Origin of the sequence: Prevotella sp. HMSC073D09, assembly GCF_001814145.1 — a bacterium.
Taxonomy (GTDB): domain Bacteria; phylum Bacteroidota; class Bacteroidia; order Bacteroidales; family Bacteroidaceae; genus Prevotella; species Prevotella conceptionensis.
In genome coordinates, this window is sequence record NZ_KV815124.1 from 20,476 (window position 1) to 77,264 (window position 56,789).

General features: G+C 49.4%; 33 protein-coding genes. 10 read left to right on the top strand and 23 right to left on the bottom strand.

Annotated features, from left to right (window positions below; genetic code table 11):
- Positions 1–1,035: 1,035 nt before the first annotated feature.
- From HMPREF2955_RS11625 to HMPREF2955_RS11640, 4 genes are all read left to right on the top strand, one after another.
- A complete protein-coding gene (locus HMPREF2955_RS11625; protein ID WP_070723633.1) occupies positions 1,036–4,380 on the top strand; it encodes a SusC/RagA family TonB-linked outer membrane protein in 3,345 nt (1,114 codons plus the stop codon).
- Between the two features lie 30 nt (positions 4,381–4,410).
- Positions 4,411–6,105: a RagB/SusD family nutrient uptake outer membrane protein gene (locus HMPREF2955_RS11630; protein ID WP_070723634.1), complete on the top strand. Its 1,695-nt coding sequence runs from the start codon at positions 4,411–4,413 to the stop codon at positions 6,103–6,105.
- A 234-nt stretch (positions 6,106–6,339) separates the two neighbouring features.
- Positions 6,340–9,624 carry a SusC/RagA family TonB-linked outer membrane protein gene (locus HMPREF2955_RS11635; RefSeq protein WP_070723635.1) on the top strand — a complete coding sequence of 1,095 codons (3,285 nt, stop codon included), beginning with the start codon at positions 6,340–6,342 and terminating at the stop codon, positions 9,622–9,624.
- Positions 9,625–9,644: 20 nt separating this feature from the next.
- On the top strand, positions 9,645–11,477 hold the full coding sequence (locus tag HMPREF2955_RS11640; protein ID WP_070723636.1) for a RagB/SusD family nutrient uptake outer membrane protein: 1,833 nt from the start codon (positions 9,645–9,647) through the stop codon (positions 11,475–11,477).
- Positions 11,478–11,847: 370 nt separating this feature from the next.
- Here the strand turns inward: HMPREF2955_RS11640 and HMPREF2955_RS11645 are convergent, their stop codons facing one another.
- The 4 genes from HMPREF2955_RS11645 to HMPREF2955_RS16345 form a co-directional block, all read right to left on the bottom strand.
- Complete coding sequence (locus HMPREF2955_RS11645; RefSeq protein WP_070723637.1) at positions 11,848–13,020, bottom strand: TlpA family protein disulfide reductase; 1,173 nt, start codon at positions 13,018–13,020, stop codon at positions 11,848–11,850.
- 4 nt (positions 13,021–13,024) lie between these two features.
- Positions 13,025–14,425 carry a RagB/SusD family nutrient uptake outer membrane protein gene (locus HMPREF2955_RS11650; RefSeq protein WP_070723638.1) on the bottom strand — a complete coding sequence of 467 codons (1,401 nt, stop codon included), beginning with the start codon at positions 14,423–14,425 and terminating at the stop codon, positions 13,025–13,027.
- A 59-nt stretch (positions 14,426–14,484) separates the two neighbouring features.
- Positions 14,485–17,793 carry a SusC/RagA family TonB-linked outer membrane protein gene (locus tag HMPREF2955_RS11655; RefSeq protein ID WP_070723639.1) on the bottom strand — a complete coding sequence of 1,103 codons (3,309 nt, stop codon included), beginning with the start codon at positions 17,791–17,793 and terminating at the stop codon, positions 14,485–14,487.
- A 774-nt stretch (positions 17,794–18,567) separates the two neighbouring features.
- Positions 18,568–18,825, bottom strand: a complete 258-nt coding sequence (locus HMPREF2955_RS16345; protein WP_168166895.1) for a hypothetical protein — start codon at positions 18,823–18,825, stop codon at positions 18,568–18,570.
- An 877-nt stretch (positions 18,826–19,702) separates the two neighbouring features.
- Between HMPREF2955_RS16345 and HMPREF2955_RS15295 the strand changes: the two genes are divergently transcribed.
- On the top strand, positions 19,703–21,016 hold the full coding sequence (locus tag HMPREF2955_RS15295; RefSeq protein ID WP_083317715.1) for a DUF6630 family protein: 1,314 nt from the start codon (positions 19,703–19,705) through the stop codon (positions 21,014–21,016).
- Positions 21,017–21,141: 125 nt separating this feature from the next.
- Positions 21,142–22,458 carry a DUF6630 family protein gene (locus tag HMPREF2955_RS11675; RefSeq protein ID WP_070723642.1) on the top strand — a complete coding sequence of 439 codons (1,317 nt, stop codon included), beginning with the start codon at positions 21,142–21,144 and terminating at the stop codon, positions 22,456–22,458.
- Positions 22,459–22,771: 313 nt separating this feature from the next.
- Here HMPREF2955_RS11675 and HMPREF2955_RS11680 read toward each other — a convergent pair whose 3' ends face one another.
- Positions 22,772–24,124, bottom strand: coding sequence for an MATE family efflux transporter (locus HMPREF2955_RS11680; protein WP_070723643.1), 1,353 nt, complete (start codon positions 24,122–24,124; stop codon positions 22,772–22,774).
- Between the two features lie 619 nt (positions 24,125–24,743).
- The gene (locus tag HMPREF2955_RS11685; RefSeq protein ID WP_070723644.1) at positions 24,744–25,577 is read right to left on the bottom strand and encodes a hypothetical protein; all 834 of its coding nucleotides are present in this window, start codon (positions 25,575–25,577) and stop codon (positions 24,744–24,746) included.
- Positions 25,578–25,734: 157 nt separating this feature from the next.
- Between HMPREF2955_RS11685 and HMPREF2955_RS17080 the strand changes: the two genes are divergently transcribed.
- Complete coding sequence (locus tag HMPREF2955_RS17080; protein ID WP_256374703.1) at positions 25,735–25,857, top strand: hypothetical protein; 123 nt, start codon at positions 25,735–25,737, stop codon at positions 25,855–25,857.
- Between the two features lie 250 nt (positions 25,858–26,107).
- On the opposite strand, the gene HMPREF2955_RS11690 is transcribed toward HMPREF2955_RS17080, so the two are convergent.
- The 7 genes from HMPREF2955_RS11690 to HMPREF2955_RS11725 form a co-directional block, all read right to left on the bottom strand.
- Positions 26,108–27,853 (bottom strand): phosphoethanolamine transferase, encoded by a 1,746-nt coding sequence (locus HMPREF2955_RS11690; RefSeq protein ID WP_070723645.1) that lies wholly within the window; start codon positions 27,851–27,853, stop codon positions 26,108–26,110.
- A gap of 620 nt (positions 27,854–28,473) precedes the next feature.
- The gene (locus tag HMPREF2955_RS11700) at positions 28,474–29,064 is read right to left on the bottom strand and encodes a DUF4240 domain-containing protein (RefSeq protein ID WP_070723647.1); all 591 of its coding nucleotides are present in this window, start codon (positions 29,062–29,064) and stop codon (positions 28,474–28,476) included.
- 300 nt (positions 29,065–29,364) lie between these two features.
- Positions 29,365–30,051 (bottom strand): septal ring lytic transglycosylase RlpA family protein, encoded by a 687-nt coding sequence (locus HMPREF2955_RS15300; RefSeq protein ID WP_083317716.1) that lies wholly within the window; start codon positions 30,049–30,051, stop codon positions 29,365–29,367.
- A 168-nt stretch (positions 30,052–30,219) separates the two neighbouring features.
- Positions 30,220–31,557 carry an NADP-specific glutamate dehydrogenase gene (gdhA, locus tag HMPREF2955_RS11710; RefSeq protein ID WP_070723648.1) on the bottom strand — a complete coding sequence of 446 codons (1,338 nt, stop codon included), beginning with the start codon at positions 31,555–31,557 and terminating at the stop codon, positions 30,220–30,222.
- A gap of 253 nt (positions 31,558–31,810) precedes the next feature.
- Entirely contained in the window at positions 31,811–33,187 is a 1,377-nt protein-coding gene (gene hemG / locus HMPREF2955_RS11715; RefSeq protein ID WP_070723649.1) for a protoporphyrinogen oxidase, read from the bottom strand.
- Positions 33,188–33,402: 215 nt separating this feature from the next.
- Positions 33,403–34,770, bottom strand: a complete 1,368-nt coding sequence (gene hemN / locus HMPREF2955_RS11720) for an oxygen-independent coproporphyrinogen III oxidase (protein WP_070723650.1) — start codon at positions 34,768–34,770, stop codon at positions 33,403–33,405.
- A 3-nt stretch (positions 34,771–34,773) separates the two neighbouring features.
- Positions 34,774–35,973, bottom strand: a complete 1,200-nt coding sequence (locus HMPREF2955_RS11725; protein ID WP_070723663.1) for an MFS transporter — start codon at positions 35,971–35,973, stop codon at positions 34,774–34,776.
- 680 nt (positions 35,974–36,653) lie between these two features.
- On the opposite strand from HMPREF2955_RS11725, the gene HMPREF2955_RS11730 reads away from it, so the two are divergent.
- Positions 36,654–36,908 carry a hypothetical protein gene (locus HMPREF2955_RS11730; protein WP_246830137.1) on the top strand — a complete coding sequence of 85 codons (255 nt, stop codon included), beginning with the start codon at positions 36,654–36,656 and terminating at the stop codon, positions 36,906–36,908.
- A 208-nt stretch (positions 36,909–37,116) separates the two neighbouring features.
- On the opposite strand, the gene HMPREF2955_RS11735 is transcribed toward HMPREF2955_RS11730, so the two are convergent.
- The 8 genes from HMPREF2955_RS11735 to HMPREF2955_RS11770 all read right to left on the bottom strand — a co-directional run bounded on the left by HMPREF2955_RS11735 (position 37,117) and on the right by HMPREF2955_RS11770 (position 50,702).
- On the bottom strand, positions 37,117–38,004 hold the full coding sequence (locus tag HMPREF2955_RS11735; RefSeq protein ID WP_070723651.1) for a hypothetical protein: 888 nt from the start codon (positions 38,002–38,004) through the stop codon (positions 37,117–37,119).
- A 329-nt stretch (positions 38,005–38,333) separates the two neighbouring features.
- A complete protein-coding gene (locus tag HMPREF2955_RS11740) occupies positions 38,334–39,263 on the bottom strand; it encodes an endonuclease/exonuclease/phosphatase family protein (protein WP_070723652.1) in 930 nt (309 codons plus the stop codon).
- Entirely contained in the window at positions 39,250–40,548 is a 1,299-nt protein-coding gene (locus HMPREF2955_RS11745) for an NCS2 family permease (protein WP_070723653.1), read from the bottom strand. Before HMPREF2955_RS11745 ends, HMPREF2955_RS11740 begins: the two co-directional genes overlap by 14 nt.
- Before the next feature lie 174 nt (positions 40,549–40,722).
- A complete protein-coding gene (locus tag HMPREF2955_RS11750) occupies positions 40,723–41,427 on the bottom strand; it encodes a nucleoside-specific channel-forming Tsx family protein (protein ID WP_070723664.1) in 705 nt (234 codons plus the stop codon).
- A gap of 446 nt (positions 41,428–41,873) precedes the next feature.
- Positions 41,874–44,771 (bottom strand): ATP-binding protein, encoded by a 2,898-nt coding sequence (locus HMPREF2955_RS11755; RefSeq protein ID WP_070723654.1) that lies wholly within the window; start codon positions 44,769–44,771, stop codon positions 41,874–41,876.
- Between the two features lie 354 nt (positions 44,772–45,125).
- A complete protein-coding gene (locus tag HMPREF2955_RS11760; protein WP_070723655.1) occupies positions 45,126–47,744 on the bottom strand; it encodes a transglutaminase-like domain-containing protein in 2,619 nt (872 codons plus the stop codon).
- Between the two features lie 380 nt (positions 47,745–48,124).
- A complete protein-coding gene (locus tag HMPREF2955_RS11765) occupies positions 48,125–48,898 on the bottom strand; it encodes a copper homeostasis protein CutC (RefSeq protein WP_070723656.1) in 774 nt (257 codons plus the stop codon).
- Positions 48,899–50,396: 1,498 nt separating this feature from the next.
- Positions 50,397–50,702: a hypothetical protein gene (locus HMPREF2955_RS11770; RefSeq protein WP_070723657.1), complete on the bottom strand. Its 306-nt coding sequence runs from the start codon at positions 50,700–50,702 to the stop codon at positions 50,397–50,399.
- Positions 50,703–50,744: 42 nt separating this feature from the next.
- Here HMPREF2955_RS11770 and HMPREF2955_RS11775 point away from each other — a divergent pair, with 42 nt between their 5' ends.
- Positions 50,745–53,441, top strand: coding sequence for a hybrid sensor histidine kinase/response regulator transcription factor (locus HMPREF2955_RS11775; protein ID WP_070723658.1), 2,697 nt, complete (start codon positions 50,745–50,747; stop codon positions 53,439–53,441).
- A 501-nt stretch (positions 53,442–53,942) separates the two neighbouring features.
- A complete protein-coding gene (hcp, locus tag HMPREF2955_RS11780; protein ID WP_210401319.1) occupies positions 53,943–55,595 on the top strand; it encodes a hydroxylamine reductase in 1,653 nt (550 codons plus the stop codon).
- A gap of 217 nt (positions 55,596–55,812) precedes the next feature.
- Here hcp and HMPREF2955_RS11785 read toward each other — a convergent pair whose 3' ends face one another.
- Complete coding sequence (locus tag HMPREF2955_RS11785) at positions 55,813–56,445, bottom strand: glutathione peroxidase (RefSeq protein WP_083317717.1); 633 nt, start codon at positions 56,443–56,445, stop codon at positions 55,813–55,815.
- 85 nt (positions 56,446–56,530) lie between these two features.
- A partial coding sequence (locus HMPREF2955_RS16650; RefSeq protein ID WP_210401320.1) for a hypothetical protein occupies positions 56,531–56,789 on the bottom strand: 259 nt, incomplete at its 5' end.

Below are 56,789 nucleotides of genomic sequence, written 5' to 3' on the forward strand. Positions count from 1 at the left end.
AAAACGCACTCCATTTAGCGGCAAAACGCACTCCATTTTGCTATAAATCGCCCCAAAACGGGTGCTAGTGGCGTTTGGCTTAAATAAATATCCATTTTGCCTACATGTACAATTAACCTCTTTTTGCATCAAAACAAACCTCCGCGAGAATCGATTTTTTGCGACAAGGTAGGCGGTTGGTGGATAAAAAGGGCAGCCATAATGTTAAAATTTATACTGAAAAGCGGACAAAGATAAGAGCCAACAAGTGGACGAGTGGACAAGATAACAAGATGACGAGTGGACAAGATAACGAGTGGACAAGACAACGAGTACACGAGCAGACAAATTCATAGCTTTACTTGCCCACCGAAACCTCACTTGTTAACTCGTCTACTCGTCAACTGTCAATCAACTCGTCTACTTGTCAACCAGTCATCCTCTTGCCAATTCGTTAACTCGTCAACTCTTCAACTGATAATCAACTCGTCAATTCGTCAGCTAATTAGTTTGCAACCTGCTAACTTATCAAACCCGTCCATCTGCAGTTTGCTCTTCATTCTTCAAGCAATCTATCTATAAAGAAGCTATCTTTAATAAAATAATTTATCTTATTCGCTCGAAGAAAGAAGATAATTTTGTTTTAACGATGGTCAAAAATAAACATTTGTAAGCACACAGCTACAAAACTGCAAGAAACAATCTTTTTTACATCAGCCTAACAAACAAATCCGTAAAAACATCGAAAAAGCAGCGTATTAAACACCAATTAACCTTTCGATATCTAATTCTTAAATCTTGTAATATAAATGATTTTTAACACAAAAATAGGTCTACATATATTAAAAATCGGTAAATTTGCTACAAACAATCGATGATGCCCAGACCTAAAAAGATGAAAAGGTCGTATATTCTAAACAATTACATTAACAACAGCATACCGAGCGAACATGTGCCAGCACGTCAGATCCACGCCACGGAAAGGAAATCCACTCCGTGGAAAACGAAAAGAAAGCGCTGGTATCTTTCACAACGTAGCTACCTAATAATGTCCTTATGAAAAAAGCTTATTGTTTATGTGCAATGCTGGCTGCCCTCACCGCCCCGTGGACAACGCTCACGGCAGCGGCAAAAGAAACAAAGGGGACGGCAACCGTGACCGAAATGCAAGAGCAGAACAACATCACGGGCGTGATTACCGACACACAAGGCGAACCCATCACCGGCGCAACCGTGGCCGTAGTGGGGAAGAGCGTGGGTGCCGTGTCCGATATTAACGGGCGATTTACCCTCAACGTGCGCCCCGGCGCTAAGTTGACCATCTCATACGTGGGCTACAAAACCGTTACCGTTGCAGCCTCCGAATCGATGAAAGTAGAATTGCAAGAAGACGCCGGGCAACTCTCCGAAGTGGTTGTTGTGGGCTATGGCACACAAAAGAAGGCCAACCTTACGGGAGCCGTAAGCACCGTAGACCTGTCAAAGACCATGGCCGGCCGCCCACAACAAGATGTGGCCAAAGCCCTGCAAGGTGCTGTGCCGGGGTTGTCGGTCATCAGCAACAACGGCGACATCAACGGCAAGCCCACCCTGCGCATTCGCGGTGTGGGAACGTTGAGCAACGATGCCACAAGCAACCCGCTCATCGTTGTAGACGGCGTGCCCATGGACGACATCTCGTTCCTTAACACGCAAGACATCGAAAGCGTTTCGGTGCTTAAAGATGCAGCCTCTACTTCCATCTATGGAACAAGGGCCGCCTTCGGCGTTATACTGATACAAACAAAGGGAGCACATCCCACGGAACGCTCGACCATCACTTACAGCAACAACTTCGCATGGGACCAGGCAACCTTCATCCCTGATTATCCCGATGTACCCACACAATTGAGAGCAGCCTTGGAAGGTAAAGCCAATGCCAAAGAATACACGGTTGAGCTATTTGGCATGCATTTCAATAAGTTGCTGCCCCTCGCAGAAAAGTGGAAACAGCAAAATGGGGGCAAAACAAGCTATCGTGAGATGCGTCCATACGTAGACGAGAACAACGTGGGCGACTATGCATTCATCGACGGTAAGCCTTACTACTATGCCGACTGGGATGTGAACAAGATTTTCTACAACAATGCCGCTCCCTCACAAAGTCACATTTTGTCGATACAAGGCTCGTCGGGGAAGAGTTCTTACTATATCTCCTTTGGCTATGACCACAAGGACGGCATCATGAAGATACGTCCCGACAAGCTAGACAAATACAATGCTACGGTTAACGTAACCAGCAGCCTATACGATTGGCTACAGGTGGGAGCACGCTTTAACTATACGCGTCGCGACTACGAACGCCCCGACACATATAACAATGTGTACCAATTCCTTTGGCGTTGGGGTTCGTTCTTCATCCCTTCAGGCACAATCGGCGGGCACGACACACGTGTGCTGGCACAGCTGAAACAGGCAGCTACGGAGAAGACCGCTACCGACTTCACTCGCATGAACGCATTTGTCAAAGCGAACATTCTGGAGGGATTGACGTTTAATGCCGATTTCACCTACGCCATCCAAAATATGAACAGAGGCTCGCAAGACTTCTCTGTTTACGGCATCAACTGGTTAGACGCCAATCCTACCTACATCGTGGAGAAAGAAAAAACTTCAGTGTGGAAAGACAACTCGAAAGAAAACACGTGGACACTTAACGCCTACATGGACTACGAGAAGACTTTTGCCCAAAGCCACAACCTTAAGGCGATGGCAGGTTTCAATGCCGAGAAAGTGGAATACATCTATCTCAAAGGCAGCAGAAACATACTGTTCGACCAAGCACTGCCTGAACTGAACCTAGCAATGAAGGACGGACAAGACATTGGCTCGAAACATACCCAACGTGCATCAGCAGGTTTCTTCGGCAGAATTAACTACGACTACAAAGACATTTACCTCTTGGAAATCAACGGGCGTTACGACGGCTCTTCCAGATTTCCACACAATGCGCACTGGGCATTCTTCCCCTCGGTGTCGTTGGGCTATCGTTTCACCGAAGAACCATACTTTAAGAACCTCAAGAATGTAGTGAGCAACGGTAAGTTGCGTGCATCAATGGGCGAAATAGGCAATGAAGCCATAGGCGATTACATGTTTGAAGAGCTGATTAGCCAGATGGAAGACAAGTATGTGAACTGGGTGGACAACAATAAGCCTAATGCCAACCTGCTAACCATGTACAACATGCCCGACCTCGTGGCAAAGAACCTCACATGGGAACGCATCCGAACCACCGACATAGGCATCGACCTAGGTTTCCTTAACAACGAGTTGATGGTGGGTTTCGACTGGTATCAACGCGAAAATCGTGACATGCTTGCTCCCTCGAAAGTGCTTCCACAGGTGCTGGGAGCCGACGCCCCCGTATCTAACGCAGGCACCTTGCGCACACGCGGATGGGAATTTACCGTAGACTGGCATCACCGTTTCGGCGAGTTTAACGTGTACGCCAACTTCAACCTAAGCGATTCGCGCTCGAAAGTGGTAAAGTGGGACAATCCATCTATGCTACTCAATGCCAACTATTCAGGCAAAAACTATGGCGACATCTGGGGATTTGAAACCGAACGTTACTTCGAAGAGAGCGACTTCACGGGGAAAAACCCTGACGGCACTTGGAATTACGCCAAAGGCGTTGCTTCGCAAAAGGGGCTGGAACAAGGCTCGTTCCACTACGGACCAGGTGACGTGAAGTTCAAGGACCTTGACGGCAATGGTGTCATTGACGGAGGTAAAGGTACAGCCGACAATCATGGCGACCTCAAGGTGATAGGTAACTTCTTGCCGCGTTACGAATATAGTTTCCATCTTGGTGGTTCGTGGAAAGGAGTCGACCTTGACTTGTTCTTCCAAGGTGTGGGCAAACGCGACGCATGGACTATTTCTTCAATGAACTTCCCACTGATGCGCAAGGCCGACTTGGCACTCTACGCGCACCAAACCAGCTACAACAAGGTGCGCTTTTCGGCAGACTATAAAACCATTAAGGGCTACGACATTGACCAAAGCAACAAGTATCCACGCCTGTATCCCGGCAACGAGGGGACAGGAACAATATCGGGAATAGAAAATGGAACGAACAACTATTACCCGCAATCACGATATCTCACCGACATGTCGTATCTAAGGTTAAAGAACGTAACTCTTGGTTACACTCTGCCCACAGAGCTAACGCGCAAGGCCTACATACAAAAGGCACGCATATACTTCAGTGCTAGCAATCTCTTCTTACTGTATAAAGGCAACGACCTGCCCGTAGATCCCGAAATAAATGCGGGTGCAGGACTTAAGTTTGGCGGCTGGGGACGTACCGCGCCCATAACCCGCACCTTCTCGTTTGGCATGCAGGTAACATTATAACTACAAGAACCATCTTAAAGCATTAGAAATATGAAAAAGATATTGATATGCGGTATCATCGTGATGGGTGCGCTGGCAAGCTGCAATAGTTTCTTAGACATACACCCAGACGATACGTTCACCAATACTCCTTCTTATTGGAGCAACACCGACAACTTGGATAACCAGTGCAACACTTTCCTCAATAACTATACGGGTTACGGAAACGGAGGTTCGTACGGATGGTTTTACTTCAAGACGTTGGGCGATGACCAAGTAAACTTTTCCAACAACAACTGGGAATATACTAATGTTGTGGCATCGTCTTCAGACTGGAAATACTCATTCGAAGACGTGCGCCATGCCAACTATGTACTAACTGGCCTGCGGTCGTCGTCACTAGATTACGAAACGAAAGCCAACTATGAGGGTATTGCCAAACTCAACAGGGCATGGACCTACTATCAGCTGGTGCGCCAATACGGAGACGTACCCTTCATCAACACCGTGGTTACAACCGAAGACGACAATATTCTATACGGTCCGAGGATTGACCGCGACATAGTGATGGACAGCGTGTTGAACGACCTTAACTTTGCAGCTGAATACATTACGCAAACAAACAAGCAAAGATTTACGGCCGACATGGCATTAGCAATGAAAGCCGAGATTGCGCTATACGAAGGAACGTATTGTAAATACAGAACTGCCGAAGACAACGCAGGCAAGGCCGCCAATCCAGACAGGGCACAACGCTATCTGAACGAATGCGTTGACGCTTGCAATAAGCTCATGGCTAAGGGCTACAAACTAAACGACAGCTATAGAGGCAACTATAATTCTACCGACTTGAGCAAGAATCCAGAGATGATTTTCTATAAGCCTTACTCTAAGAATAAGTTACACCACTCTACCATCGACTATACAATGAACACTGGTGGAACCAACGGAATGTCCAAAGACGCTTTCGATGCGTACCTCTTCCTTGATGGCAAGCCCAAGGCAACAACAGCAATGAATACCGACGACGCTGCCACAAAGAACGCTGACGGACAGTACAGCATAGAAGCACAACTTGCCGTACGCGACAAGCGATTGGCCGAAACCATCGACCCTATACTTGCTTTCAAAGGGCACGACTACAAGCGTGCAGGCAGTAGTGCCTTCACATCATCCACAGGTTACGCCATTTGCAAATACGATAATGTGACAGAACTAACTGTAGACGAACGCAATAACATCGGCGGGCAATACACCGACTGTCCCATTTACTGGCTATCTGTCATTTATCTGAACTTTGCCGAAGCTAAGGCTGAACTTGGAACAATCACGCAAACCGACCTAGACAACAGCGTCAACAAACTGCAAGCACGCGCAGGACTGCCTGGAATACAGCTTGCTCCTGCTGCCGACCCAGCCAATAACATGAACGTGAGCAATCTACTGTGGGAAATCCGCCGTACACGCAGATGCGAATTGATGTTCGACAACTGGACGCGCTATTGGGATTTGATACGTTGGCATCAGCTCCATCTCCTCGATTCAGAGCAACATCCCAACATCTATCTCGGAGCAAACCTCAGCAATGTGACTAATCCAGAAGAGGATCTGAACCCCAATGGATATATGATTGGTTCGAACACCATCAATCAAGTGCGCCGTTTCGATAAGAAATATTACTTCTATCCCATACCAACAGGCCAAATTACGCTGGGTGGATTAACCCAAAACCCTGGTTGGCAATAGAAAACAATAAGAGATTGAGCCCTCCAAAGGTTAGATCTAACACTACTACAAATGGGGCACAGCGGGACTGACACCACCGACAAGCTGTACCTCACCTTGCAAACAAGAGGAGATTTGGCAGGGACTTGCCTGAAAATGGCAAGTGCCCTGCCAAATCATGAATAAGACAGACTCACCAATCTGCGATACACAATTCACAAAAAAGAACAATTTTACCAACAAATCATATTTAAAATGCGAAGAATCTATTATTTAGGCGCGGCTTTCGCAGCCCTTTCGGGCACCTTCGCCCCACATCAGGCGCAGGCAGCAGCCGCACAATCGCCTCGCACGACAAACGCAGTGCAACAGCAAACAAGCCTTTCGGGCATTGTTACCGACGCCAACGGCGAACCCGTAACGGGTGCATCGGTAGCCATTGAAGGCAAGGGCGTGGGCGCAGTGACCGACATTAACGGCCGATTTACCATCGACGCACGCCCAGGAGACAAGCTAACCATCACCTACGTGGGCTACAATCCCATGCAAGTGACGGCTAGGGCCGACATGCGCATCACCCTGACAGAGAACGCCAGTCAGCTAGGCGAGGTTGTAGTGGTGGGCTATGGCACACAAAAGAAGGTGAACCTCACGGGTGCCGTGGCCAACGTCAACGTGAAAGAGGCCATCGCCAGCCGCCCCATCACCGACGTGGCCAAGGCCTTGCAGGGTATAACCCCAGGTCTTACCATCACCAACCGCATTGGCGGTGTCGGCACGCAAAGCACCGTTAAGCTACGTGGCTCGGTGGGTTCGCTTAGCGCTGAGGGAGGAACATCACCGCTCATCCTCGTAGACAACGTGGAAGTTCCCAACCTAAACTTGGTAAACCCCGACGACATCGAAACCATTTCGGTGCTCAAAGATGCAGCCTCGGCATCCATCTACGGAACGCGTGCCGCATGGGGCGTTATCCTTATCACCACCAAACAGGGCGCAGCCAACGATAAGGTGAACGTAACCTACTCTAACAACTTTGCGTGGAGCACGCCCACCAAGATGCCCGAACAGATGAAAGCCTCAGACAATGCCCGCTTTATCTTCGAGATAATGAAGAGCAAAGGCAAGACCAGAGAAACAAGCATCGGCTACACCATCGACGAGGAGCTAATAAAGAAACTCGAAGATTGGGAAAACAAATACGGTGGAATGTCGCAAGACGAACTCGGAGAGATGCAGCAAGGCCGCGACTTCGAAATTGTTGGCGGCAACACTTACTTCTATCGCTCGTTCGATCCCATCAAAGAGTTCACCCGAAAATGGACTCCACAACAGAACCACAACCTCTCGGTGACGGGCGGCAGCAAGAAAACCACCTATAACATCAGCCTTAGCTACCTTAACCAAACGGGCGTGATGAAATATAACAGCGACCAATACGACCGCTATACGCTGCACAGCAGCATCACGTCGAGCATTCGCGACTGGTGGAAGGTTCGTGCCAACGTACTCTTCACCCGAACCAAGAACGACGAGCCTTATCGTTTCACGTCTGGCCAATACGATGCTTGGTTCTACCTTCTGCGTTGGCCGCGTTGGTATCCCTATGCCACTTATCAGGGCAAGCCCTTCCGTTCGGCCGTTACTGACATCAAGCACGGCAACCGCGAAAACACCACAACCACCTACGTTCGCGCCAACCTGGGTACGGAGATAACGCCGATGAAGAACCTCTCCGTTAACTTCGACTACACGTTCTCGTTCACCAACGATGCCCGCAAGCTTAACGGCGGCACCGTTTACGCCTACGATATGTTTGCCAGTGCGCCTTTCTCCAGCTACACCAGCCTTTATGGTTTGTGGCACAACATGGTGGAACAGTCCAGTCAGTACACCTTGCAGAACATCTTCAAGGGTTACGCCACCTATATGTTCGACCTAGCCGAGCAACACCACTTCAAAGTAATGGCAGGTTTCGATGCCGAGACACGAGAAGCATTCTCGCATTACTCAGAACGCCAAAAGCTCTACAGCGAGAAGTTTCCCGAGATAGCCATGACCTACGGAGACCAGTTCTCTTACAACAGTAACTACAGCTATCACAACGATTTCGCAGCTGCTGGCGTGTTCGGACGTCTCAACTACGACTATCTACAACGCTACCTGCTGGAGTTCAACCTACGTTACGATGGGTCCTCGCGTTTCCCCATCGGAAAGAAATGGGCTTTCTTCCCTTCCTTCTCCGCTGGATGGCGCGCAAGCGAAGAGAAATTCATGGACTGGGCCAAACCCGCACTCTCCAACCTTAAGGTTCGCGGCTCTTGGGGAACCATCGGCAACCAAGACGTGGCCGCCTATGCATACATGTCTATCATGAAACCGCAAAACTCGGGATGGGTTGTAGATGGTAAGGAAATGGGAACGTTCAGCTCACCCACCATTCGTTCGGAAGAGCTAACGTGGGAACGTGTGTCAACGCTCGACCTCGGCCTTGATGCCAGTTTCTTTAACAACGACCTCAACGTAACATTCGACTGGTATCGCCGCATAACATCGGGCATGCACACCCAAGGCGAACAGCTGCCCGCCACTTTCGGTGCAGAGCCCCCCAAGAAGAACTACGGAGAGATTACTGGCACTGGCTTAGAGCTGGGCATAAACTATCAACACCAGTTCTCCAACGGCTTAGGCGTTTCGGCTTCGGCCTCTTTCTCGCACGTAAAAGAGGTCATCACCAAGTTTAACAGTCAAACGCGCAACATCAACGGCAACTATCAAGGTAAACGTTTAGGCGAGATATGGGGTTACGAAACCGACCGCCTGTTCCAAGCCGACGACTTCGACAGCAACGGAAAACTGAAACCAGGCATCGCATCGCAAAGTAAATACGAGAGCGACGACTTTAAATTCGGTCCGGGCGACGTGAAATATAAGGATATTAACGGTGATGGAGAAATCACTTACGGCGACAACACCGTTGAAAACCATGGCGACCAAAAGGTGATTGGCAACTTCCTGCCCAACTACGAGTACAGTTTCTCGCTCGGAGCAACCTACAAGGGTTTCGATTTCAACATGTTCTTCCAAGGCGTGGGCAAGCGCGACTTTTGGGTTGGCGGTGCAATCGGCATCCCCGCAGGTGGCTCTAGCTACAAGGAAGCCGCATATAAGCATCAGTTAGACTACTGGACACCCTCCAATACGGGCGCATTCTATCCACGCCCGACGGACATGAGCTGGAAACAAAATGCTCGGAACTACCTCACACAAACCCGTTTCTTGGCTAACATGGCCTATTTGCGCTGCAAGAACATCACACTGGGCTACACCCTGCCGCAAAACATCGTGAGCAAAGCCTTGCTGCAAAGCGTACGCGTGTACGTAAGTGCCGAAAATCTCTTTGAGTTCGACAGCCTACACCTGCCCTTCGACCCCGAAACAACCAACTACAAACGCGGAAAGGGAGAATCAGACTGGTCCTTCGGACGTTCATATCCCTACACGCGAACCATCTCTTTCGGCCTGCAAGCCGCATTCTAACCCTCCTAACAAGCATAAAAATGAAACATAAGATATTGAGCCTCGCGCTCTTAACTTTACCTTTGGTGGCCTGCAACGACTTCCTTACACGCGAGCCATTAGACCGTGTGAACGCCGACATCGATGAAAGGTGGAACTCGGAAGAGGTCATTAGGTCTGCAATGTACGACCTTTACCCCATCTACTTCAAAGGGTACAACTCGGGATGGAGCCGTTCCGACTGGTTCGCAGAGACCCAAATCGCCGACTGGAACGACGACAACGCACAAGAAGAAGCCACGTTCTTCATCAAGAACGTGCCCACTACAACAAGTAGCAGCTACCCCTGGAACTTCGAACAGGTGCACACCATCAACACCTACCTCGACAAACTGGCGCATTCTGCCATGCCAGACGAGCCCAAACGCCATTGGACTGGCGTCAACCGTTTTCTGCGCGGCTTAGAATACGCCAAGCTTGTATCTAACTTCGGCGACGTTCCTTACTACCAACACCCCGTTGCACCAACCGACAAGGCTGCACTTTATCGCGCATTCAGTACACGACAGGAGGTGATGGACAGCGTTCTCTCAGATATGAAGTACGCTATGGACAACATTCGCCAGCAAGACGACGTCAAAGGCGTGCACATCGTTAACGACCTGGTGTACGCATACACCTCGCGCATCTTCCTCTTCGAAGGCACGTGGCAAAAATACCACAACAAAAACAACGAGTTGGCTGCCAAATACCTGCAAGTGGCCAAAGATGCGGCCGATTACATTATGAAATCAAAACGCTATCAGCTGTGCAGCAACTACAAGGACCTCACCGCATCGATTGACCTGGCCGGTAATCCCGAAATCATTCTCTACCGTGCGTACGTGGCCGGCGTTGTTACCCACAGCCTGATGTCGTTCAACAACACGGAGAGCGAGGAGTCGAGCCCATCAAAATCGCTCATCGAAAGCTACCTTACGAAAGACGGACTGCCCATAACGCAAACGGGAGGAAACGCACTTTACAAAGGCGACAAGCTGCTTAAAGACGAGATAGCCAACCGCGACCCACGCCTTTATGCCACCATCGACACCGCAGAACTGCGCTTGCCCTCTGTTGCATCAGTGTATGCCGCATCGGGCTATTTCGCCAATCGCTTTGTCAACCCCAAACTCATCGACCAGCCCGGCGGAAAAAGTAGCACCAACATCACCGATGCGCCCGTGATGAAGCTCAACGAAATGATGATGAACTACATCGAGGCAGCAGCAGAGTTGGCCACATTGGGCAAGTACACCCTCACCCAAACCGACTTCGACCGAACCATCAACGCCCTTCGTCAACGCGCCAGCACCAACATGCCAACCTTGCAGCTGGTGGGCGATGCGCTACGCGTACCGGCTGGCGTAATAAACGACTCGCAGCGCGATGCAGACGTTTCGCCCATCCTTTGGGAAATACGCCGCGAACGCCGCGTAGAACTGGTGTACGAGGGCTTACGCTTTAACGACCTGCGCCGTTGGAAGAAACTAAACTATGCCGACATGGTGAAGAACCCCAAGCTTAACATGGGTGCCTACGTCAACAAACGCGAATACATAAAGTGGTACAACACCGTTCATCCAGCAGCTAAGCCCGAGAACACGCTAACGAAAGAGAAAATGAGCAAGATACAACTTGTTCTCCTCAATGCCAAGGGCGAATATGAGGTTAACGACTCTGTTGGCTATATCAGGCCCATAGTGAAACAAGACTTTATGCGTACCTACTCGGATAAAGACTATCTCTATCCCATCCCATTCGACCAGCTAACGCTATACCGCAACGCTGGCCACGCCATCAAGCAAACTCCTGGTTGGGAAGACAAGAAATAATCCATCAATAAAGCTCCCCCATCTCGCATCGACGAGATGGGGGAATTTCAATTTTGTAAAGCCCCCGCTCAAAGGTTCCTTACAATAAGCAAACACTCTCATGGCACTCCCCGCCATTCATCTTAACCCCAATCGGTCGTTAGAGCCTGTACAGATTTTTGTTTGGTTGTAGAGCCTATGGCCTGTCTTATTCTTAAAGACGTAGCGGGCCAGTTCAAGAAGACAAGGCAGACAAGATGCCGACAAGCAAACATGGGTACGTCTAACTCCCTCTTTATACCACTCTCCCAAATTAAAACAAGCAGGCTAATCGCTCATATTCGATTAGCCTGCTTATTCTTCTTTACCATATTTCATCTGGCATTGGCGGTTATTTAGCCAATGCTTTTTGCACAGCATCGTATATTTTTCCCCCTCGCAAGTCCTTGGCGATAATTGTTCCATCAGGCGAGATAAGGAGAATTTGCGGGATGCTTACAATGGAATAGGCTGCCAGTACCTGCTTGCGTGCATCGCCTTTAAGCAAAAGCTGATGCCATATAGCCCCGTCTTCCTTAATAGCTTTCAGCCAATCTGCCTTCTTAAAGTCGGTAGAAACGCCCAAAATGGTAAAGTTTTGGTTTTTAAAAGCATTGAAAGTTTTAAGCAAGTTGGGTGTTTCTTTCCTACACCAAGTGCAAGAAGAACTCCAAAAGTCTACCAAAACAAACTTTCCCTTGAAGTGAGAAAGGCTCAAAGCCTTACCCCCCTTGTCTTCGCCGACAATGGGAGGAGCCGTTTTTCCCACCACCGTTTGTTCCAGCGCATTTAGCTTTTGCGTTGCCCGTGCATAGTACCACGTTTGTTTCGCCTCATCGTTAGCCCCCTCAACCACTTGTCGCGCGCAGTCTAAATCTGTGCGGTTGGTGATGTTGGCGTGCTGCAACCTGTATGTATAATAAAGGTATAGGCCGAAGGGCGAGCCTTGATGCCGCTCCACTTCCTTGTCCAACCATTGTCGCAACTGCTCGTAAGCCCGATTGTAGATAGGCGCGGTGGAGGTTTTTATGCGCTGCATCTCGCGTTGGTCGTTGCGATTGCGCGCCGCGTAGAACACTTGGTCCAACGAGTCTAACGTATGTTTGTTGCCTGCGCTGTCCTTTTGATGTGTAAACAGTGCGTATTGCGCGTTAAGTTTCACGTTGGGATTGTCTGCCGTTATTGCTCCACGGGCATTCCTAGAAACCGACAGCAAGTTGTTACCACTGGCTAAAAACAAGTAAGTGCCTTGCTCGAAACAACTCTCCATGTCGCTAGCGTTGAACACGGGCGAAAGAAAGAAGAGCCGCGTGGTGAGCGTATCATTTTGATAGGCAAACTTTCCGTCCGTCACCTCGAACGAGTCGAGGGGCTGAACATAACCGTAACGCTCATCTTGAACCATGAAAAGATACAGCCTTTTCATGCGCTTGTCGGCCGTATGCCCCTGCACGCTGATGCCCACAGCCAAGCATTGAACTGCGATAAGCCCAGCCAATAGGGCAGTCGAAAAAAGTCGTTTCATATTGTTATCTTTCGTTTTGGGTCATGGTGTTGGCGTTAAAGCGCATCACCCTTTGCGGAATGGGCAGAACGTACCTCGGATCGTTTGGCGGCAGCACCCATGTTTCAGTATCGCCAACATGCTTAACCGTTGTGGCAAAACGCGGGTCTAGGTTAAGTCTTTTCAGGTCGATGAGCCGTAAAAAGCCGTTGAAAGCCAGTTCTCGGCGGCGTTCTTCGAGTACGAAATTCAGCACGCTGTCCTTGTCCACCAACGAAACATAACCATTATCCTTAATGCGATGGGCACGCAACTTATTTACCAGTGCCAAAGCATGTGGCATATAACCCACACGGGCTTCGCATTCGGCAGCGATGAGAAACAGCTCGGGCGTGCTAATGGCTGTGTTGGCCCGCACATACGGAACCCATATTGGGCGCGGAAGTGTTTTTCCGCGAAACGTTTCGGCCATAAAAAGCACCTTTCGCATGTCGCCATCTTCGTACAATTTCAGCAAGCTGTCCGACGGAAACACATGCGAACTCATCCCAAAGACGTAGGGTGCGTATTTGATAAAGATGCTTTCGGGGTTGGCATCGGCATCAGGAACATTGGTGCGACCAATCTGACCTGCGGGATTCAGCACTTCATAACGCGTAAGGTCGAGCAGCGTATCGTGTCGGGCAATCACCTCGTTTGCTGCCTTCAGGGCCTCTGCATAGTTGCCCATATATAGGTAAACCCTAGCTCGAAGTCCGCGTGCGGCATCTTTCGTGGCATGAAAGGCATTGCTGCTTATTTCTTCTGGGAGGCTACCTTCTGCCTCATTGAGGTCGGCCAGTATCTGCTGATACACGCCTTTTACGCTGGTTCGCGTAAGATTGGTTTGCGAAATGTCGGCGTTAAGTAACAACGGCACGCCCGCATCAGCCTCGGCCGTAGCCTCGTTATAGTGTTTGGCGTAACCATTAACCAGATACAGATAGTCTAACGCACGGTTAACGAGTGCTTCGCCGCGTATGGCCGTCTTCTCCGCAGTGGTTCCTTCTGAGGCATCCATCACTTCGCGAATAACCACATTGTTGGTGAATATGCGCGAATAGGATGAAGACCAAAACGTATCGTCCTCACCATCGCCAAACACTTGCTTGTCGAATGTGTAAAGCCGTTTAATGCTTGGCGTGATGGTGTTAAGGCCTGGGGTGTTCGAACTGAATGCCTGGTCGGGCAGATAACAATCGTCGGTAAGGTAGATGGGATATGTTTCGCCCATCTTTTGTATCTCATAATGGCTGATCATGGTTTTATAGTCGGCGGCCGTTTCTGGTATTCTCTCGCCTTTGGGCTTGATGTCGAGAAACGAGTCGCAGGCGCATAGCAGCGCGGTAAAAGCCATTGTCGCTATAATGTTATATGTTGTTTTCATCCTTCTTTTGCTTTTTTAGGTGGGGTTTATCATTTGCCTTCAATGTGTAGGGTGCATGCTTAGAATGTTGCCGAAAGGCCGAATGTCCATGTTGCAGGCGTTGGGATGGTGCGCATGCCCCATCCGTAGCCCGTAGTTCCCAACGCCTCAGGGTCTACACCGTATTTGTTGGCAGTCCAACTAAGCAGGTTTTGCCCTTGCAGGGTAAAGGCCAGTTGCGCCAATCCGCACTTGGCCACGAGCTGTTGGGGTACGCGATAGGTGAGCGACAGGTGGCGAAGCTTGGCATAATCGGCCTTAAACACGTGGCGGTCGGCAGCATACCACGGATGCCTCATCGTTGCCAAGTCTAGCGCATAGCCGGTAAATGCAGGTGTGGCATCGGGGTTGCGTTCGTCGCCTGGTTGCCTCCAGATGTTGCGCATCTCTTTATTGGGGTTGAGATGCGATGGTTCGGACACGAAGGGGGCCGGCTCGGTGCGCAGCACATTGCCGCCGTAGAACATCAACATAAACGACAGCTCGAAGTCTTTATAAGCAATGGTGTTGCTAAACGACCCGCTATAAGTGGGATGACGCGTGCCCGAATAAACAAGGTCTGACAAGTTGCTCACTTGTGCTTCGGTTTTGCTGCCGCCTTCTACGTAATAGCGGGGCGTGCCATCGGTGGGCGAAAGGCCAGCGTACTGAAAACTGAATATTGCCCCAAGCGGATGTCCCTTAACTGCCGCAAAGCCGCTGGTGTACGAGTGCACGTTGGGATTAGAGTCTTCTACATCGTCTAGTGTATTCTTGTTATAACCAAAGTTCAGGCCCGTTGTCCACCTTAGGTTTCGCGTTTGCAGGTTAACGCTGTTCAGCGAAACCTCAATGCCCTTGTTGGTCATGTTGCCATAGTTCAGCGTTAGTTGTTTAAAGCCAAGTGTGGGGTCGGCATCGCGTTGGGCAAGGAGGTCGGTTGAATGCTTGTGATAAACCTCGATACTGCCCGAAAGGCGATTGTTGAGCACGGAAAAATCGAGGCCCAGGTTGGTGGTTGCGGTCTTTTCCCAGCGCAGCGTGTAGTTGGGCGGACTCTTTATTTCCGCCCCAAAGTCTTTGCTCCAAGGGTTATATTGGGCTGCTTTTAGCGTAACGTATGGGCTGGCGCCGCGTGGAACGTTTCCACCAATGCCGTAAGTAGCCCTAAGGGTGAGGGCGTTGAGCCACGACAGCTTACCCGCCAAGAAACGTTCTTTGGCGATATGCCATGCACCACCCACCGACCAAAGCGGGCGATACTGGTAGCGAGGGTCGGTTCCAAAAAGGTTAGACTGGTCAACACGTATGCTTGCCGTGAGGTTGTACTTGCTGTCGAAGGCGTAAGCAGCATTGGCATAGAAGGATACATAGCGGTTTTCTATCTCGTTTATCCAATTGTTGCCTGTGAACGACCAACTGAAACTGCCCGCAAGCGACTCCGTTCCTTTAACGTTTGTCAGGGCAGTTGGGTCTATTGGCTTGTAAGCTAGCGTGCTTTCGTCGAACCCCATGTAGTATATCGAGGTGTTGGTAGTCTTTGTTCTGCGCCGTTCGCCGCCAGCAAGGGCAGTGATGCTGTGAGGTCCGAAGTCGCGATTGAAGTTGAGTTGAGCGCGCAAGGTGTACGAGTCGGCATCGCCCCTACTCTCCGAATAGTGCGCTCCCTCTGGCACGTTAAGCGTTAGTTTTTTGGTGGCTGGGTTGTATTGTGCGGCATCGTTTATCATGTTGCGCACATGATACGAACGTTCGCTGAATATCTCAACCGTTTTATCGGCCGAGTTTTCGGTTTGGAAACGCACGTCGAAGTTAAGCCCCTTCATGATTTTGAGGTTCAGTCCCAGCATCAGCCTGTAATAGTTCTCGTTACTGTTATATCGTTCTTCGCGCCTGTTTGTTATGGGGCTGTAATGTTCGTCTTTAAGTCCAAGGCCTATAAGTCGGTTCATTTCCCATTCCGACTTGTATGTCGGCACGTTCAAGGGGTTGCCGCTTTCGTCTTTCAGCATCGTGTACGAGGGTTGGTTTCTGTACATGTCGGTGTAAGTTCCCATTCCCCTGTCGCTGTTGGTGTTGTTATAGTTTATGGTAAGGGCGGCCTCGGCGTTAAGCCAACTCGTCAGTTTGATGTTGTCTCTTAGTGTAGCCCCATAGCGTTGCATCTGGTTGTAGCGCGCATTAAAGCGGTTGCCCGTATAGTTAAGGGTAAACACGTAGCGGTTGATGTCGTTTCCTCCGCTTAGGCTAAGGTTGTGTTGGTGCTCTATACCGGTCTGCGTATAGAAGTCTTCCAGCTGTTTGCGGTTGTTCAGGTTGCGATATTTGTTCATGCCGTCTTGAAACGTTTGCTCGTCGATAAGCCCATCGCGATGCTTATAAAGCAATTCCGAAACGGGGTCGAGGTAATAGTTGGGAGGTATCATGGCATAGGGTATGGAGTTAAACTTGAACCCATATTCACGAAGGTCTATCGTCTCGCGCGTGTCCATCAGGTTTAAGTAGTCCATGTCGGGTTTGGGCGTAAACTTCACACTGGCATCGTATCTGATGGTGGTCTTATTCTCGCCTTTCGCATCGATGGTGCTGATAACCACAACGCCATTGGCAGCACGCGCGCCGTAGATAGAGGCGGCGGCCGCATCCTTCAATACGGTTATCGACTTGATTGTTGCAGGATTGATGCTGTTAATGTCGCCTTCGAAGGGCAAACCGTCTACAACGAACAGCGGACTGTAAGCATTGGCACCGCCGTTTAGCGTAGACATGCCGCGGATGTACAGCGTACCGTTCTGCTGCATCATGCCCGGCACCATGCCTTCGAGCCGTGCCAAGATGCTGGTTTGCAGTTTACCTTTCAGTTTTTCGGGCGTAACAACGTTGAACGAACCCGTTGTTCGTTCGCGCGAAATGGTTTGGTAGCCCGTAACGACAACGTCTTTAAGTGCCTGTTCGCCTGCACTCATGGCGATGTGGAAGTTAGAACGTTGGCCAATGTTGATGGTTTGTGTGGCCATACCCACATAGGTAAAGGTTAGTTGCGTGGCGTTGGCAGGCATGGGCACGCTGAACTTGCCGTCGGCATCGGTGACGGTGAGGGGCGTTGAACCATCGGCCGACACGCTAACGCCCATCAGCGGCTCGCCGTTTTCGTCGGTAACGGTTCCGCGAAGTAGGCGTTTGCCATTGTCGGGCATGGCTGTTCGTGGCTCACGTTGTAGGTTGGCGGTTGTGGCTTGCGCAGCGGGTGGGGCTATAGTCAGCAGCGACGGCAAAATAATGGCAACTGCAAGGCGATGCCTCAGCGCGTGGTGCATGGCTGTTTGCACGCGGGGTAAAATTGGGTTCATAGGTCTTTGGGGTATTGTTTTGTAGTGTTATGATGTGTTGTGTCGGCTGTTAAGTTACGTGTTTGGCGGGCTGTTGTGGTGGCTGATACCAGTTTTCGTGTATAGATTTTTAAATGATTGGTGGCGTGCAACAGGCGTTATGCCCACCTGTATGCGGGGGCGAAGAAAGCCCACTGTCATAACATGTTCCACCTTATCGGCTGTAAAGATAATCGTTTTTTTGCTTTTGAGCAAGAGAAAAGAGGTTTTCGTTAAGCAAACCTGGGCATTATGCGATGGTCGCAGCAGCTTGTAAAACCATTTACTCGGCAATTTATCAACAGAAAACGCACTTTTCGAGGAACGAGAAAAGAACGTTTTCGTTAAGCCAAAGGCGCAATGTCAAGCTCACTTGAATATTGTCGTGGCGAGAAAACGCACTTTTAGAGGAACACGGAAAGAAGTACTAAACCCCTCAACCGAAACCAATTAGCTCGTCAACTTGCTAACCAACACCCCCCTTCTTACCTTATTCATTCGCCAGTTGTTAATTGCAAACCGTTCTTATTGGCTCACAAACTCCCGTATTCAAAAACTTAACACTCACCAACTTACTAACTCATAAACTCATAAATTCAAACAACTCACTAACTCGCCAACTCATAAACTCACAAACTAAAACAACTAAAACAACTAAAAAACTAAAACTTACCAACTCATAAACTCAAACAACTCCCCAACTCATAAACTCGAACAACTCATAAGCCCATAAACTCAAAATCTTAAAATCTTACATTATATTTTACAAAACGCACTTCTGCCGCCACCCCATTCTAGCGAAAAAATGGCTCCAAAACAGGCAAATTGCCCCAAATTTCGGCCTTTCACGTTCATCTTTCTGTCCACTTTTAAGCCAATTGGCTGCATTTTGCACCATTTTACCCTTCTAGTTTGGTTGCCAACCCCAAATTTTTCAAGCCCAATTACCCACTTTTTACCCCTAAAATTCCACTTTTTGATAGGTATTTTGCCCCTTTTAGCCATGTTTTTCAAACATCTAAAAGGTTTTGTTTATACCATTGCAGTGCATTTTTATGCAAAGCGTTTCGCATTTAGCACCATTTTGCACTGCGTTTAGCACCAAAATGCACTGCATTTAGCGGCATTTCACCTTGCGTTTTGCACCAAAACGCACCGCATTTAGCACCAAAATGCACTGCATTTAGCACCAAAACGCAGTACATTTAGCTGCAAATGGCCCAAAATCTGGTGTAGATGACGACCTTTTCAAATAAAAATTCATTTTGCCGCATGCACAGGCTAACCCCATTTTGCACCAAAACAAACCTCCGCGAGAATCGATTTTTCGACAGGGCGGACTGCTCGTGGATAAAAATGGCACTCATAATGTTAAAATTTATACTGAAAAGTAGACAAAGATAAGGATTGACAAGTTGACGGGTTAACGAGTTGACAAGGTAACAAGATAGCGAGTGAACAAGTAAACGAGCAGACGAATTCATAGCTTTACTTGTCAACAGAAATCTCACTTGTTAATCAGTCAACCCGTCTACTTGCCAACTAATCATTCTCTTGTCAACTCGTTAACTCGTCTACTGATAACCAACTCGTCAACTGATTTGTTTGACGGAAAGATTGGTCAAATTATCTAACGCGTATTAAAATCCCAACAAAAGCCATTGTGGTTACAAATTATTTCTTTAAATTTGCCTCCGTAACACTTTATGCCGACTGTTGGCCAGCTTTACCTAAGCCTCGTTTCGCGTTAACAAATGCGATACTCCCTTTTGAAAGAAAGGACATTTTAAAGCAACTTGCACGGGTCTGGCGCATAACAACAATCGCCATGAAGCAACTTACTTATACCGATAGAACCTGAAAACCGAAAATAAACTAAGGAGAAAAACCAATGACAAAGGAAGAACGCGCTGAAAAATGGTTTCGCAACGTACCTCACGCCGAAGCCTTAAACCTGGAAGCAAGAAAGGAGATATGCCGTAGAGTGGCAAAGAAGGTGATGTTAGTTTCCTTTGCCGTGCTTGCTTTGGAAATAGTTTTGCTCTTTTTATTCGATAAAGAAACAATCTTTAATGACGTAGGCAACTTCGTGATTAACGGTACACCGCAAGAACTTTATAGAAGAGGAGCTGATTTGACGCTAATTGGTATTTGTATCTTGTATCTACCGCTTATGGCATTACCCCTTCTTGCTGCCGTTTTATTCAGGAAAAAGGAAATCCCGTCTGCCGTAAATCGCTTTTTAGAGGAAAGAGACAAGGGCGAGGCACGCGAACAATGGGCAACAGACGATGACTGGAAGCAGCTTGCCAACCAGACTGGAAGGCGTTATGCAGACTGGGGAATGGATATCGATGGCGAAGAACGTAGCGATGGCTTTACGATGGCTGACGTAAGGCAGCAACTTGCAGCGTTGAAATATGACAAGCGCGATTCTATTTATATTTGGGTGCCCGATAGGATAAACGTAGACGACAAATTTAGGTACAACTATGTCTTCATTTATCAGGGAGACCGCTTTGCGCGTTTCGATGTCGAGGTATTTACCATTGACATAGCGCACAACAACCACATGATAACCTACAAAAAGGAGAATTTGAGTGAGAAGAAAACAATGGAGACGTTGCAAAACCTTCTTGACAACCATGCTATCCCTAAGTTGCAACGCTGGAAAGTTCTAGCGGATTGCCTGATAGAAAAAAGCACTGATGCAGGAAACTACAAAGCCATCGTTGAGCTATTGACCGGAGGAGAAACGTATCTCGCTCAGGTTGAGAAGTGCATCGCCGCACCCAAACAATATTATATGGACCATGAGGAGAGATATGAGGACAGGGGAATGGATGAAACCGACCGGAATGGTGATATAATTTGGATAGCCATTGCCGATGAAATGCTCGACAGCGGCAATGCTGTTGAGCTGGATTGGAAGGAAACTAAGGAAGAGTTTTATTTGCAAATGCAGGATTTGGCAGGCAAACATAATCTTGAACTACGCGAGGAGTGGCTGCAAGAGGATGGGGACATTCCGACATGGTGTGGGGTTCTTGACGGAAAATGGGAAGAGCAAGGTTTCTGCATCGCCGAATTTGATATTGATAGCGACAGCTATGTTCTCTTTATTTGCACATGCGAAACGCTAGAAAAGCTAAGAAAACTGGGCGATGAAGTTCTTCGTACAATTGATTTAGCACAGGAAATGTAGCCTTAACGAGCGGGGTTGTTGCCACTTAGCGAATTACAAACTCGTTAACTTGCCAACTGGAAACAAGCCTGCCGAATCGTCAGCCCCGTTAACAGAAAACGATACTTAAACAAACAATAAAAGATATGACAAAGGAAGAACGCGCAGAAAAATGGTTTCGTAACATACCAAATGCCGAAACCATAGACTTGGAAACAAGAATGGAGATATGCAGCAAGGTGGCAAAGAGGATGATCTTAGTGTTCTTTGCGGTGTTTGCTTTGGAATTAGTTTTGCTGTCTGTGATTGTCGGAGACGATTTTTTTAATGGCTTAGCAGACTTTGTGAACAGCCTTATCGGAGGCAGCCACAACAGAGGCAGCCGTAATGTGGCGGTAATCGTCGCAGCTATTGTCTGCGCACCGCTTATCGCCTTACCCCTTATTGCCACCCTTGTTTTCAAGAAAAGGGCAATTGCATCTGCCGTGAATAGAACCTTGGGCATAACGAACAAGGGCGAAACGCGTGGACATGGGACAACAGATAAAGATTGGGAGCAGTTGAGTGGTTGGATGGAAACATTCTATCCGGATTGGGACATGGTTGTTGGCGACACAACTATTGGAGGCTTTACGCCGAAAGACGTAAGGCAACAACTTGCTGCATTAAAGCCTGGCACGTTTAAAAGCATTCTTATGTGGGCGCATATTCCGATAAAAGCAAATGAGGAATACCAGTTTAACCATCTCTCAATTAGTCCGAAAAAACAGGCTGGCTATTTCAAAATGGAAGTCTTTACCAGTGATATAGCGCATGATAATCATATTATAAATTATGAGAAAGACAAATTGAGTGAGCGAGAGGTAATGGAAGTGTTACACAATGTGCTGAACAACAATCTTGCTGCCGAGTTACAAAGTTGGAAAGTCATGATGGATTATCTGCTAGAAAAAAGCACCGATGCCGAGAACTACAAAGCCATTGCGAAGCTACTGCCCGATGGTGATGCGCTATTCGCTAAGGTTGAGCGGTGTATCGACGCGCCCAAACAGTATCTTATCGACAACATGGAGAGGTTTCGTGAAAGGGAAATGGATGAAAATGAACGGAATTGTGACATTATTTGGGCTACCATTGCCAACGAAATGCTCGACAACGGCAATGCCGTTGAGGTGGATTGGGAGGTGACTAAGCAGGAATTTTGTTTGAAGATGAAAGGTTTGGCGGACAAATATCACCTTACACTAAACGAAGACTGGCTGAACGAGGACGACGAAATAGACACCTGGTGTGACATCCTTAATAAACAATGGGCAGACTGGGGCTTATGTGTTGCTAAGTTTACGATTGTGTGTGGCAACTTTGGCTATCTTTACTTTATCTACGAACGCCAGGATGTTGAAAAGCTGTCGGACTTGTGTATGGAGGTTAACCAATGTATTGATGTTGCAAAGGAGATATAGTCTTAACAGCAGGTTTAAACTAACAGACTTGTGCCATTTAGTGCATCACAAACTTGCCTGCCTGTTGCTCTTGTCTACTCGTTCACTCGTCAACGGGTTAACTCGTCAACTTATGAACTTGTCAACTCGTCAACTTGTTAACTGGTAAACTTGCCAACAGAACAACTCGTTAACTATCCAGCTCGTTAACTTGTCAACCTGTTAACTTGTCAACTGAAAAAATCGTCAACTGGTCAACTAGAAAACTTGTTAACTCGTCAACTGAACATCTCGTTAACTTGTCAACTCGTCTACTTGTTAACTTGTCAACTCATCAACTAAAAACCCGCTTTTGTTTGCTCCACACCACTAGCACAACGAAAGTCAACGCCTCGGCGAGGGGAACGGCGAGCCATAACCCAACGACACCGATGAGATAGGGAAGGGCAATGAAGATGGGGATGACGAGTATCAGGCCGCGCAGACACATGAAGAAGATGGCCTCGGTGGCACGTTCCACGCTTTGGTAAAAGCCAATAATAACCACATTGAGCGAAAAGAACACGAAACTGGTGGCAAAGAGTGGGAAACCTTCGGCGCACACAGTGAAAGCGTGAGTGCCTTCGGCCAGGAACAATGAAATGAGTGGACGAAAGGCCAACATGCCCAAAAGACTGATAACAAGGCCGCTAACAGCTGTGAGTGCAAGCGAAAGGCGGAGCGTGTGGCGCACGCGGTCGTGGTTGGATTGGCCGTGGTTATAGCTTACGATGGGCAGCTGCGCTTGCGCAATGGAGTTGCCAAACATGTAGACTAGTGGGAAAAGATAGCACGCCACGCTGAATGCGGCCACGCCATCTTCGTGAAGAAAGGTCATAAACATGAAGTTGCCAACAATCATTAACCCCGAAATGGCGGTCTCGGCAATGAATGTTGGAACGCCCAACTTCATCATATAACCTAAATTGCGCACGGTAAGACAAACGCTGGTGCGCGTGAACTTGGGTCGATAAAGGCGTATGGTCTTGGAGAAATACACCAAATAGGCCACAGCCATCAAGGCTCCTACAGTTTCGGAAATGCTTGTGGCAGAGGCTGCACCCATCAAACCAAGGTTAAGCGGGAAGACGAACAGCCAATCGAGAAAGATGTTGAGCACGGCAGGGACCACGCTGGTGTACATGGCGTACTTAGGCGAGCCGTCTAGCCGAATGAGAAATCCGCCCACATGTACAAGTACGGTGAGGGCAGGTATGGGACTGATGTAAGTGAGATACTCGACAACGAGAGGCTCGAGCATTTGCGAACCGCCAAAGAGATAGCATATCGGCTTGGCGAAAACGGCAATAAGAACGCTTACGCCCGACATGACGACGAATGGAACGGTAAGGGCTTGTGTGGCGTTGATGTTGGCAGCCTTGTTGTTTCCTCGCGAAAGGTGAACGGCCGCCACTACGCTAACGCCAGTGGCAAACATAAGCGACACACCCAGTCCGATGAGGAATATGGGGGCGGCAATGTTTACTGCCGCCAAAGCATTGCTGCCTATACCCTGCCCAACGAAGATGCCGTCGGCAAGCGTAAGCATGGCGTTGAACACCAAACCAAGAAGGGTTGGCACGAAAAGCTTAATGAACAATCGCGGGATGTTCATCTTACCAAAGTCGATGTTGTCTCTGTTATCCATGTTGGTGCGGTGTGTAGGGGGAGGTTTCTGTGGGCTAAGTTGAACGGATAGCCAAGGTAAGGTGGCTGTCCTAGATAGTTATGCCATTGGGACTATCCCTGGTTTTCTTGTCTGTTAAGCTAGCCCAAGCAAACTTCTAAGGCTTATCTAGGGCGGATGCCTTTGCCTAATACGCCTTGGCATACCAATAAAACGGCTGCGGTTTTAACCTCAATAACGCTTGCAAAGGTAGCTTTTTTCAGCGAGTTTGGCAAATAGGAAAACCGAACATCCTTAATCTTCGCGACTCAGAATGCTCGGCTGTTGTTTTCTGCTAACGAGTTGAGAAGTTCGTTTGTCTTGGTATGGGCTGGCTCTACCGTGGACTGTTAAAGAGGCTGGAATAGGGTTGCCTCCGCACAGAACCACGATAGAACGCCACTCTCTTGCCAACGACACACGATGAAACACACATGCCGTGGCCTTCTCTCTGTTGTATAAATCTCTCTCTTTGTTTGTGAGGCAACTTCACAATTGCCTTTAATCATCAACCTGATTTCTAAATAACGTCTCTAAACCTGAATGATTTTTTCCTTAAATTTAATGCTGTACCTATTATATTGAATGTTGTATGAACTACTTATTTCTCAGTTGGGATGTTGAAGAACAGGGGCTCTGAAATGGGGATGTTGTTTCCTCTTACGGCAGCCACACGTATAACGGCGTTGCCTGGTTTCAGTCGTCTGTCTGCCCTTACCAGTGCCGTATAGCGTATGGCCTTGCCTGGTTCAAGCTGTTCAACGTGTATGGTGGGCGAGATATCCAAGTGTTTGTTGCCCGTTTCCTCGGTAACGATGGGTTGAACGTCGTGTAGCGTTTGGCTACCGTTGTTCCATAGTTCGAAGATAACCTTACAAAGCTCGTCGCGATTAATCTGTCGATTCTGATTGTCGTCTACAAACCGAGCGTTACGTATCTCTATCGGCAGCGTGCTGATTGTGCGCGTTGGCCCTTGCTGTGCGCTCTCACTAGCACTTGGTTGTTGTGCGCTGTAATTGCCCGTATAGTCAGAACCCTTGAAGTCGAATATGCGGTCGTCGCCTCCGTTGTTCTCGTCAAAGCCGCTATCACTGGGCGGATATTGGCCGTAAGCAGGCTCCTCATCGTTATATCCGTAGTCTTCGCGTTCCATTTCTCGGCGGCGTTGTTCAATGCGTTCGCGCCTTTTCTCACTCCGTTCTTCGGCTTTCTTATCGGCTTGTTCGCCAATGGCAGCTCCGATAGCAGCTCCTACGCCCGTGCCAACAATCTGTCCGAGGTCCGAGCCACTTGCTCCGCCTGTTATTCCGCCGATGGCACTGCCTAAGATTGAGCCAAGTGTGGCACCCGCATAGGCCCCAGAGCCTGCGTAAGTTCCGCATCCAACGAGTATCGCCAGAGCGATTAGTGCCATGATGAGTTTTCTTGCTACCATCGCGTTTGTTTTTTATTGGGACGAAAGTCTGCGGCATTGCCTTGGGGTAAGCCTATCGCTGTTGGCCGTTTTCGTCCTCGTTTCTGGATGCAAAGTTAGTAAGAATGACTAAGTCTGTGAGAGGAATTCCCCCAAACGAAGGTAGGGAATACCCTAAATGGGAAAGGAGAACAGGAAGGCAGGTGGAAGAAACAAGCAAGATGGAACAAATAAGGGCATGGGAAAGCTGTGGATTTTACCGGGACAAACGGGGAAGAAAGGGATGAATAAGACAGATTAATACTAACGAATGGAACAGATAAAGCTAATGAATGGAACAGATAAAGCTATCGAATGAAACAGATAAAGCTATCGAATGAAACAGATAAAGTTATCGAATGAAACAGATAAAGCTAACGAATGAAACAGATAAGACTGCCGAATAAGACAGATTTGGCCAGCGGATAAGCGACATCGGCCAAACAATCGTTGTTTCTTTCGTCCCTATTGGCTCATCAACTCCCCCTCTAAAAGTACAAACCTTCTCCCCGTTACGGTTTATACTCCACCTTTCCATAAACAATTCTGCGCGCGGGTTTCCACATGTCGCTAGCCATATCCTTGCGCGCTATATAATAAGGAGTGCGTACGTTGGCGATGCCAAAGAGCAGATGACAGAGGCCATCGGACATGCCCGGACGAGCAACCGCACCCTGCAAACGATGCCACACCTGGGGATTGCGCGCAATAAACGAGGGCGATGCCCATACAATAAGCGGAATATCGTTCATGCTGTGCATGTAGGCCGAAGTGTATTCGGGCGTTGTCGAGCGGCCATATTGGTCGCGCCAGTCGTAAATTTCTTCGCCGTGGTCGGGCAAGTAAACAACAACGGCCTGCGTATTACGCATGGCATCGAACACCATACCCAGCACATGGTCGTTGTAGCGGGTGGCATTGTCGTACTCAGCCACTTGTTGTCGCTTTTTCGGCGTTAGCCAAGGGGCAGAACTTTTAATGTCGGCAGCACTAAAAACGTTGAATGCCGACGTATCGGGATATTTGTCTTTGGCGTTGAAATGTTGCCCGTTGAGGTGTAACAACAATAGGCGATGACGACGACTGTTGGCCTTAGCGTAAGCAAGAGCTTGCGAAACGAGTGCCCCATCGAGTGTACCTTCACTGCCACGAACACTGTTGTAAGCCACAGAACGTATCTGCGGATGGTAAATAAAGCCGTTAAGACTGTAATTGGTAAACACGTTGTCGGCCGTTACCAGTTGGTTACTCCACATCTCAACCGTGTAGCCAGCCCGTTTAAACACCACGGGGCACAGTGCACCTTGGCTCCAATTCTGCCCTGCGGACACATCGTTGGTGCTGAGTATGGCCTTTACCGCCTCGGTGGTGAAGTTGTAAGGACTAATATAATCGGTAAAGGCCAGCAGGTTACCGCGCTTTTGTTCGGCCACCATTCGCGGCGTAGTGGGCAACGGATAGCCATAGATTTGGGCATGACTCTTGATATACGACTCGCCAATAACCACCACCAACGTAAGCGAATCGGCATCATTGGCCAGGCTACTTGCACGCTTGGCCGCCGCTAAGTTATTGGCCACGGCCTCTTGCAGTTCTCGTTTCATCAGGTGCGGAACGTATAACGAGTAGGCGGCAATGGACAAATCGTCCATCGAATAGGCATAATAACGAATGTTCCACCATTCGGCTTCGGCCGTGGTTTGGCAGCGTAGCAGGGCAGGAATGGCCGAGTAAGTGTAGCCTAGGGCAACAAACGAGCTGAGGATTGTGCCTACAAGCAACTTTTGGGGCAGCTTGCGCTGCAACCAACGCCCCCAAGTAAGCCGGTGGCGTTCGGCAAAAACAACCACCACTATATATAATATGGTGAGTCCATAGCTTTTAAATGCGCCTGCCGACACGGCGAATGTGGAGAAGAAACCCGACACTTCGGCGGCGTTGGTCTCTGCAACGAGCATCACGGTCTTGGGTGTGAGCTCTGAATGGAGGGCGAAATGCAGAAAACTTCGCAACAATACGCACCATGTGGGCAGGGCGTAGGCCAAACATTTAAACCACGTTCGCCCCACGGCATGCACCACACAGGTGAGCAAATAGGCCAAGGCGAGGGCGGCAACGAGGTGCAGCAGGGCTGCCGCCACTTCGTCGGGATAGGCGTACATGTGCTTAATGGCCTCGAAGGGCATCAGCGTAATGGCCGCAAACATGGCCACGAAGAACACCCATTGGCGCAAAGGGCGCATAAGTGTGCGTATCATTGTTGTGCAGATTTGTTTGTTTTGTGCAAAGGTCGGAAGAAAAAACGAGTTGACAAAATAGTCGTTCTCAACTATTGCACGGCATTTCGTACAAAGTAGATGCACGCCAAACAGACATACTTCTCGTTCCTGCCCAACAAACAACCTCTCCCCTACCCGCTTTTCTCTCCCCAATAGCTTTACTCCAAGACCGCTTATAAACGGGAGAGAGGAGCAGTTGGCCCATCCTGTCAATACGCCAACATGCCCTGAAGAAAAGAAAATATTGCTGTTCATTAGGGTTTTAACGAACAGCAATATCATAAAAACGAGTGTTACTAGCCTGCTTTTCCAATTGGCTTTTCGGCTTTGATTGGTCCAACCTATCGCGATGTTGGTCAGGAAGAACAAGCCATAGTTGTTCAATGGGGTTAATCTGTGAAGACAATACTAGCCCTTCTTATTGTCCAAGCCATGCCACCAATTGTCCCAATCAACAGCAACAAATCGGTTACGTGTTAGCGATGTTAAGTCCAAACCATGCCACGAATTGTCCCTATCCACACCACTAAGCAGTTCTATTTCTAACTGCAAACGTTTGGGCAAGTGCCAAACACCATGTGCATCAAGCAAGATGGGCTTTATTCCCAGAACTTTTCAAATAGGCGCGGGCATAACTTTTGCATGGATTCAGGGTCGTCTTCTTCCCAATTAAATTCAAAATTGGGATAGTTGCCTTCACTAGTTTTGAAGTTTTCGTCGTCAATATAGTCGTACAACTCGGCATCAACGGCCTCTTCGAACGCCTCTAAAGCCACATACCAGAACGATTCGAACTCAAAAAAGTCCATCTCGTCATCATCGCCTATGTAGTCGATAAGGTTGTCGGGGTTGGCCATAGCCGCCTCATAAACCTTTCGTCCGCGCGATATAACCCACAAGCGGAAATACTCAAAGCCATCGTCCGAACAGCCTCCATTCATCAAATAGCCAGCACACCACATCTCGGAGGTGTAGCTGTCGTAAAGAAGTTTGTCGGTTCGGAGCCTAAAACCAATCATTTCTTTTAACGACAGTTTGCTCAGCTCGCGTTTAACCACTTCCAAATATTCATCTTCATCGTTGCCAGCCTCGTCTACTGCGGTTTGTACGATAGCCCAAAATTGCTCTTCGTCCATCATTTCGGCCGTTGGTTTAAGTTCGGCCAACTCTTGTTGTCTTTGCTTTTCCATAACATAAAAGGTTTTAATTTGAAGGGGGTGAAAGAGGTTAAAAACATAGTTATTGGGGCATTTCAGGCATTTGCAGGTTGCCTTTATCCGGTAATCCTGCTGCACTCTACCAACTTCCAACTAACAAGAGCAAGCCTTCATCATTAATTTGCTAAGCATTACAGCTATTGCAAGCCGATAGCAACAAGCCGGTCGCAGCAAGCCAAAAGCAGGCTTTCATCACCCGTTGGCAGCATAATTGGTTTTAAATAAAAGGCCAATTATTACTTCTCTTGCATCAGCCTTGTGCACACAGCCCAGCTATCTACGCCCTTTCTTTTTCCCTTTCTTCTTCTCTTTCTTTCCCTTCTTGGTTTTCTTATTGCCCTTTTGGGGCTTAGTTTTCACATGTTTCTTCTTCGACTTAACGTGTTTCTGCTCCGACTTAACATGTTTCTCCTTCAACTTAACATGTTTCTTCTTCGACTTAACGTGTTTTGCTGCGGCCGAGTGGCGCACTTTGGCACTACCTTTCAGTTTCGAACCCTTTTTCTTGTGTTTCTTTCCTGTGGTAGAACCCTTCTTGGCCTTATGCTTTCCCTTCTTCTTCGCACTGGCTTTTCCTTTTCGTTCGCCCGACTCTTCTTTTAAACGCTTGTCGGAAGTCAACTCTTTGTCCTCAGAAGACACCTGCTTCTTATCCACAGGCGTAACCTCCACGGGAACCACTCCATGCGAAAGCATGCCTAACGCCTTAGCGGCACCCCACGACAAGTCAACAATACGTCCACGCCCAAAGGGGCCGCGGTCGTTCACCCGCACAACAACCTCCTTGCCGTTATTTAGGTTTTTCACTCTCAGCTTTGTGCCGAAAGGATGCGTTCTATGGGCGCAAGTAAAGTCGTTATGACGCAGTCGTTCACCACTACTTGTTCGTGCGCCCGTTGCTCGGCGCGAATAAAAAGAGGCTTTACCTCTCTGCTGTGCGTGCAAAGAGATAAAGCCCATAATGGTAAATGCTACAAACAATACGTATCTTAAATGCGTCACGTTGTTTGAATTTATGATTATTGAGGTTTGTCACACCCCGTTGCACAGCCCTTGGCACGGATTGCAGCTCCTTCTGCCTTAGGAATGCGGGTGCACAACACTCTAATTCTATCGCGTTTACGTTGATTATGCGATGCCCTGAGCCATCATGGCGTGGGCCACCTTCATAAATCCGGCGATGTTGGCGCCCTTCACGTAGTCGATGTATCCGTTGGCCTCGGTGCCATACTTCACACATTGTTCGTGTATCGACGACATGATGTGGTGCAGACGTTCGTCTACTTCCTTGCCAGTCCATCCCAAACGTAGGGAGTTCTGCGTCATTTCAAGGCCCGAAGTTGCTACGCCACCAGCGTTAACAGCCTTTCCAGGTGCGAACAATGTCTTCGTAGCCACGAACTTTTCGGCAGCCTCGGCGGTGCAACCCATGTTCGAAACCTCGGCCACGCAAACGGGTTTGGCAGCCAAAATCTTGTCGGCGTCTTCGCCGTTCAGTTCGTTCTGGGTAGCGCAAGGCAAGTAGATGTCGGCTTTTGCCTCCCAAGGTTTCTTGCCGGCAAAGAACGTTGAGCCGGGGAACTTGTCTGCGTATGGTGCGCAAACGTCGTTGCCACTGCTGCGAAGTTCGAGCATATAGTCGATTTTCTCGCCGCTAACGCCATTCGGGTCGAGGATATAACCGTCGGGTCCACTAATGGTGATAACCTTTGCGCCCAGCTCGTTAGCCTTCTTAGCGGCACCCCAAGCCACGTTTCCGAAACCACTTATTGCCACGGTCTTGCCCTTAATGTCGATGCCTTTGGTCTCCAACATCTGGTTAACGAAGTAAAGTGCGCCGTAACCGGTAGCCTCTGGACGGAAGATTGAGCCACCCCATTCAAGGCCCTTACCTGTAAGCACGCCCTCAAATTGGTGCGTAAGCTTGCGATACATGCCAAAGAGGTAACCAATTTCGCGGCCACCCACGCCGATGTCGCCTGCGGGAACGTCTTCGTTCGGACCGATGTGACGATACAATTCGGTCATGAAAGCCTGGCAGAAACGCATGATTTCAGCATCGCTGCGCCCGCGGGGTGCAAAGTCGCTACCACCCTTACCGCCGCCCATAGGCAACGTTGTAAGTGCGTTTTTGAACGTTTGCTCGAAGCCCAAGAACTTCAAGATAGAGAGGTTTACAGAGGGATGGAAACGCAATCCGCCTTTGTATGGGCCAATAGCGCCGTTGAATTGCACGCGATAACCGATGTTAACGTGTACCTCGCCCTTATCGTCGGTCCAAGGAACACGGAAGGTGATGATGCGTTCGGGCTCTACCATCCGCTCGATAATTTTAGCTTTTTCAAACTCAGGGTGTTGGTTGTACACATCCTTAATTGAAACAAGCACTTCTTTTACTGCCTGAAGGAATTCAGACTCACCTGGATGCTTGCGCTCCAGTTCTTGCATGATTTTCTCCACTTCCATGGTTGTAATCTTTTTTATGGTTGGGTTAGTAAACTCATTTTTTTGTCAAATGGATGGTGCAAATATAGAACTAATTTGCATACGCACCAAATAAAAGGCAATATTTTTTTAGTGCTTGCCGTTTGCCTTGCGCGTTAAGTGATAAGGTGCGGCAACGGTTTACTTCCCTTTTGTTCGTTTTTGCGGCTTTAATCTTACATCTGCTAGCCGTCAAGAGCAATCTTTGTCCAAAAAGATAATCTCAGATTTATCTTCAAATGTCCGCCAATTCTTGCGGAATAATGGTTGCACCTTGCCTTATCCTGTCGGCCATGCCTATGCCGTTACGTAGGTTTCCGCCCACGATAAGGCCTGGATATTGGCTTTGCAGGGCGTCAATGGCCTTGAAACGAGCACCGCTGCTTACCTCGTATTGCGGTATGGCATGGCGATGGCGGAATATTTTAAGCAAGTTGGGCTGCATGTTGGCCGGCAAACGCAGCATGTATCGCAGTTCGGCAAGCACCATTTGCGCCAATTCGGCATCGCTCATCTCCATCACTTCGGGGTGTTTTATGCCACCGACGAACACCGAAAACAAGTCGCCTTGCCTGGGTGCACGCCCCTCAAAGCACGATGCAGGGAACAGCACACCTAATATATGTCGGTTTTCGCACGAGGGAACAAGGCCGCCAAAAGCCTCGTTGCGCTGCCCTTGCACATCGGCAAAGCCCACACTAACCTGCACCACAGGGGCGTAACGCAAACTGGTGATAGGCTCCATCAGTGCGTGGGGCACGAAAGGCAGCAACTGGGGCAGGGCATAAGCGCCAACGGTAGTTACCACCTGTTGGGCTAAGATGCTGCAAGCGGTGCCGTCTGGCCGCGTATATTCGGCCCTCCAACCCTGCTCAGAAGGTAGCAGATGCAAGTTGTTCGCGCCCAAAACGATGTTCGTTTCGCCAACAGAACGCCCAAGCGCATCAATCAAATGCTGCAATCCCCCTTCGGCCGAGAACACTTTTTTGGTGGCCAGCAGGTCGCGTGGCGTTTTGGGTTGGCGCATCTTAGCTATCGCCCCGCGCACAAAACTGCCGTATGTGTGTTCCAAATTGTAAAGCTTGGGTAGCGCATAACGCGTAACCAAACGTTCTGGGTCGCCTGCATACACGCCCGAGATAAAAGGGTCTACGGCATACTGTTCGAACGAATTGCCCAACCGTCGCCTAACAAGTTGTGCCACGCTTTCGTCTGCATCCGTTCCTTTTTTCCTAAAAGGCTCGGCCAATATCCGCAGTTTGTCGTGCCAAGAAAACAGCGTTGTTCGCACGCTGGCCATCAAACCCACGGGCAATGCGTGGAAACGTTCGCCCTTCCAAATCCATCTTTGCTTGGCCTCTTCGCGCGCTGTAAGCAGCTTACAGCCGTATGGGGCAAGGTCGGTAAATAGTTCGGCCACTTCGGGATAGGCCACCATGCCCGTGTTAGGGCCGCTTTCGTACACAAATCCCTGTTCTTCAAAGGTGCGGATTTGTCCGCCAATGCGGTTTTCTTTTTCCACCACCAGCACCTCTTTGCCTTGTTTCCGCAGGGCGTGTGCGGCGGTTAGCCCGGTAAGTCCGGCTCCTATTATTATTGTTGTTTGGCGCATGAATCTTTTTGTGTAACTATTCAGCAATAATGAACGTTGGTTATCAAGAACTTATAAACGTAATGTTGTGGTAAAAAGGCTCGAAATGACATTACCTTACCAGGTCTTGCATGTGCCTGCCTGTGTAACTTGTTGATAATCAATAATGGGTTATACGCTTCATTGCTGAATAGTTACCTTTTTGTTTAGCTTGGTTTTCTGCCATGTTGTACACGTTACACGGGTTTCGAAAAGCGATTGTTGTTGTTAATCATCATCTTATCGAGTGCCGCCGCCACGTTGCGCACAAAGGGCGAACCTGCTTCGGTAAGTGCTATGTGTGTGGGTTCTAAGGTTATCAGCCCGCCGTCGGCCATTTGCTGCAAGGCCGGCACGTCGTAGTTTAGGGCCTCTTTCACCTCTTCTGCCGATATGTTCAGCCTTTGGGCCATGTCTGTCCACGCCACGTAATAGTTGCACATCAGGCTCTCTATCACCTCGCGCGCCACGCGTTGCCACGGTTGCAGCGCATATCCGCGCTCTATGCAGAGCCGCCCTTCGCTGGTGTATTGAATGTAGCGTGCCACATCTTTGGTGTTTTGCGCATAAGCCGCGTCTAGCTGACTGATGCCCGATACGCCCAAGGCATACACCTGTGCCGTGATGCGCCGTGGGCAATAGCCCTGAAAATTACGGTGCAGCTGCTTGCGTTCCAGTGCCTGTTGCAGGTCGTCGTTGGGCTCAACAAAGTGGTCCATGCCGATATGGCAATATCCGGCGCGTGCAAGTTGTTCTGCCGCCTGCTCGAACATGCGCATCTTTTCGGCCTCTGGTGGCAGCCCTGCCTTTTCCAATATGCGCTGCCTGCTATATATATAAGGTACGTGCGCATAGCTAAAGGTAACCAATCTGTTGGGCCGCATGCCTATTGCGCGTGCGATGGTGCGCGAAAAACTCTGCACCGTTTGCCCCGGCAAGCCGTATATGAAGTCGAGATTAACCTTTGCGCCGCTTTGCCTAAGCCGCTCAACGATATGCTCTACGGGCAACAACGAGGGTCGGCGGTTAACGGTTCGCAACACGTTATCGTCGAAATCCTGTATTCCCAAGCTGTAACGCGTAAACCCACAGTCGATTAGCTGCTCCCAATGTTCATCGTTAAGGTAAGCAGGGTGGCACTCAATGGCAATCTCCGGGTTTTCTATTGTGCCGAACGAACCCAGCAAATGTTCGTTTAGGCGCCTGATGTGGTGCAGTGGAATGGATGTAGGGCTACCTCCCCCATAATGTATCTGCGATATTCTCCGTCCCTTGTCTAGGTGTGGCAGCAGCAGGTTTATCTCCCGATGCAGGGCATCGAAGTAGGCCTCCACCACCTCATTGCGCGCCATAGCCACCGAGTTGCACCCGCAATAGTGGCACAGGTGTTGGCAAAAGGGCACGTGTATGTAAAACGAAATGTTGTCTACAGCGGCTTTGTTAGACTGGTCTACGGCTGCGAGATACTCCTCTTCGCCCATCTCCACAAAGCTGTTTGCCGGCGGATAGCTCGTGTATCGTGGCACGGGCTTGTTATATTTGGCAATTAATTCTTCGTTAGTCATGCGTCATCTCTTTTTTAATGCCAAGCTCACGTATGCCAGCGAGGCCAGTGCTATGGCGGTTTGCAGGGCAAACATGGCGGTATATCCGGCCACATCGGCCACGGCACCGCTGCCCATAGCGGCCACGATGCCCGTTAGGTGGGTTAATACGGTTTGCACGGTAAAGTCGGTTCCCTCTTTTCCTGGGCGCACATGGTGCATGGCCGAGGTGTAAACCACCACCGTTGCCATGCCATAACTGGCCCAAAGCAACACGGTGGCCAAGACGATTTGGGCCGTTGTGGGCACGCTTACCGACAGGATGGTGAACAAAAGCGTGGCACCGAGCATGGCACATGCAACCGCGGGCCGCACACGGGCATAGCCATAGCGGCGAACAAGCATGCCCGTGGGATAGCCAACGGCGAAAGCCGAGGCCACGCCCACCACGCCGTTTATCAGCCCGATGTCTTTCATCGAGTAGCCTAGGTCTACCATGTAGGGTTTCATGTTAGACATGATGCCGATGATGCCCATGTAATAGAGTGCCAAAAAAAGTATCTGCCGCCACACGCCGCGTTGGCCGAAAAACCACACAAAGTCGGTTAACCGTGCGCGTTGGCGTTTGCCCTCATCCTGTTGCAGGCTTATTTTTTTGTTGAAAAGCAAAGGCAAGGCGGCCACCAAGACAAAGAGGCTGAGGCATTGGGTTACGCTGTTCCACCCATAACGGTGCAAAACCACGAGCAACAGTCCGCTACCCACAAGGCTCCCTGCAAAGCTCCCCATAGACTGCATGCTGTTCATCAGTCCCCTTTCGCGCCCTTTTGTGGAGCGTATGGCCAGGGCATCGGTGGCTATATCCTGCGTGGCAGAGGCCACTAACGACAACAACACCAACAATATAACCGTGGCCACATTGAGCTGCAAGTTAAGCGTGCCGGCCAAAAACACCAGTAGGGCATAAACCAACTCGCTGCCAACGATGAGCCGCTTGTAACCGCGCATGGTGGTGCAAGCCCTGTCTACCAGTGGACTCCATAGCATTTTGAGTATCCACGGCAGCTTAACCAGCTGCAACAAGGCAATGGCCGAGAGCGAGAACCGTTGTTCGCGCATGGTTACTTGCAGGGCAGTGGTAAAGAAACTCATGGGCACGGCTTGTGCCAGATAGAGGCAAAAGAAGGTGGATAGCTTGTTTCGCTGGTTTAAGTCTTGCTTCATCTTGTTTTTGTATGCAATGCTGCGGCGGCGTGTTACGTTTGTTCCACTGGCGATGCACTGCTCTCGTGCGTGCCCGCTCGTGGTGTTGGTGGTGTTTGGGGTTAAGCCTACCGCCGTTAACAGGCGCAAAGTTAAGAAAATTATGCCGCAACGGCGTTCCTTATTTATGGGGATTTAAGGCAGAGAAAAGGAATGAGGAATAAGTTTTGCGAGGCGCATCAGGGTAGCAAGGAAAGCTAGGAAAACTAGGAAAGCTAGGAAAAACAGGAGAGCCAGAAAGGCAAGGGCTATCTAGGAGGGCCAAGAGGGCTAGAAAACCTAGGGCATCTTGGAAAGCTAGGAGCATCAGGCTATCTAGGAAGGCTAGGACATCTATGAAGGCTAGGAAAAAGAGGAACACTAGAATATCTAGGAACACTAGGGTATCTAGAAAGACTAGAAAAAACAGAAAACAAGAAAATGTTTTACAAAACGCACCTTGCCTGCAAGCCCATTCTAGACAAAATAAAGGCCCAAAATGGGTAAAAAACCGCTTTTTATGCCTTTACTCACTTCGTTTTCATCCCCTTTTTGAGCCTACAATTTGCATTTAGCACCATTTTGCCTTTCTATTTGGCTGCCGGCTCGCATTTTTTTCAAGCCCAATTACTCGCTTTTAGCCCCTAAAACCCCACTTTTTAATGGCCATTTTGCCCTTTTTAGCCATGTGTTTCATGGTTCTAAAAGGTTTTGTTTATACAATTGCTATGGATATTTATACTTTTCATCTCGCATTTAGCAGCATTTTGCACTGCGTTTTGCACCATTTTGCCTTGCGTTTTGCACCAAAACGCACGCTATTTTGCACCAAAACGCACCCTATTTTGCACCAAAACGCACGCCATTTAGCAGCAAATAGCCCCAAAACTGGTGCTAATGGCGGTTTTCTTAAATAAAAATTCATTTTACCGCATTCGCATGCCAACCCCTTTTTGCCTCAAAACAAACCTTCGCGAGAATCGATTTTTTGCGACCGAGTGGGCGGTTGGTGGATAAAAACGGCACTCATAGTGTTAAAATCTGCACCGAATTTTATACAAATTCGAGATAAAACAACGCCATGCTTTCCCCAAACAAAGGCTAGGAACAACGCCAAAGGCTGCGCTACTTGATGTAAACCTTGCAATTTCGCTGTCCTTGGGCGTCTTCATACTTCATCACCCACACCTCGATAACTTGCGGTTTGGCCAGTTGTGCGTTTGGCTTTGCAGAGCCTTCGCTTGCATCAAGCCCTAATTTGACCAACTGCCTGCTGCCGGGCAAGCAGGTAAAGCAAAGGTTATGGCCGCTAGTTGTGGCAATACACACGGGTGCCGCTTGCTTACCTCTGGCTGTCATGCCAGGAATGGCGCGCAAAGCAGCGGCATCGAGATGGTTTTTCAGCACAAAACGCCGTATGTTGGTTATCTCTACGCGTTTGCATTCAACCATTACGAGCCGTGGTTTGCCCTGCAACTTATTGGCAATCGGCCACCTTGTGCCATCCGTAAATTGCAGTTCAACGTTCATCGAGTCTAGGTCTGTGGGCCAGTTCAATGGCATTCCCAACCGTTTCGACATCTCTTTTAGCTGCAAACGAGCATCAGGGTGGTGCAGCAATGCCGCCTCCAAAAAGGACGAATAAGCCGCATACCATTCCTTATTGCCTTTGGCTATAACCCCTTTCCAATAATAATACTTGCCTACTTGCCCCTTATCATAAAGGTGTTTTCGCATCTGCTCCAACTTATTCTCGGCCAAACGCATTTGTCCAAGCCTGAAATAAGCCGCTAGCTGCCTGCTAAATACCTCATTAACGTTCACCGAACTGTCGGCCGTTATATCTACATGGGCTGCAAATTCAGCACCATCTTTAACCGAATGGAGAAGTAACAGGCGGTGGTAATCGCGCAAGGCATCGGCATCCTTGCCCAACTTTGTTTCCAGTTCGGCACGTTTCCACAGCCATTCGGCCGTGGCTGTGTCGGCAATAGCCTGGTTTAGCAGGGTCATAGCCTGCTGATTGTGGCCTGCTTGCAACGCCGCATCTATCTTGTTGCGGCAGTCAGAGCGGCAACCCCATAAGCATACAACACAAAAGAGAAGGGAAAGACAATAAAAGGCCTTACCCACTGCCCCGCCCCAAGCGGAGTGGGGAGTGGTTGGCCTTGTGGTTTCTAAACGTTGAAACGCAATAGGCTTTATCGTTTCTAAATGAAAAAATATCATATTCGGTTTGATTACTAGGCCAATGGTTGCAACATGTTAGGGCCATAACAAGCTGTTCAACTACCCTCCGCCCCTTGTAAAGGGGTTGGGGTTGGGGGTTGGTTGCGGAAAGGCTACTGTCCTAATTTCACCTCCACAAACACCGGATAATGGTCGGATGCCGTGCGTATTCGGTGTTGTTTAAAGTCGATTTGTTGCGGTGCATCCTGCCCTTTCTTACTTTTGGCTGCGGGTTCTTCCGTCCAATAGAAGTTGGGCAGTACGCCATAACGAGCCACAGAGAAACGGGGCGACACAAAAACGTGGTCTATACGGCTGGGGGTTTTCAGCGTGGGGTCGAAACTGTTAAACGTTCCGTTCTCTGCAAAGCGGTGCTTAGCCACAACGTAGGCATCGTTTAAGCGCGCGTTTGCGGTAAAGAGGGCGTACGTTTCGTCGGTTTGGTCTACGTTAAAGTCGCCCGTCAGCACCACTGGTTTGTCTTTTCCGGCCAAGCCGTCGATAGCTTTCATCACCAGCTTTGCCGACTCGCGACGCGCTTTAACGCCCACATGGTCGGTATGGAGGTTGAAGAAAAAGAACACTTCGCCACTTTCGCGCACCCTGAATTTGGCCCAAGTGCAGATGCGTATGCAAGCCGCATCCCAACCCAAAGAGGGTTTTGTGTACGTAGGCGAGAGCCAAAAGTGCCCGTCGCCGAGCTTATCCAGTCGGTCGCGCCGATAAAATATGGGCGCATACTCGCCCGCCTCATGTCCATCGTCGCGCCCAACGCCCACGTAATCGTAGTCGGGCAGTGCGCGCAACAGGTCGTCGAGTTGCCCTTTCAGCACTTCTTGCGCCCCAAAAGCGTCGGGATGGTGGAAGTTAAGCTGGTCGGCTATCACCTGACAACGTTTCGCCCAAAGGTGCCCTTTCGCCTCATCGCCGTCGTTTCGATACCTTATATTATAGCTACCCAACACAAGTGTCTGCCCAAAGGCAGCAAAGGCCATGCACAATACGGCCCCAAGCAACAGTGAGCGAGCCTTATTGGAACACATAACGCAAAACAAGAAGTGAACTAACGATGAAGAGCGTGATGTTGACGTCTTTGTAATTGCCGCTCAACAACTTTACCAACGTGTAGCTAATCAGTCCCAAGGCCATGCCTTCGGCAATGCTATAAGTTAGCACCATCATCAAAACGGTGATAAAACAAGGTAGTGCCTCGGAGATGTCTTGCAGGTCTATCTTCTTGATAGACTCTAACATAAACACGCCCACAAGCACCAGTGCGCCCGTGGTTGCGGCAGAAGGGATGATAAGGAACAGCGGAGCCATGAACAAAGCCACGAGGAAGAACATGGCCGTGGTAAATGCCGTTAGTCCTGTTCGGCCGCCTTCGGCCACACCTGCTGCGCTCTCAACGAACGTTGTAACGGTAGATGTGCCCAGAAGTGCACCCGTAGACGTGGCGATGGCATCGGCCATCATAGCCTTTTGGATGTTCTTCACGTTGCCTTTTTCGTCCATCATGTCGGTTTTGGCTGCCGTTCCGATGAGCGTACCCAGCGTGTTGAAGATGTCGATAAACACCAACACGAAGACGGTGAGTATCATATCAACGTTGAGCAGTGCAGCGAAGTCGAGCTTTAAGAAGGTTGGGGCGATGCTATGGGGTAGCGAAACGGGTACGAAGGCATCGGGAATTTGGGTTATTCCCATAGGTATGCCCACAACCGTACATATCAAGATGCTATAAAACAAGGCTCCGCGAACCTTCAACACCAGCAGTGCGCCACTTAAAATGATACCCAACGAGGCCAATGCAGCCGTGGGAGTGAAAGCACCCAGCGTAACGAAGGTTACATCATGGGCCACTACAATACCCGCATTTTTCAGTCCGATGAAGGCGATAAACAGTCCTAAGCCGCCCGAAATGGCAAAGCGCAGGTTCTTGGGGATGCACTTTACAATTTGTTCGCGTATGTTCAGGGCGGTTAATAGGATGAAGATGATACCCTCTACAAACACTGCCGCCAAGGCTGCTTCCCACGAATAGCCCATGCCACGCACCAAGGTGAAGGCGAAAAAGGCGTTGATGCCCATGCCGGGAGCTTGCGCAAAGGGTAGCTTGGCTAAGAAAGCGATGAACAATGTGCCAAGGGCCGAGGCCAAGGCAGTGGCTGTGAACACGGCACCCTTGTCCATTCCCGCGGCACTTAGTATGTCGGGGTTCACGGCAAGGATGTAACTCATGGTTAGAAACGTGGTTACGCCGGCCATCATCTCTGTGCGGCGCGACTGTTTCTTGGGGTTAAACCCCAAAAGAGAATAGAAAGACATGATTTGAGGGGGTGAGTTTTTGAGTTTATGAGTTGCAAATTAACGGGTGGACTCCTTAGCGAATTAACAAGTTGAAAAAATGAAGAGTTAAAGAGTTAACAAGGAATTTTACTTTCTGTTTCAAAAGCATACGGCTTAACTCCTTTACTTCTTAACTCCTTAACTCCTTAACAATTAAAACGTCCACTTCGCTGCCAATGTAGGCAACCAATACCAACGGTGGTTTTGATTAACGAAGTTGTTGCTTACTTCCCACTCCGTTCCTAGGCTTAGCTTGAAGTCTTCGCTAACGCCTTTGATGCGGTTGAGGTTAACCCAGAATTGGGGTTCGGAAAGGAAAACGGCGATGTTTCGTCCGTCGGCGAAACGGCGATCGCCCCAGAAATCGGCAAATCCGTCGAACGTTAACAGGTGGTTGCAGAAGTTTAAGTACCATGTTGCCGTGAGTTGCCACGAGTGTTTTTGGCTTTGTTTGGCCAGATACTTATACATGGGCGTGATGGTAAAGCCCGAATTAAAGTCTTTATCGTTCCAGCTATAAGTCACACCAGCCAGGTAAGCATCGTTATACGAGCCCACCCCTTTGGCCAATCCGCCATTATACTCCACGTGAATGGCCAATGGCGCTTGCCAAAATCTCAACTCGCGAGATATTTCCCAATAGGCGGCAGCCACGCCATTGTCCGCATAGTCCATGTCGACGAAGAAGAAAGTGTTACCCCATTTGTCGGGTTTGAACATCTCCACGGTTGATGTTAGTTTGGGTCGTGTGGAGAGATTGTCGTTCAGATGCCCGAAATCATAATGCAACTGCACGTTCTGCGCCTGTACAGACAGGCTGGCCACGAAAGCAATGGCCACAGCTAAAAGCTTTTTCATCCTTGTTTTTTGTTTGGTTTCGTTAGTTATCCAGAACACACTTATCCGCATACACTGCGGCGAAGAGGCCTGAAAGCAATTGCAAAGTTAGTGAAAATGACGAAAAAAGCACTAAGAAAGAAATAAAAAGGCCTCACCCCCAACCCCTCTCCAAGGGGAGAGGGGATAAAATGCGATGCAGCTACTAAGCTGACAAGCGAAAAATGCAATGCTATTACAAGGTATATCACTCCCCTCTCCCCTTAGAGAGGGGTTGTGGGGTGAGGCTTTTTCTTTGGAGAGGGGCGTAAAATGCGATGCAGCTACTAAGCTGACAAGCGAGAAATGCAAGGTTACTGCAAGGCATATCACTCCCCTCTCCCCCTTGGAGAGGGGCTGGGGGTGAGGCTTTTTCTTTGGAGAGGAGGTGGGGGTGAGGCCAGTTGTGGGGCAGTGTTAGGCCGCTTTTACCCACCATTCTTCCTATATTCAGACGGCGTAACGCCGAATGCTTTCTTGAAAGCGTGGTAGAAACTAGACGCATGTTCGAAACCACAACGTTCTGAAATCTCTTCGATGTTCAACTCAAACCTTGTGTCGAGCAACTGTTTGCCCTTCTGCATCTTTAGTTTTAGGATGAAAGCACCTGGCGTGTTGCCTGTAAGCGCCACCATCTTACGTGAGAATTGCCTAAGACTCATCCCCAATCCCTCGGCCAAGGCGTTAACGTCTAGCGCGCGTTTGTCGAGCAAAAGGTAGGCCGTGTCTACGGCTTTCGTTAGGAATTGCCGTTCGGCCACGGCGCGAACGTCGCCCCCTTCCTTTGTCTCGACTGCATTATCACCATATTTCTCGCGCAACTGTCGATGCCTATCAAGCAGATTTTCCACCCTTGTCGTCAACTCTTCACTGTTAAAAGGCTTGGTGATATAGGCGTCGGCCCCTGCCTTAATGCCCTCCAATCGTTCTTGTTCGGTTATCTTTCCCGTAACCACCACGATGGGAATATGGTTCATTACGTCGCTCGCCCTAACCTGTTTGCACACCTCCAAGCCGTCCATTCCAGGCATCATGCGGTCGGTTATGATGATGTCGGGCACCAGTTCTGTTGCTCTGGCCAAGGCCTCCTCGCCGTTAGAGGCATAACAAACGGCGTATTGCGGCGTGAACAACGAACCCATATACGCGGCTAAGTCGGCGTTATCTTCCACGATAAGCATGCGTTGCTCGGCGCAATTATCGTTCGTTTCGTCGTCGAGACGTTTCTCCACATGCGGCAACATGGGCGTGTTGGTGTGCTTTTGAGCGTTGGCCGTGGGCTTGCACACGTTTCTTATGGGCAGCGTTATGGTGAAAGTAGCCCCTCGTCCAGGCGCACTTCCCACCACGATTTGCCCGTCTAGCGCGTCTATTATCTGCCTAACCAAGGCCAATCCCACGCCAGTTCCGTTCTTCGATGCACCATTGCTGGCCCTATAAAAAGGCTCGAAGAGATGCGCTACGGCCTCAGGAGCAATGCCCGCGCCCGTATCTTTCACCCTAATGACGACGTTTGCTCCCTCGCGTGCCACCGCTACGCTCACCTTTCCGTATGGGGGCGTGAACTTAAACGCGTTAGACAGCAGGTTGTTCATCACCTTATTAATATACTCTGGCACGAAGTCGGTAACGATACGCTCGTTACCAGAGAAGTTTAATTCCACGTTTTGAGACACCGCGAAGTCGCGATAACTCTCCACAACCATGTTTACATGCGCCGTTATGTCGGCGTTTTCCCAGTCGGGATTGCCCACGGCCGACTTCACTCTGGCGATGTCTAGCAGCTGATTAATGAGCGTAAGCAAGCTGTTTCCTTGCCTTTCGATGGTCGTTGCCTTATGTTTGGCCTCGTCGGTAAGGCTTTCATCTTGGTTCAACTCGTGGCTTAGACCCAGTATTAGGGTTAAAGGCGTTCGCAATTCGTGGGTGATGTTGGTGTAGAAGTTCTCTCGCAACTGGCTCACCTGTTTGAGTAAGGCGTGGTTATGCTGCCTAATGCGGCCCACATATACCAATGCGGCCACTACCAACAGCAACAACGTAACCACCACAATGGCGGCAATGGCCACAATGCGCTTTTCTTTTTGCTCGTGTTGCGCTTGCAATGTAAGCTCTTCGTTCTTGTACTTGGCGTTGCTTTGACTCACTGCCTGCTCCATATCGTGCTGGTAAATAGAGTCTTTCAACGCCACATAGCGTTGCAAATGCTGTGCGGCCAGGGTGGGATTGCTGGCTTTTAAGGCATTGAAAGCGCCCATCTGCGCCCTGCTTAGGTTATAAAGGTCGTTGTGTTGTTCAAAGATTTCGATTGCTTTTTCAAAGCATTGCTGCGCCGATGCGTACTCGCCGCGGCGGTTAAGCAGTTCGCCCTTTTGGTTCATACAAATGCCCAACGACTGCTTATTGCCTGCTTTTTCAAGTATAGGGATGGCTCTTTCCACAGTTCTTTCAGCCTCAACGTAGCGTTCCATGTCCATTAAGGCGGTCGCCATCTGCGAAAGTCTGATGCCCGTCTTCGCTACATTGCCGCGTTGCTCGTCTATTTGGTAGGCTTTTACGGCATGTTCAAGGGCCAACTGCTCTTTTTTCATGGCGTGATAAATTTCTGATGCCATGCCATATTGTATGGCCATGCGGTTAGAATCGTTGGCCGCGGTGCTCAATGCAATGGCCTCTAAGATGTATCGTTCGCCCTCTTCGGGCTGCTTGGCCACCAGACTAATGCCTGCAAGCGTGTTTAAAGAGCTGCTTATGCGACTTTTATCGCCCGTCTCGCGGTCCAGTTCAAGGCTTTTTCGGGCATGCGCAATGGCGCGAACAAGGTCTGATTGGCGGAATAACAATTGTGCGGCAAGCTGTTCGCAGTCGCTTATGAGCAACAAGTCGTTGGTTTTGTAAGTAAGGGGAAGGGCTTTTCGGGCGTAGTTCAAGGCCGTAGCGTAGTCTTGTTTGTCCCAAAAATACTCGGCAGCGTGATACAATACCATCGCGTCCACCTCGTCTTTTGGGGTGTCGTTGGCCACTTTAATAAGCGAATCGGTTACTTCTTCGGCATACAGCAGCCCGAAAATGCGGTTGGCGACGGCCGTTTTTTCGGCTCCATTTTGCTCTTCGTATGTTTCAAGTAGGCGCAACAAACGCCCGTCGGTTTTGGGTTCGGGATTCTTTTCAGCAGCATTCTGGCCGGTTGAGGGAAAGTCGGGCAGGTCGGTTGGCTGTTTGTTGGCGCATGCGTTCAACAATCCAGCCAGCAAAACCAGTGCGGCCACAAAGCGCAAGGCCACGTATTGTAGGGTTTGTTTAGGCGAGTAATGGTTGCAGTCCATAGGTTCGAGGTGTTGTAAGCTGCGTGCGGCACACGCTCGCTGTTTGTTTCGTATTGCAAACTTACATAAAAATCCCGAAATATACACCATAATATATTAAGAGATTGTGCTTTTGTTTAAGGCGGAATTAAAAAATCCACGCTGGCATGCCATCATACTTTAAGCGAAGAATGCCCTCAACCAGTCGGACAAGTAGAACAAATACGACCGCCCTAAAAGTAGAACAGGGTACCCAAATCGAACAATTTGAACCGCCCTAAAAAAGAAAAGCCGATGAAGTTGGCCGAAACTATCAGAGCAATCTGAAAGTTCCGACCAACCTAACCGGCCCTATTTATCTCATGCAAGCGAGCTTTATTTGCCCGTTTCTAGCATCTTTGCCACCTTTTCTAGCTGCTCGCCCATGCCAATTGTATAGCCTTGCGAACAGAACACAACACGATTGAAGGTGTCTGCCACAATGAAAACCGGCATCTGCGAGGGGTTAGCCAGTTTCATAGCATTGGCTACTTGCTGCCTAATCTTGCCGTCGGCATCTACGCCCAGAATGATGTTGGTAGGTAATGTGCCGAAGTTCTCGTCCTTGAAACGCTGTAAATCGGCATCGTTGGGGAAGAGTAACACGAAAGGACGGCCCCATTCGTCGAGCGTGGCGCGTGCTTTTGCCAAGTCGCGTAGGGCGTGATTGGTGGGTTCTTCGCCAATACCCAGCAGGGCAAGCGTGAAATATCCGCGACCCGTTTGCGACAAGATGCTTACCTCTTGACCATCTTTGAGGAAACGCGACTCGCTATCGAAGTTGCCCAACACATTGAGTTGACCCGACGGACGGCGCATGATGAGTGGCACTTCGGTGGTTTTGCCGGCAGCTACGTTGAAGAAACGCTGCGTGGCCAACACGCCGCCATTGGCCAAGCGCGTACCGGAAACAAGCAGATAAGTGCCTGCATCCAGGTCGTAACCGCGCTCAAAGGTGTTTGCCCAGGTTGTTCCCTCGTTGGCATTTCCGTCTCCTTCCTCGAAGTTCAGCAGCTGCGCCTGTCCGTTTACAATCTTACTCAGGGTGAAGTGGCTGTAATACTTGGGGTCGGCAGGCAGCAATGGCGCAGCCGAATACGTTAGTTTAAGCTTACCTGTGGGCGTGGCTTGGCTTTGTGCGTTATCAAAATTCACGTCTACCCATGCGTCGTCGCGCTTGTATTGCACCTTACCCGTAACCGCATCCTTGCGCGACTCGATGCCCAGGCTACGCGCCATGCTCACAAAGAAGATGTCGCGCGAGCGTGTATCGGTAAGTCTTGAACGCCAAACGCCCATAGGTGTTTGCGCAATGCGCAGGGCCTTGGTGTCGGGATTGAGCCTGATGTTGTGCTTAGTCCATTCCACTAGGATTGTGGGATTGGCGCGCATGCTGTCGGCTAAGGCCGTGTTGAAGGCCTGTTGGAATGCTTGTTTAAAGGGTGCGATAATCATTTCGTCTTCCACACGCGGCGACAATTGGTTGCTTTCAGCCCCAAAATGGTCTTCAAGAATTTCGAGTGGCATGTCGTGCAAGTCTTTATCGGGCAGTGTTTCCAGCAGTGCCAACGCGCGATCCAGACGGTCTGAGTGACTGCTGACAAACTGATGGATGGTTTGCCAGTTGCCACGCGCACGCTTTAAGAAGTCGCCTATGCGCCCGTCTTTCTTGGGTTTGTAGAATGTAGCCTCGTAAGCGTGGCGTATACTGTCTTCTTTTGCCAACCTCAGCTTGTTGGCTACGGCCTCATCGAACGTTACCTCGGGTAGCGTGGCACTTTCAACGGGCGGTACGATATTAACCGAATCGAGTGCGCCCACCGTCATCTTTGCATCCGAACGTGCACTGCGGTTAAGGCGGATGGTAACGGCCTTGTCCTTTCCGAACGATGCCTTGGCAAAGCCGTACGCCCCATTTTTAGAGGCCCACACCAGCATATCGCCCACGCCAGCGGTGAGGAACGTTCGCCCACGCGTGTCGGTAAACTTGTTCACAGCCGTGTAATACTCGGCGTAATTGTATATCTTAAATTCCACTTTGGCCTTATCAACGGCTTTTCCTGCGGCATCCACCACGGTAAAGTCTACGCGGGCCGTGGGTGCATAGTTGCCAATGAGGTTTATTTCGGTATAGTTACTGGTTCGCAACATCACCTCTTCGGGGCCTCGATAGTTGCCGAAGGCCTTTGTGTGCATAAGCATGGCGCGCGATGCAGGCAGGTTAAACCAGCCCAAGTCGAGCACAGGTTCGGGTTCGCAGGCCCCTAGGAAGTGCCATTTGCCGTCGGCCCATGCCTCCACCCACGCGTGGTTGTCGTCGGTATGCGCCCAACGTGGCGTGTACACCTGCCTAGCGGGGATGCCCAACGTACGCAATACGGCCACCGTAAACGTGCTTTCTTCGCCACAACGCCCAATAGCGGTCTTCATACAGGCCAAAGGAGCCAAGGTGCGTGCGTTAGATGGCTGGTAGGTTACATGCTCATGGCACCAGTGGTTCAGTTCCAGCACGGCCTCGGTCATGCTCAAACCCTCTACGCGTTTTTTCAGTTCGTCGTACAAAACCATGCGTGTGTTGTCCAAGTTCTCGTTGTTCACACGTATGGGAAGTACGAAATGGCGGAACAACAGTTCGGGAACATCTCGCCCCCACGGCATTTCGTCGCGCGCCTTGAACGTGGCCTTCACGTTGTCCAGGTAGAAACTGGTGGTGTAATCGGTGACATCGGCCAGGGGCATGTAGGCATATAGAAACTCCAACGCCTCTTGTTCGGCCGCCGAAGGCACGGTTTGGGTTGCAGTGAAGAAGTTCTTGCCCACCAACTGCATTTTCTCGGTGAAATCTTTATGCACTTGTGCACGGTACTTATCATCGGAAATGAAATGGTAAAATCCTGCCTGGGCAACGTTACATGCGGCCAAGGCGACAAAGAGCGATAGCAATAGCTTTCTCATGTTGATAGTAATGGTTTTGTTGATGTAAGATAAGGGGTTGTGGTATTATGGTATGCATGGGTCATCTTGTTGTAGTTTTTGCCGTGTCTGCATGGCTAAAAGATGGCTTGCGCATTTCGTTTCTCAGAGGTTTTTATGCCCCGCCGTACCGCATGGCTGGCATGTCGGCTGGCGACGGGGCACGAGTGTAATTAACAAACAAACTATTAATATGGGAAAAAGAGTTTCTTCGTATGTCCAAAGGCCTGCTCGTGCGCCTGCATCCCGTTCGGTTCTCGTTTCTATCAGCTGGGCAAAGCAGCCACATGGCTTGCGCCGCATGTGGGTTTCGTATTGCCCGCGCACCTTGTTTGGGGCTTTGGCGGTATGTTTTTGGGAAGCTACTCGTTCTCCGTTTCGCTGCGCAGTTCCTTTATCGTGTGACTAACGCGGCGTGCTGTGGTAACTTCTCGATACGCCTCATCGGTGTCTTTTCCGCCCATACGCACGTTTCCGCCCATGTATTGGCACGTCGACAGCACCGATTCGCGTGCAGAAAAGTGGAATTGCGTAACGTTCGTTTCCACGTGTATCTTGAAGATGTTGCGTTCGTTAACGCCACATCCGGCCATGACGGCGATGTTTTTGCCTGCCCGTTTATGCAGTTTGTAAAGCAGGGGGATGCCTTTTTCGGCCGTTTTCTGTTGCCCGGAGGTCAGCACCCGGTTAAATCCCAGCTGTTCGAGTTGGTCTAAGGCGTCGAGCGGATTGCGACATCTGTCGAAAGCGCGATGGAAAGTAGCCGCCATTTGCCCCACATGTGCCATGAGTTTGGCGTTTTTGTCGATGTCGATATCCCCTTCTGGGGTTAAACATCCAAACACCACGCCGTCTACCCCCGCCTCCCTACATGCGTCGATATCGGCGGCCATGATGTCCATTTCTAGGTCCGAGTAGGTAAAGTCGCCCCCTCTCGGCCTAATGATGACATGCAATTTGGTGGTATTAAGCAGTCGGCGCGCCGTTATGATGTCGCCATACGACGGCGTTGTGCCGCCTTCGGGTATGCCCGCGCAAAGTTCCACCCTGTCGGCCCCACCTTCTTGGGCCGCCAAACAGCTTTCCACACTGTTTGCGCATATCTCGAATTCAAAGTTGTTGCTCGTTTCGTTCATACAATATCTGTACTGTTTGGTTAAATAGATTGCCGCCCCGGCGCGTGTTGTTGTGCCTTTTTATAGCACAATCTTCGCCTTAATAGGCAGGCCATTGTGTTGCGTGCTTGTTGCCATTATCCGTAGAAAATTTGTCTTCTGCGTTGTTCATTGTTTCCGCATGGCGTGTGCTATGTGCATCGCTCATGGCAAAGATACGAAATAAGCGGCAATAAAACAGCTGTTTCTTTAATATTTAATGTAAATTAAAACAACACATTTACGCGCTTTTGAGTTTTGTAACAAGTTTAAAGAAAGACTTTGTTAGAATGTCGGATTTACATTCCAAATTTGCTTATTGGCTAATAGAAGTTAGCAAGTAGAAAATGTATGCTTTTCGGTAAGGGCTTGAACAGGATGTTTAAGCCTGCCAAATGTTCACTGCGAAGTTGTGTTGACTTTTAGCTTTTCTACAAATTGGGCGGTGTCTATGCCTTTGCGCCGTAAAATAAAGATACCCCCCGCTGATGCACGAAGTGCCTGGCCAGGATAGGATGAAATCTGAAATTCGGCTCCATCTGTCTGTGTCAAAACGTGGCTATAACTTAAAAAGAGTATGGGCGGAAGTTATTCAACGCAGTCTCCACAAGTAGAAAACCGCTTGTCGATGGCCTATTACGTCTGCGTTTCCACGATGTTGATGCCGTTGTATGTGAGCAACATGCCCTGCAACCGCTCGTTCTGGCCGTTGCAAGCCTATATGTTTTCTGTGGCGTTGCCCACTCGCGCGTGTTTACTTTCGAGTTTGCATTGTCTAGTTTTTAGCAATAAATTTAACATTATGAGTGCCTTTTTATCCACCAATCGCTCACCTTGCCGCAAAAAATCGATTCTCGCGGAGGTTTGTTTTGTAAAACGGGGTTAGCATGTGGATGCAGCAAAATGAATATTTATTTAAAGATGTTGCCATTTGCACCAACTTTTGGGCCATTTATAGCATAATATAGTGCATTTAGGTGCAAAATAGCGTGCGTTTTGGTGCTAATTACACTGCGTTTTGGTGCTAAATGCAATGCGTTTTGGTGCAAAACGCAAGGTAAAATGGTGCAAAATGCAGTGCAAAATGCTGCAAAACGTAGGGCAAAAAGCATAAATATCCGCTGTAATTGTATAAACAAAACCTTTAAGAACCATGAAAAACTGGGCCAAAAAGGGCGAAATGGTCGTTAAAAAGTGGGGTTTTGGGGTCTAAAAGTGGTTTTTGGGGCTGCAAAAATCATGGGTTGGCAACCAAACTAGAAAGGTAAAATGGTACAAAATGCAGGTGGTTTTCTTAAAAAGAGACAAGTTAGAAGGCGTGAAAGGGCGGAAAAAGTGGCTTTTTACCTACTTTTTAACCAATAATCTCGCTAGAACAGAGCGGAAATTAGAACCACATTGTAAAATAAAAGATAAGGATTTAAGATTTTGAGTTGGTGAGCTTTTGAGTTTTTGAGTTTGTAAGTTGGTGGGTCTTTTTTTAGTTTGTAAGTTTGTGAGTTGATGTGTTAGGGAGTTGTTGGTTTTTCGTAAGTTTATAAGCCAATGAGTTGATTACAACTAGTTCAACTAGGCATCCTAGATTAACTAGAACAAAAAGAATATCTAGAACAACAAGAATACCTAAAACAACTAGGCATTCTAGAATATCTAAAACAGCTACAATATCTAGAACAGCTACCCCCACATCCCCACCAACGAAGTAGAAACAGCCCACTAACTGGGAAACTTTGGCCAAGCAAACAAAAAAGTAAGGCAACATGATGGTGCTTTCTAGGTTTATCATTAAATTTGCAGTATAACGCAAAGGCCCACACCACCACTCAGTATGAACCCAAAACTCACAACATTCGCCCTCCCTTTGCTTGCCCTTTTAGCCCTGTTGCTATCGGCTTGCAGTGCAAAGAAGAGTTATTTTATAGGCGTTTCGCAGTGCAGCGAGGACTCGTGGCGAACGAAAATGAATAGCGAGATAAGGCGCGAGTCTTACCTCTACGACAACGTGCGCGTGGAGTTTGCATCGGCCAAAGACGATAACCGCGTGCAGATTGCGCAGATTGAGCGTTTCATTGAACAAGGCGCCGACCTCATTATCGTGTCGCCCAACGAGGCAAAGGCCCTTACGCCCGTCATCAACAAGGCCTTCGACCGCGGTGTTCGCGTGGTGCTGGTCGACAGGAAGAGTGCATCAGACAAGTACACGGCCTTTATCGGGGCCGACAATGTGGCCATCGGACGAGCCGTGGGGCGCTTTGTTGGCGAACATCTTGGCGGAAAAGGGCGCGTAATGGAGTTGCAAGGACTTCGCGGCTCGTCGCCCGCGATGGAACGCGACAGTGGTTTTCGCGAGGCCCTGGCACACTATCCGCAAATAAAAGTGGTGGCCAACGCCTACGCCGATTGGTTTGCACAGAAGGCCGAAAGCGAGGCCGAACGCATGTTTAAAGACGTGGGAGGAGCCGATTTGGTGTTTGCACAGTGCGACCGAATGGGCATTGGGGCACACCAAGCCACCCAAAAACTGGGCATAAAGGGCGTAAAGATTGTGGGCGTTGATGCTTTGCCCACCCCTGGCGACGGCATCGAGGCTGTGAAAAACGGAACTTTCTTGGCCACATTCGTATATCCCACGCATGGCGACGAGGTGCTAAAACTGGCCATGAACATATTGGAAGGTCGCCCCTTTCAGCGCGAAACCATCCTGAAAACGGGCGTGATAGACGCCAACAACGCCGAAAGAGCCTTGCAACAATGGGCCGAACTAACCCTGCTCGACAACAAGATGCAACGCCTAAACCACCGCATAGACGAGAGTTTGGCGCAATATAGCAACCAGAAAACCATCCTCGTGTTGGGCATTTTGTTGGTTTTCATCCTCATGGTTTTCGCTTTCTTCGTGCTCAAAGCCTATTTCGCGAAAGTGAAACTCAACGAACAGTTGGAAGAAAAGAACCGCGAAATAGAGGCTGCCACGCAAGCCAAGCTGATGTTTTTCACCAACGTAAGCCACGAATTGCGCACGCCTTTAACTCTCATCGAAACGCCAGTGGAACAACTTTTGGCCGAAAATCAACTGTCGAAGGTGCAACGCAGGCTGCTCGAAGTGGCACACCGAAACGTGCGAACGTTGCTGAAACTCATCAACCAAATACTGGATTTCAGGAAAGTGGAGGGCGGAAAGATGACCTTACAGCTGGCCGAAACCAACCTTGCCGCACTGGTTGGCAACGTTGTTAGCGAGTTTGTGGTAGCTGCCGAGCACAAGCGCATTAGGCTTTCTTGCCGTCTGCCCGAACACATAAGCGCCACAATAGATGCAGGAAAGGTGGAAAGAGTGGTGAGCAACATCCTGTCAAACGCCGTGAAGTTTACGCCGGCAGCGGGCGAAATCAACGTAGAACTAGCCGCAGACACGCCACAAGGCACGGCCACGCTAAGCATAACCAACACGGGCAAGGGCATTGCCGAGAGCGATTTGCCCCACATCTTCGACCGATTTTACCAACCGCAGCACAGCGAAGGCGGCACGGGCATTGGCTTAGCCTTGGCAAAAGCCTTCGTAGACATGCACGGCGGACACATCAGCGTTAGCAGTAAGGCCGAAGGTCCAACGGTGTTTACCGTGCACTTGCCGCTGAATGTGCAGGCCGAAACGCCGACTCCGTCGGCCGAACCGTCGCCAATTGCTGAGTCACAAGCTTTTATCTTGCCCGCAACGCACACCACAACAAAGGCCGAGGCTCCGCAGTTGCAAAGCATTTTCGAAGAAAACATCGACCCAAGTCGGCCTACCATCCTCTTCGCCGACGACAACGACGACGTTTGCCAAATGGCACGCACGCTGCTCGAAACGCATTATCGCGTGCTTACTGCACCCAACGGCGTAGTGGCTTTGCAGATGGCGGAACTGAATATCCCCGACTTGGTGGTGAGCGACGTGATGATGCCGCAGATGGATGGCCTTGAATTGTGTAGCCGACTGAAACAAACCACGGCCACAAGTCACATCCCCGTGATACTGCTCACAGCGCGAACACTCGACGAACAGCGCATCGCCGGCTACGAACATGGTGCAGATGCCTACATCACCAAGCCTTTTAGTGCGCCCTTGTTGTTGGCGCGCATCCACAACTTGCTACAAAGTCGTAAGCAACTAAAACAGGTTTTTGCGGGCGCAGACGAACTGGCGAAGGAGGAGATAAGCACACCCGACAAGGAGTTTGTGAGCAAAATACGCAACGAAATACACCGTAACATCAGCGATAACGACTTTGGCGTGGAGCAATTGGGTGCAGCGGTAGACCTTAGTAGGGTGCAACTTTATCGCAAGGTGAAGGCGTTAACGGGGCTTAGTCCTGTGGAACTTATTCGTGCCACGCGCGTAAATCGTGCACGTAAGCTGATAGAGGGCGGTGCAACATCGGTATCCGAGGTGGCTTACCAAGTGGGGTTCACCTCGCCATCTTATTTCACCAAGTGTTTTAAAGACCAATTCGGCGTTAGTCCTATGGAACTGCTTAAATAGTTAAAGGTGAAAAAGTGAAAGGGTGAAAAGGTGAAAGAGTGAAAGGGTGAAAAGGTGAAAAAATGGCTAACGCCCTTTAAAGGTGAAAGGGTGAAAGGGTGAAAAGGTGAAAAGATGGCTAACGCCACCTCTACATTTGGCTTAACTCCCTAACTCCTTAAAGGTGAAAAGGTGAAAAGGTGAAAAGGAGAAAAAATGGCTAACGCCCCTTAAAGGTGTCTTGCAGTTTTTAGATTTCTAGTCCAGTCTAGCTCTCGGACAAGTCTGACCTGTCTGACCTGTCTGACTTGCCCTATTAGCCTAACGCAACCTATACATTTGGCTTAACTCCCTAACTCCTTTACCACTTACTACTTTTACTACCTACTACTTTTACTACCTACTTATAGGTATATTTAACTTTCGTTAACCGCACTTCGGACACATTTGTTACCCTTTACTAGGTATTTCTCCATGTACCTTTGCACGCAAAACAATAAATATTAAACGTACAAAAACTGCATGATGGAGAATAAAATGTTTTGTTTCCAATGCCAGGAAACAGCCAAAGGAACGGGTTGTACCGTTAAGGGCGTATGCGGAAAAGAGGCCTCAACCTCTAATTATCAAGACCTACTACTGGGCGTGGTGCGCGGTGTTGCTACTATTGACCGAGCCATTCGCAAGGCTGGCGTGGAGAGTGTTGCAGGCGTTGACACCTATTTCGTAGACGCATTGTTCGCTTGTATCACCAATGCCAACTTCGACGATGCCAGCATCCTCAAACGAGTAGACAAAGGTATCGCCATGAAAAAGCAGCTGTTGGCCATCGCCAAAGAGCATAATGTGGAGCTGCCTGCCTATCACGAGATACTGTGGGGCGGCGAAAAGTCCGACTACGAGGCACAAAGTCGCAAGGAAAGTGTGCTGCGCAACGAGAATGAAGACTTGCGCTCGCTGAAAGAACTCACCGTGCTGGGCCTCAAAGGTATGGCCGCCTACTACGAACATGCTTCGCGATTGGGTTATACCGACACCACCATTACCGACTTTATGGGCGATGCACTGGCCATTATCGCTAACCCCGACGCCCCCATGGACCAGCTTTTGAACTGCGTTCTCGACACAGGCAAGTGGGGTGTAAACGCAATGGCCCTGCTAGATAAAGCCAACTCCACATCGTATGGCCACCCCGTTATAACCAAAGTGAACATCGGCGTGGGCAAAAACCCAGGCATTTTGATTTCGGGACACGACCTGCACGACATCGAAGACCTGCTGAAACAAACCGAAGGAACGGGCGTTGACGTGTACACCCACGGCGAAATGCTGCCCGCACACTATTATCCCGAACTGAAAAAGTACAAGCATCTGGTTGGAAACTACGGCAACGCGTGGTGGAAACAGAAAGAAGAATTCAGCACATTCAACGGTCCTATCGTGTTTACCACCAACTGTATCGTGCCGCCTTCGCCAAAAGCCAACTACAAAGACCGCGTGTTTACGATGAACTCAACTGGTTTCCCCGGTTGGAAACACATCGAAGAAGATGCCAACGGACATAAAGACTTTTCGGAAGTAATTGCCATTGCCAAGACCTGCGAGCCACCAACGGAGATTGAAACGGGTGAGATTGTAGGCGGTTTTGCCCACAATCAGGTGTTTGCACTGGCCGATAAGATTGTAGAAGCCGTGAAAAGCGGTGCCATTCGCAAGTTTGTCGTGATGGGCGGATGTGACGGCCGCATGCGCAGTCGCGACTATTACACGGAGTTTGCCAAGCAGTTGCCCCACGATGTGGTTATTCTCACCTCGGGTTGTGCCAAGTTTAAGTACAACAAGCTTAACCTCGGCGACATCAATGGCATCCCCCGCGTGCTCGATGCAGGCCAATGCAACGACTCGTACACTTGGGCTGTGGTGGCCTTGAAGTTGAAAGAGATATTCGGTGCGGCCGACATCAACGACCTGCCGCTAGCCTTCAACATCGCTTGGTACGAGCAAAAGGCGGTTATCGTGCTGCTCGCCCTGCTGTCGTTGGGCATCAAGAACATCCACATCGGCCCCACGCTGCCCGCCTTTGTTTCGCCTGGCGTGCTGAAAGTGCTGGTTGAACAGTTCGGACTTGGCGGCATAACCACCGTTGAAGAAGACCTGAAACGAATGATTGGATAAGGCATAGTGCCTGCCTATAATAAAGAAATCGGCCTAACCGTGCCTGCTTTACAGGGGCGGTTAGGCCGTTTTTTAATTGGTAGAAAAGCTAAATACTGGGCTATATATACTGCCAAAGAAATCTAGTTTACCTAGGAGAATTGGGCATGCAAGGGCTGTGTACCTAAGGCTCTCCCATCTTCTCCATCGGTTTTTATCAGTCTCTTTGGGCTCATTGCTATCTGCCCTGCCCAACAACCTTCGCCACTTCTTCTTCCAAATACGCCATCGTGTCTTTGGGTTCTACGCGTTTCACCACCTTTCCATTGCGGTCGACGATAAACTTGGTGAAGTTCCATTGAATGTCGTACTCCGCATTCATGGGCACATCCTTTGGCAAACGCTCAAACTCGGCGCGCTGTGTGGAGTCGCTCATCAGGTAACCAAAGAAAGGTTGCTGGCGTTTGAGGTAACGATAAAGCGGAATGGCCTGCTTGCCATTCACGTCGATCTTGGCAAATTGCGGAAAAGTTACGCCGTAATTGGCCTCGCAAAACTGGCGTATCTCTTTGTTCGTACCAGGCGCTTGACCTTTAAACTGGTTGCAAGGAAAGCCTAAAACCACCAATCCTTTATCGCGATACTTGTCGTAAAGCTCTTGCAAGGGTTTGAATTGAGGCGTAAGTCCGCACTGCGTGGCCGTGTTAACGATGAGCAACACCTTACCACGATACTTTGATAACGACACCATTCGGCCGTTTTCATCCTTTACCTTAAAGTCATAAACATTCTTTTGCGCCATGCCCGAGAAGGCAAAAAGGGCGAAAAGAGCAAAGGTTAAGGTTCTGAGAAAATAGAGTTTTGAGTACATATATAATTAATAAAAAGCCTCACCCCCAGCCCAACCGGCCTCACTACAACTCCAAACCGGCCTCACTACAACTCCCCAACCGGCCTCACCCCCAACCCCTCTCCAAGGGGAGAGGGGATGAAATGCCTTGTTGGAGCATGGCTGTTATGCTTGTTTGTTCTTGTAATTGCCTTACATCCTTTATTATTCCCCTTGTTGGGGCGTGGCTGTTATGCTTGTTTGTTCTTGTAATTGCCTTGCATCCTTTACTATTCCCCCTTGTTGGAGCTTTACATATTGTATTATTTAGCTTTGTTGTAGCCTTACATATTACTCCCCTCTCCCCTTGGAGAGGGGTTGGGGGT

Excerpts from the sequence above, each read along its gene's own strand:
- HMPREF2955_RS11730 (WP_246830137.1), top strand. The coding sequence starts at position 36,654 with ATGGCCATTTTGCCCTTTTTAGCCATGTGTTTCATGGTTCTAAAAGGT.
- hcp (WP_210401319.1), top strand. The coding sequence starts at position 53,943 with ATGATGGAGAATAAAATGTTTTGTTTCCAATGCCAGGAAACAGCCAAA.
- HMPREF2955_RS11765 (WP_070723656.1), bottom strand. The coding sequence starts at position 48,898 with ATGAACGAAACGAGCAACAACTTTGAATTCGAGATATGCGCAAACAGT.
- HMPREF2955_RS11680 (WP_070723643.1), bottom strand. The coding sequence starts at position 24,124 with ATGGATAACAGAGACAACATCGACTTTGGTAAGATGAACATCCCGCGA.
- HMPREF2955_RS11635 (WP_070723635.1), top strand. The coding sequence starts at position 6,340 with ATGCGAAGAATCTATTATTTAGGCGCGGCTTTCGCAGCCCTTTCGGGC.
- HMPREF2955_RS11640 (WP_070723636.1), top strand. The coding sequence starts at position 9,645 with ATGAAACATAAGATATTGAGCCTCGCGCTCTTAACTTTACCTTTGGTG.
- HMPREF2955_RS11785 (WP_083317717.1), bottom strand. The coding sequence starts at position 56,445 with ATGTACTCAAAACTCTATTTTCTCAGAACCTTAACCTTTGCTCTTTTC.
- HMPREF2955_RS17080 (WP_256374703.1), top strand. The coding sequence starts at position 25,735 with ATGGGAAAGGAGAACAGGAAGGCAGGTGGAAGAAACAAGCAAGATGGA.
- HMPREF2955_RS11655 (WP_070723639.1), bottom strand. The coding sequence starts at position 17,793 with ATGAACCCAATTTTACCCCGCGTGCAAACAGCCATGCACCACGCGCTG.
- HMPREF2955_RS11735 (WP_070723651.1), bottom strand. The coding sequence starts at position 38,004 with ATGACCCTGCTAAACCAGGCTATTGCCGACACAGCCACGGCCGAATGG.
- HMPREF2955_RS11630 (WP_070723634.1), top strand. The coding sequence starts at position 4,411 with ATGAAAAAGATATTGATATGCGGTATCATCGTGATGGGTGCGCTGGCA.
- HMPREF2955_RS11755 (WP_070723654.1), bottom strand. The coding sequence starts at position 44,771 with ATGGACTGCAACCATTACTCGCCTAAACAAACCCTACAATACGTGGCC.
- hemG (WP_070723649.1), bottom strand. The coding sequence starts at position 33,187 with ATGCGCCAAACAACAATAATAATAGGAGCCGGACTTACCGGGCTAACC.
- HMPREF2955_RS11685 (WP_070723644.1), bottom strand. The coding sequence starts at position 25,577 with ATGGTAGCAAGAAAACTCATCATGGCACTAATCGCTCTGGCGATACTC.
- HMPREF2955_RS11625 (WP_070723633.1), top strand. The coding sequence starts at position 1,036 with ATGAAAAAAGCTTATTGTTTATGTGCAATGCTGGCTGCCCTCACCGCC.
- HMPREF2955_RS11650 (WP_070723638.1), bottom strand. The coding sequence starts at position 14,425 with ATGAAAACAACATATAACATTATAGCGACAATGGCTTTTACCGCGCTG.
- HMPREF2955_RS15300 (WP_083317716.1), bottom strand. The coding sequence starts at position 30,051 with ATGGGCTTTATCTCTTTGCACGCACAGCAGAGAGGTAAAGCCTCTTTT.
- HMPREF2955_RS11750 (WP_070723664.1), bottom strand. The coding sequence starts at position 41,427 with ATGAAAAAGCTTTTAGCTGTGGCCATTGCTTTCGTGGCCAGCCTGTCT.
- HMPREF2955_RS11725 (WP_070723663.1), bottom strand. The coding sequence starts at position 35,973 with ATGAAGCAAGACTTAAACCAGCGAAACAAGCTATCCACCTTCTTTTGC.
- HMPREF2955_RS11675 (WP_070723642.1), top strand. The coding sequence starts at position 21,142 with ATGACAAAGGAAGAACGCGCAGAAAAATGGTTTCGTAACATACCAAAT.
- HMPREF2955_RS11745 (WP_070723653.1), bottom strand. The coding sequence starts at position 40,548 with ATGTCTTTCTATTCTCTTTTGGGGTTTAACCCCAAGAAACAGTCGCGC.
- HMPREF2955_RS11770 (WP_070723657.1), bottom strand. The coding sequence starts at position 50,702 with ATGATAAACCTAGAAAGCACCATCATGTTGCCTTACTTTTTTGTTTGC.
- gdhA (WP_070723648.1), bottom strand. The coding sequence starts at position 31,557 with ATGGAAGTGGAGAAAATCATGCAAGAACTGGAGCGCAAGCATCCAGGT.
- hemN (WP_070723650.1), bottom strand. The coding sequence starts at position 34,770 with ATGACTAACGAAGAATTAATTGCCAAATATAACAAGCCCGTGCCACGA.
- HMPREF2955_RS15295 (WP_083317715.1), top strand. The coding sequence starts at position 19,703 with ATGACAAAGGAAGAACGCGCTGAAAAATGGTTTCGCAACGTACCTCAC.
- HMPREF2955_RS11775 (WP_070723658.1), top strand. The coding sequence starts at position 50,745 with ATGAACCCAAAACTCACAACATTCGCCCTCCCTTTGCTTGCCCTTTTA.
- HMPREF2955_RS11690 (WP_070723645.1), bottom strand. The coding sequence starts at position 27,853 with ATGATACGCACACTTATGCGCCCTTTGCGCCAATGGGTGTTCTTCGTG.
- HMPREF2955_RS11740 (WP_070723652.1), bottom strand. The coding sequence starts at position 39,263 with ATGTGTTCCAATAAGGCTCGCTCACTGTTGCTTGGGGCCGTATTGTGC.
- HMPREF2955_RS11700 (WP_070723647.1), bottom strand. The coding sequence starts at position 29,064 with ATGGAAAAGCAAAGACAACAAGAGTTGGCCGAACTTAAACCAACGGCC.
- HMPREF2955_RS11645 (WP_070723637.1), bottom strand. The coding sequence starts at position 13,020 with ATGAAACGACTTTTTTCGACTGCCCTATTGGCTGGGCTTATCGCAGTT.
- HMPREF2955_RS11760 (WP_070723655.1), bottom strand. The coding sequence starts at position 47,744 with ATGAGAAAGCTATTGCTATCGCTCTTTGTCGCCTTGGCCGCATGTAAC.